Below are 57,671 nucleotides of genomic sequence, written 5' to 3'. Positions count from 1 at the left end.
CACTGGCGCTGTCCGGGCGTATGGTCCATCACCGAAACGAGCCGCAGCAGAGGATGCGAAACGAGGTTGTCGAACACTTCGAGCACATCGGCGGCCGCGATTTCGCAGCGCAGATGCAGGAAGTGATCGACGCGCAACAGGCCCTGCGCCGCCAGCCGTTCAATAGAGCGCGCGTTGTTGGTCTGCAGCTCCTTGCCGCGCACGCCCACGCCGCCTCGCGAGCCAATGCCGAGCGCATCGAAGACGGTCGTGATGCCTGCGCTCGCCACCTGTGCGTCGTGCACGACAATGGCGGCGTCGGAATTCCACAGCACGCCAGGACGCGGCGCGATATGTTTTTCGATGTTGTCCGTATGCAGTTCAACCAGCCCCGGCAAAAGATAGTCGCCTTCCCAGTCTTGCGCGCCGCTGGCCGACGTCGTGCCCGGCGCGACTTCGGCAATGCGTCCATCGGCGATGCGCACAACGCCTGTGAACTCTTCGTCGCGAGTGACGATTCGCGCGTTCTTGATCAGCATGTCTGCAAGGTTTCCGTAGTCGTTGCCGCCTGTGCGGCGGGCGCGTTGAGTTGGATCAGACGAGTCGCGACGCGTTCACGCGTGTCCTCGTCGTGGAAAATGCCTACGATCGCCGCGCCGCGCTCGCGCGCTTGAACGATGAGATCGGCGACCACTTGCCGGTTCTCGGCGTCGAGCGACGCGGTGGGTTCGTCGAGCAGCAAAAGCGGCTGCTCCGCAATCAGGCCACGGGCAATGTTGATGCGTTGCTGTTCGCCGCCCGAGAACGTGGCCGGCGCGAGCGTCCATAAACGGCGCGCCACGTTCAGGCGTTCGAGCAGGACGCCGGCCCGCTCGCGCGCTTCGTCTTCATCCATGCCGCGAGATACGAGCGGCTCGCTGACGAGATCTATCGACGACACTCGCGGGATCGCGCGCAGGAACTGGCTGACGTAGCCCATGGTCGTGCGGCGCAGGCGGATCACGTCGTGCGGCTCGGCGCCGGTGAGCGACAGATAGCCGGCGGCGCGGCTGTCGTCGCGAATGGAGACCGTGCCGCGCGTCAGCAGATAGTTGCCGTACATGCAGCGCAGCAAGGTGCTCTTGCCGACACCCGAAGGTCCCGACAACACCACGCATTCGCCGCGTTCCACATCGAGCGACACGCCGCCCAGCGCTGCAATGCTCACGCCGCCCTGCTGATGCAGCGTGAACGTTTTTTCGACGCCGCGCGCACGCAGCATCAGCGCGCGGCGTTCGGCGAAGGCGACGTCGTCGGCAAGTTCCTTGAAGCTATTGGCGTTCATTCTAGGCTCTCAGGCTGGCAGCACGGACGCAACCAGCGTCTGCGTATAAGGATGTTGAGGGTCGTCGAGCACCTGATCGGTCAGCCCGCTTTCCACCACGCGCCCGTCCTTCATCACGATCAGGCGGTGCGCGAGCAGGCGCGCCACGCCAATATCGTGCGTCACGATCAGCGCGGCAAGATGAAGCTTGCCCGTCAGCGTTCGAAGCAGGTCGAGCAGGCGCGCCTGCACCGATACATCCAGTCCGGCGGTCGGTTCATCCATGAAAACGAGGCGCGGTCTGGTGACCAAATTGCGCGCGATTTGCAGCCGCTGCTGCATGCCGCCTGAAAATGCGGCAGGCAGTTCATCGATACGCGCGGCATCCAGTTCAACCTGGCTCATCCAGTCCGAAGCCGTCTCGCGAAGCTTGCCGTAATGACGCGCGCCATTCGCCATCAATGGCTCGCCTATGTTCGCTCCCGCCGAGACACCATGACGCAAGCCATCGCGCGCATTCTGATGCACGAAACCCCAGTCGGTGCGCGCCAGCTTGCGGCGACGGGGCATGGGCAGCGTGACCAGATCCAGAAGCTCGTGCTCCGCCGTGCGATACGTCAACGTGCCTTCGTTCGCGGGCGTGCGCAACGCAAGCGCGTTCAGCAAGGTCGATTTTCCCGAACCCGATTCACCGACGATGCATAACACTTCGCCCGGATAGATATCGATGTCCACGCCGGCGCAGCCGCCGCGCCCGTTGTACCGCCTGGTGAGTCCGCGCGCGCTGAGCAAAGGCACTGCAGGAATCGAAATACTCATGCATCCTCCTGTTCGTTTTCAGCGCGGCGTTCCTGACAATAGTCGCTGTCCGAGCAGACGAACATGCGGCGGCCTTCGTCGTCGACGATCATTTCGTCCAGGAAACTTTCGCGCGATCCACACAGCGCGCACGCGTGTTCCCAGTGCTGGATGCTGAACGGATGATCCTCGAAATCAAGGCTCTTGACCTTCGTATAGGGCGGAATGGCGTAGATGCGCCGTTCGCGGCCCGCACCGAAAAGCTGCAGCGCAGGGTTCATGTGCATCTTCGGGTTGTCGAATTTCGGAATTGGCGAAGGCGACGTCAGATAGCGGTCGTTCACCAGCACCGGGTAATCGTAGGTTGTCGCAATGCTGCCGTGCTGCACGATATCCTCGTAGTACTTCACGTTGATCAGGCCATAATCGGCCAGCGCGTGAAGCTTGCGGCACTCGGTCACGCGCGGTTCGAGCCTGTAGAGCGGCTCGGGCATGGGCACCTGATACACGATGATCTGCCGGTCCGTCAGCGGCGTTTCGGGAATGCGGTGACGCGTCTGGATGATCGATGCGTCCACCGTCCGCGTGGTCGTTGCAATGCCGGCCGTGCGCGCGAAAAAACGCCGGATGTTGACCGCGTTGGTCGTTTCGTCGGAACCCTGGTCGATCACCTTCAGCGTGTCGCTACGCCCGATGATCGCAGAGGTCACCTGCAATCCGCCTGTTCCCCAGCCGTAGGGCAAGGGCATTTCGCGCGACGCGAACGGAACCTGATGCCCCGGGATGGCGACGGCCTTGAGCAAGGCACGACGGATCATGCGCTTGGTCTGTTCGTCCAGGTAAGCGAAGTTGTAGCCTTCCGCAATGGCACTTTCCTGCACACGCGCGTTCATGCTGCGTTCTCCTGCTGTTCTTTTTCGAGGCCCGCGCGCAGCCGGCGCAGTAGTTCGAGCTCGGACTGGAAGTCCACGTAGTGAGGCAATTTCAGATGTTGCACGAAGCCCGATGCCTCCACATTGTCGCTGTGATACAGCACGAACTCGGCGTCCTGCGTGGGCGAAGCAACTGTCTCGCCCAACTCCGGCGCACGCAGTGAACGGTCGACCAGCGCCATCGCCATCGCCTTGCGCTCGGAGTGTCCGAACGCGAGCCCATAACCTTGCGTGAACGCGGGCGGCACGTCGCCGCTGCCGGCGAACTGGTTGATCATCTGGCACTCGGTGACTTCCATGTCGCCAATCTCGATCGAAAATCCCAGTTCCTCGATATCCATTTCCACGGCGACCGTGCCGTTGCGGATCTCGCCCGCGAATGGATGCGTGTGCGCATAACCGCGCTGTGTCGCGTAGCCCATTGCAAGCAGGAAACCTTCGTCGGCGCGCGCAAGATTCTGCAGGCGAACCGGACGATCGACGGGAAACGCCAGCGGTTCGCGCGTGATATCGCCGGGTTCGGAAGCGTCCGCGTGCGCCCTCTCCTGTTCGATCAGACCTTCCTTGTCGAGCATGGCGAGCACGCGCGGCATGGCGTCCTGCACGGGCGCGGCTGCAGCAATTTTCTTGCCGGAACCCGATGCGGCGCCTTCCGCCAGCAGCTTGAAGTCGAGCAGGCGCTGCGTGTAGTCGTAGGTGCCGCCGAGCATCTGGCCGCCGGGAATGTCCTTGAATGCCGCCGAGATCCGCCGCTCAACGCACATCTCTTCCGTATCGATGGGAAGCGTGTAGCCGAATCGCGGCAACGTGGTCCGGTAGGCCCGCAGCAGGAAAATCGCTTCGACCAGATCGCCCGCCGCCTGCTTGATCGCGAGCGCGGCGAGTTCTTCGTCGTAGACCGAGCCTTCCGTCATCACGCGCGCAACGGCAAGCCTGAGCTGCTCGCGAATCTGGCCGACGCTGAGTTCGGCGAGGGTTTCATCGCCGCGGCGCTTTTCTGCAAGCAGGTCCCAGGAACGCTCGATCGCGCGTTCGCCACCTTTGACTGCGACGTACATCAGGCCACCTCCACGCGCGTTGTCCGGGGCAAGCCGATCACCGAACCACCGTGCACGAAGTAACAATCGACGCCACACGGGAAGTCGCCCGCAAGCTCCGCGCGCTCGCGCCAGAACGAGGCCGGCACGCCGGCCACGCAGACTCTTTCCGACTCGCGAATGCCGGGACCGCTCCAGGTCGTGGGCGCGCCGCTTGTCAGCGAGTCCACGCAGATGAACAACATGGCGGCGGTCTCCGGCGTCTCTGGCTCACCCAGCGAAAATGCGTCGAGCGAGGGCATTGAATGCGCGTTGTCGAGATAAGCGAACACGGCTTCGGAGCAATCGCTCGTCACGGGCGCGCCGGTATGAAAGCGCAGCGCGTCGCTCAATGAGCGATGTTCGTGCTGCAGCAGCACGGGCGTGGAGTAATCGGCGAGCGCAAGCAATGCCGCGTAGGCGGCGAGCGGTACGTGCGCCTCCTGCCCGTTCGCCAGATCCGGCACCACGGTGTCCATCGATACGATCTTGCCCGGGCGGGACAATGCATCCAGCAGCGAGCGAAATACGCCCTGGGAGTCATGGATGGTGTCGGTGAAACCGGGGGTGAGCGTGGACAGGTCGATGCCGCCCGCACTCGTGTCCCGCGCGCCCGCCAATGAGTTATTGCGTTGCATCAGTCACCTCTCACCATCGTGAAGAATTCAACTTTCGTGGCCGCTGCACGCGCCCGATTGTGCAGGCGGTTTTCGTCGATGCGCGCCGCCAGCGGCGCGATCACCTGTTGCTGCATGCGCGCTTCGAACGCCGGAATTTGCAGCAACGCGTCCGCAAGCGCGGCCAGTGTGGCGCGCTCCTTGTCGCGTCCCATGTGAACCGCCATGCCGACAACCGCGCGTCCAACGCCCGAGCGAATCCGCAGCGTTGCACGCGTCACGGTCACCTCGCCGAGATTGAACGCGTCGCCCGTGCCGCCGACGCGCCCGCGCACCATCGCAAGGCCGATATCCGGCGCGCGCAGCCAGTCGAATTCGGGCGCGCTGTCCGCCCCGAGCGCGGCGTCCATTGCTTGCTTCATGCTGGCGTGCGGCGAGCGCGCCAGGACCGCCAGCCATTCGCGCCGGGTGGCCGGTTGCGCCAGGTCGGACGGCCGCGCAGATATGTTCATCGTCAACCTCGTGATTTGATGCTGCCGTAAAACCCATACCCTACTAGAATAGTCATCTGGTCGTCTAGACGTTTACAGGTACAGACACAAATTGATGCCGTTCGCCGCGCTTTCACATTTCCATCATCGGCGGCGCACTACAATGCCAATGACGATATTCAAACCGACAGGAATGACACCACCATGACATCCAACGAAACGGGGACACCGGGGCTTGCAGTCGAGCGCGGCGCGGGCGTTGCCGTGTGGCGCCAGATCGAACAGATCCTTTCGGCGGAGATTACGGCGAAGAGCTTCGGCGAAGAGGGCCGCCTTCCGAGCGAGGCAGAACTCGCGCGACGTTTCGACGTCAACCGCCACACCGTGCGCCGCGCCATGCTGCGTCTGGCGGCAACGGGCCTCGTGAGCGTCGAGCAGGGACGCGGGACGTTCGTGCAGCCCGGCGCAATCGACTATCAGATTGGACGGCGCACGCGTTTCACCGAAAATCTGCGCCGCAACAACCAGTCGTCGGCGGGTGTGGTGTTGTCGAGCGACAAGGTCAAGGCTGATCCGGTCGCGGCGAAGGCGCTCGGCATTCGCGCCGGCACGCTCGTGTACGAAATCGAGACGCGTCACGACTCCGAGGACGTACCGCTGACCTATGCACGAAGCTGGTATCCGGCCATGCGGTTCGCCGATCTTCCGGCGGTGCTGGCGGGCAAGCAAGGCGTGAGCGCGGCGCTCGCCGAATATGGCGTGACCGATTACACGCGCAAATGGAGCCGTATCGGCTGCGTCTTGCCGAGTTCCGAGGTCGCGCGCCGCTTGCAGATCAATCGGCAACAACCGGTCATGTGGGTCGAAAGCGTCGACGTGGATGAAGCCGGCGTTCCCATCAAATATGGCATCACGCACTTTGCCGCGGACCGTGTGCAATTGCTGGTCGAGGACGGCGTATGAGCACGTCGACGCCCGATGCACGTATTGCGCTCTACTACGCACCGCCGTCCACGTCCCCTTGGTGGCACGCGGGTTGTGAATGGCTTGGCCGCGACGCTGAAACCGGCGAGGTCATGGAAACGCCGCTGGTTCCCACGCTGGCGCAGCCGGTTGCGTCGCTGACGGCTGCGCCCAGCCAATATGGATGGCATGGCACGCTCGTGCCGCCGTTTCATATCGCCGAGGGTCACGAGGCCGAGGATGTGCTTTCGGCTGCACTGGAATGGGCGAAGCGGGTTTCTCCCTTCAGTGTCCCGCTTCAAGCCGTCGAAATGGGACGCTTCGTTGCGCTTCGCGCGGCGCAACCCGCGCACGATGAAGCTATCCGCGACATCGCGGCAAGCGCTCTGCACGCCCTCGCTTCGCTGCGTGCGCGTCCGCCGGCCGAGGATATCGAGCGGCGGCTCGCATCCGGTCTCACTCCAAGGCAACGCGCGCTGTTGCACGAATGGGGCTACCCCTACGTGCTCGATGAATTCCGTTTCCACATGACATTGTCCAACTCCATCGATTCCGCACCGCTGCGCGCCGAGATCAGGTCGGTTTGGCAAGCACGCGGCGAAACGCTCGGGCCGCTGCCTTTTCATGGCGCGGCGCTGTTCGTCCAGGAACATCGGAAAGCGCCCTTCTCTCTCTGGAAGCGCCTGCCGTTCGCTCATGCGGGAGTCCTCGCATGAGCGCCGCTCAAGGCAGATTGATCTACGTGATGGGACCGTCGGGCGCAGGCAAGGACTCGCTGCTCGGCTTCGTGCGGGAGCGCATTGGTTCACAGGTGATGTTCGCGCATCGCTACATCACGCGGCCCGTTTCGGAAGGCGAGAACCATGTCGCGCTGACGCACGATGAATTCGCCGCCCGTCTGGCAAACGGCGTGTTCTCGATGCACTGGGAAAGCCTCGGGCTTCACTATGGCATTGGCGTGGAGATCGATGCGTGGCTCGCGCGCGGCCAACGGGTCGTCGTGAACGGTTCGCGTCAGCACGCGCCTGCCGCGCTCGAACGGTACCCGCACACGCAGTTCGTCCATATCCATGCGAGCCCGGCTGTGCTTGCCGCGCGTCTCGAGCGTCGCGGCCGCGAGGACTCCAGGCAAATGGAAGCGCGTCTCGCGCGCCGTCCGGCGCTTGCATTGCCGGAAGCGGCGCGGGTGACGACCATCGACAATTCGGGCTTGCTGGCCGATGCCGGACAACAACTGCTGGCCGCGATCGATCAATCGCTCAAGCCGGCTTGATATTCGCTTGATACCCGCGTGAAACAAAACCGGCCGGTACACGCTGCGTACCGGCCGGGTTTTTAAAACGTCTTTGACCGTCAGATCACGCGCTCACGAAGCCACGCCGAGCCCAGGTCGATCAGGCTCACGATCACGATCACCATCAGCAACACCGCTGCGGTCTGCGCATAATTGAACGAGCGAATCGCCTCGTACAGCACCACACCAATGCCTCCCGCGCCCACCATGCCGACCACCATGGCCGAGCGCACATTCGATTCGAACCGGTACAACGCGAACGATATCCATAGCGGCATGACCTGCGGCAACACGCCGTAAAGCACTTCATCGAGACTGCTTGCGCCAGTGGCGCGCACGCCTTCGGCAGGACGTGCGTCGATAGCCTCGACGGCTTCCGCGAACAGCTTGGCGAGCACGCCGGTGGTATGCACCCAAAGCGCGAGCACGCCGGCGAACGGCCCAAGCCCGACCGCCACGATGAACAGCATCGCAAAGACCATCTCGTTGATTGCGCGACAGGCGTCCATCACGCGCCGCACGGGCTGGGCAATCCACATCGGCGCAATGTTGTAGGCCGAAAGCAGCCCGCAAGGCACCGCGAAAACCAGCGAGAGCGCCGTGCCCCACACCGCCACGGCAAGCGTCACGATCATCTCGTGAACATACGTGCGCCAGTCGTGAAAGTCCGGCGGGAAAAAATCCCGGCCAAACTGCACCATGTTGCCCGGATCGGCGAAAAGATCGAGCGGACGCATGTCGGCGCTATGCCACGACAGACCGAGAACGGCTATGAACGCGACCCAGCCGAACATCGAGAGCCAACTGCGCTTGGGTACATGCAGTTCGGGCTTGATGATTCGTGGGCGGGCCTCGGCGCCGTCGAAGGAATAAGCGTCGACGGGATGCTTCACTTCGCCGCCACCGTGTCCAGTTGCGCCAATTTCTGGTCGAGTGCGGCGATCTGCGCTTTCTTGTCTTCATCGGACATATGCGCGTCGTTCCGGATTTGCTCTTTCTTCTGGAACAAGGCCATCTGACGGATGGGAATCAGTTGCGCGTCGGTGGAATCCGCAAAGCCCGACAAGCCCGTGATGGCTTCCATGATCGCCTTCTCGTGCGGATCGGTCTGGGCGTAGTGATCGAAGAAGTTACGCAGCTTGTCCTTCGTCGCTTGCGGCAGGTCACGGCGCCATACGAGCGGGTCCGAAGGAATCAGCGGCGACTTCCACAATATGCGCACGCGCTGCAGCAGTTCGGGATGCTGTTGCCTCAAGGTCTCCACCATGTCGGTGTTGTTGGTCGCGACGTCCACGCGGTTGTTCACCACGGCCAGCATGTTCGCTTCATGGCTCGATGGCAATACGCTCTTGAAGTCGCTGCGCACCGAGATGCCGTTCTTCGCGAACAGGTAATACGAGGGCACGAGCGTGCCCGACGTGGAGTTCGGATCGCCGAAACCGAGATTGATGTCATGCGTGTTCTTAAGCACCTGGTCGACGGTCTTCCACTTGCTGTTCACGTTCGTGATCAGCAGCGAGTAGTACCCGGCTTCCCCGCTCTTGTACTTCACCTTCGCGAACACTTCGCCGTTGCCGCGATCCACCGCTTCAATGGCCGACGCATTGCCGAAGTAGCCAATCTGCACCTTATTAAAACGCATGCCTTCGATAATCCCGGCATAGTCGGTGGCGAAGAACGGTTTGACTTCCAGGCCGGTCTGCTTGTTGAGGTCGTCTATCAGCGGCTGCCAGCGCTGCTTGAGCGCCGCGGAATTGTCGGTCGAGATAATCCCGAAGTTGATGGTTTCGGCAAGCGCCGATTGCGAGGCGAAACATGCGGCAAGCGAGGCGGCGCATATCGCGCCGGCCAAGAAAAGACGGGTTGATTTCATTGAATGGGTCCAGGTTTGGAAAGAAGCAGGAAGTCGTGCAATCAGGAACTTGCCGCCGACGCGAATGCCGCAGAGCGGGCCGACGCGCCTTCGGGCCGCGCTGCCGCGCGCTCCATGGCGCGTTCCATATGACGCGATGCATCGGTAGCGGTGTTGGTATCGTTCAGCAGTTCTTCGGCCGCCGCGCCATACAGATCGCGCAGCAGCGCCGGCGTGAGATGCGCGGAAGGGCCGTCATACACCACGCAGCCATTGCGCAGCGCGACCGTCCTTGCGCAATACTTCATCGCGATATCGATCTGATGGAGCGACACCACGACCGTCAGTCCATGGTCTTCGTTCAGCGACTGCAGCAACTCCATCACGCGGCGCGAAGACTCGGGATCGAGCGACGCGATGGGTTCGTCGGCGAGGACAATACGCGCTCGCTGAACCAGCGCACGCGCCAGTGCCGCGCGCTGTTGCTGCCCGCCTGACAAGGTGCTGGCGCGTTCATTGACATGGTCGCCGATGCCCATGGCGGAGAGCGAAGCCATGGCCAGTTCCTGCTCGGCGCGGGGAAACCGGCCGACCAGCCGCCGCCACAGCGGCACGCGTGACAGCGCGCCGAGGAGCACATTGGTGCGGACCGTGAGACGCCCAACAAGATTGAATTGCTGGAACACGAAGGCGACATCGCGGCGAATCCTGCGGACTTCGCGCGCCACCTTGCCGTTCTCTTGAATAGGCCGTCCAAGCAGCGTCACATGCGAAGGCGCCGGGTCGGACGCGGTAAATCCCGCAATGTGCCGCAGCAGTGTTGACTTGCCCGAACCGGACGCACCGATCAGCGCGACCATTTCACCTTCAGCGACTCGCAGGTCGATGGAGTCGAGCGCCTTGCGGCCGTTGTCGAACGTCTTGCACAGGCGTTCGATGCGAATTGCATCCATGATGTCCTCACTATGACGCCTGAGATTTGCAGCGTCGTACGGATTCTAGGAATGCAACATGACGACGCGGTGACGCTAGCAAGTCGTCTAGATGAATACACAAGTTCAGGCGCTGAAACACCGCATGGAGACCGTCCAGGACACGTCAGCTTTTCAATATCCATTTAAAAATCTAGAATGGCTCGTCCCTTGCATTTCATCTTGCGGGAGCGCGGCGTGCTCCTGAAGCCCTGACAACGCTGCGCTAGTTCAACATTTGTCTTGAGCGTGCTGGCGCGGCGTAAGACAATCCATTTCGTCTGATGAAATTATGGACATGTGATTTTCAGCTTCGGAAGTTCAAACAAATAAATCGGCCCCGGACACTGCAACCACAGCCGACAGCCTTCACTCGCACGAATGAGACTGCTAAAACCGACCGCCGACATGCTTACATCCCTGCTTCCGCCGCCCGTTACATCCCCGCTTCGCCAGCGCTTTCACCGCCGTTCCATGGAACAGCAAAAGCCGCTCTCCACGGTCACCATGGCTTTTACCGTCGTCGCTTTCCTGATTTTCGTGGTCGCACGCGCTCATGTGACGGGCATCGAGCTGCCGCTCTGGCCACGCCTGATGTGCGCGCTCGCGTTGTCGCTGCTCGTGGCCGCCATTCCCAGAGCGCCCTCCACATTCGTATTCGGCCTGATCGGCGCGGCCTACGTGGTCGTGCTGCAGATTGGCGTGATGATCAACGTGACCGGAGTCGAACAGCCGCTCTACTGGATGCTGCCTGCCGGCATGGTCGTGCCCATCTGCGCGGCACCGCTGTGGCTGACGCCACGGCATTTCGTGCTCGGCACGATCGCGTTTTATCTGGCCGGCATCCCGTTTGTGTTCGCGGTGCCGTTCACGCACGACGACTGGGTGTTGTGCGCGATGTGGGTCGCCATTGGCATTCCGACCGCGACGACATTTCATTTCGGCTTCTACTGGTTCCGGCTCAATCACTTTCTGCTGGAAGAAAAGCTCACGGCGCAGGCGGCAACCGATCCATTGACCCAGTTGCTCAACCGCCGCGCGTTTCTGGAGCAAGCCGAGCAGATGCTTGCCAGGCCACGTATCGGCGGCGAGATCGTCAGCGCCATTTTTCTCGACGTCGACCGGTTCAAGTCGCTCAACGATCAATACGGCCACGCGCGAGGCGACGACGCGCTGATGCAGGTCACGCAGGTAATCAAGGATGCAATCCCGCCGGAAGCGATTGCCGGCCGGCTTGGCGGCGAGGAATTCGCCGTGCTTGTTCCCGCTGCCGGACCTCACTACGTAACGGAGCTTGCAGACTCCTTGCGAATTCGCATCGCAGGCATTCTGCGGCCGGACGGCTTCCTGACCGCGAGCTTCGGCGTGGCGCATCGACGTGATCACGAGAGCGCCATTTCGCTTCTGGACCGCGCGGACGAAGCGCTGTTGCGGGCAAAACATGCCGGACGCAATCGCGTGTTCGTGGAGCGCGCGTGCAGCGTCGCGCGCGTGCGCGCAACCGCTATTGACGAAGACATCGATACGAACCCGCATGGGGCGAACGATCTCGAAGCCGGGGGAAACACCGTCAGGCAATGGGGCGCGTTTGAACTTTCCACGCATTTCCAGCCGCTCTACAGCTTGTCGCATCAGAAGCAGGTGGGCTTCGAAGTGCTCTTGCGTGGCCACGATCATGAAGGCAAGCCCGTCGAGCCTGGCGTGCTGTTCGCACCGCAGTCGAACCCCGATGTGACCGAACTTGATTCGCTTACACATCACCTGCACTTCGACAATGCACGCAGGCACGTGCCGCGCGACGCGTGGCTGTTCGTGAACGTCGCGCCTTCCACCTTCATCCAGGCCGGCTACGAGCAGACGCTTTCGAACATGGCGGTCGCAGCGGGACTCAATCCCGGCAGTATCGTGCTCGAGATACTGGAATCAGATGGCGTGAGCGTGGAAGAACTGGCGCTGGCCGCGTGGCGATATAGGGGATGCGGATTTCTGATCGCTGTCGACGACTTCGGCGCGGGCCATTCGAACCTCGACCGCCTGCTGCGAATCCAGCCGGATTTCGTGAAGCTCGACGGCGAATTGATCCGCGCGAAAAGCCGTGCGTCCGACCAGCCGTTGCTCTCGACCATTGTCGCGCTGCTGCATCGCGCGGACATGCTCGTGGTCGTGGAAGGAATCGAGACGACCGAGGAACTCGTGCTCGCTGTCGAATCCAACGTCGACTTCGCTCAAGGGTTCCTGCTGGGCAGACCCAGCGCGAGCATACCGGTCCCGGACGCGGTGATGCGGCGCATCGACCACGCATTCGATGTAATCGCCGAAGGCCGCAGCGCCCGCGCAAGCCGGTTCGACGCGCAATTGTCCCCGTACCTTGCGATGGTGAAGGCAGCGGCGGCGGCGTTATCGAATGGCGCGGCGATTGGCGACGCCATTGCACCCATGACCGCGCTCGCGCTCTGCAAACGCTGTTTCGTGCTCGATCATACGGGCCGTATCGTGGGCCAGGAGTTTGTGGGGCATGCAGCGCCGAATGGCGATTTCAGGCTCGGCCCGTTGCTCGCCACGCAATCGGCGCGCTGGGATCACCGGCCTTACTACTGGAAAGCGGTGGCGAACATGGGGACGGCGGTGTTTTGCCAGCCGTACCTGTCGCTTACGAGCGGCCGCGCTTCGGTGGGCGTGACAATGGCCTTGCTGCGCGACGGCAAGGTGATGGTCGTTGGCAGCGAACTCGACTGGACCTCGCCGCACCTTGCATGGCCGGCGGTCGAGTGAAGGGCGTCGGGAAGAAGACCGCCGCGATGCTCATGTGCCTGGCGCATCAGGGCTAACACCCGCCGCCTGGCGATGGTGCCCCGGGCCGCAGGTCTGTATCCTCCGGATATCGTGAAGGGAACGGCTGGAATGAATCCATAACGCCAGCGTCCTTCATTAGGCATTGACAGGGTGAATAACGACACGGTCCCGTTCACCCGAATCCGGCAGATACAGCCGATCCTGGAACGCATTAAAGCAATGACTGACTCGACCCTCAAGCGCTTTTCCGACCCTGAGACTGCAGGGGTGTATCGCGCGATCCACGAGCGCCGCGACATGCGGCATTTCATCGATACCCCCGTCGCGCCCGAACTCATGGCGCGCTTGATCGACGCCGCACATCACGCGCCGAGCGTCGGTTTCATGCAGCCCTGGCGCTTCGTGCGCGTGACCGATCGCAGCATGCGTCTCGCGTTGCACGACATCGTGGAAACGGAGCGCCGGGCAACGGCCGCGGCGCTCGAGGAACGCAGCGATGAATTCATGCGGCTCAAGGTCCAGGGCATCCTGGATTGTGGCGAGGTGCTGGTAGCGGGCTTGATGGAAAACCGCGAGCGGCATATCTTCGGCCGCCGCACCCTGCCGGAAATGGATCTTGCGTCGGTGGCGTGCGCGATTCAGAACATGTGGCTCGCGGCTCGCGCGGAGGGACTTGGGCTGGGCTGGGTGTCCCTGTTTGATGTAGCGGCGCTTCAACGCTTGCTGCATATGCCGGCGGATGCCAGGCCGGTCGCGATCCTCTGCATTGGCCATGTGCAGCATTTCTACGACGAACCCATGCTTCAGGCCGAGGGCTGGGCGACACGCATGCCCACGGCGCGGTGTATCGAGGAAAACCGTTGGCCTGGCGCGGCGGATCGGGAATAGTCCAGCCCGCTCAATGCACCTTCTTGCTCCCGATCAATCGTGCGATGTAATATGACGTCTGATAACGTATGAGCTTGCCGCATACTCAGGTTTTCCAACTCAAACCGCATTCAAGCGATTACGCAAGAGGAAGCCCTCATGACAGCGCCTACACCCAACCTGTCGCAACCGCCGCAACCGCCCCGCCCGTCCTTAACGTCGTCCTATCAGTCGCTGCCCAACACGTTTCGCCAGTCGGTCCTGAAACAGGAGACGCAGATCGGCTGCTGGGCGTCGCTCGGCAGCCCGATCACGACCGAGCTGCTTGGCATGCTGGGCTTCGACTGGATCCTGCTCGACGCCGAGCACGCGCCCAATGACGTCCTGACGCTGATTCCACAACTGATGGCGCTGAAAGACAGCCGCAGCGCGCCCGTGGTGCGCCCGCCAGCCAATGAGAGCGTGATCATCAAGCGGCTGCTCGACAGCGGTTTCTTCAACTTCCTGATCCCCTTCGTGGACAGCGCCGCCGACGCCGCCCGCGCGGTTGCGGCCACCCGCTATCCGCCGCAAGGCATTCGCGGGGTCTCGGTGGGTCATCGGGGAAATCGCTACGGCACCGTGCCCGACTACCTCACCACGGCGAACGACAATATTTGCGTCATCGTGCAGATCGAAAGCCGCAAGGCGGTCGAATCAATCGATGAAATCCTGGCGGTCGATGGCGTCGACGCCGTGTTTCTCGGACCATCGGATCTGGCGGCGTCATATGGACATCTCGGCCACGCGAATCACCCAGACGTGCAGCAAGCTATCGCGCACGTGTTCGAGCGCGCCCGTGCCGCCGGCAAGGCAAGCGGCACGCTTGCGCCCGTGCAGGCGGAAGCCGAACGCTACCTCGCGATGGGTTGTCAGGTGATCGCCGTATGCGCGGACATGGGGCTGCTGCGCAACGCGGCACAAGCCGTGCAAAAACATTTCATGCAGAAGTAGCATGACCGCACACCCGCATTTTCCTGGAGGATGACATGCAAAAAGCAGGCTTTATCGGACTTGGCATCATGGGAAAACCCATGGCCGAGAACCTCGTCAAGAACGGCGTCGCGCTCGCGGCGTTCACGCGCAGCGGCGTGCCGGCCGAACTGACCCAGGCCGGCGCGATTGCTTGCGACAACCCCGCCGCGGTCGCCGCGCAAGCCGACGTGCTGTTCATCATGGTGCCCGATACGCCCGACGTGGAGCGCGTCCTGTTCGGCGAGAACGGCGTGGTAGCAGCATTGCGCCAAGGCCAGATCGTGGTCGACATGAGCTCGATCTCGCCCATCGCGACACGCGAGTTCGCGGCCAAGGTCAGCGAGCGCGGCGCGGAGTATCTGGACGCGCCGGTATCGGGCGGCGAAGTGGGTGCGAAGGCGGCGTCGCTGACCATCATGGTGGGAGGATCGCAAGCCACGTTCGATACCGTCAAGCCGCTCTTCGACATGATGGGCAAGAACGTCTCGCTGATTGGCGAAGTGGGCGCGGGACAGGTCTGCAAGCTGGCGAACCAGGTGATCGTGGCGGCGACCATTGAAGCAGTGGGCGAGGCGCTGCTGCTGGCATCGAAGGCGGGCGTGGATGCCGAGAAAGTCCGCCGTGCGCTCATGGGCGGATTTGCGTCGTCGCGCATTCTGGAAGTGCACGGCGAGCGCATGACCAAGCGCACGTTCAACCCGGGCTTTCGCATCGAATTGCATCAGAAGGATTTGAACCTGGCGTTGTCGACCGCGCAATCGCTGGGCGTGTCGCTGCCGAATACCGCGACCTGCCAGGCCTTGTTCAACGCGTGCGCGGCGCATGGCGGCAAGGCATGGGATCACTCGGGCATGGTGCGCGCACTCGAGTATCTCGCCGATCACGAAATCGGCCAGGACGCCGCTAGCTGAGTTTCCGGCATGAAAAAGGGCATCGCGCTGTGTTTCGCGATGCCCTTTTTTACTTCATTCCAGATCAGCCCTTCGTCACGCTCGCCGGCAAATCGCGGCCGTGGTACTTCTTGTAGATCGTGTTGAGGTTGCCGTTTTTCTGGTTTGTGCTGACCCAGTTATTGACCCATTCTTTCAGCTTCGGCTCGTCCTTGTTCATTGCAATGCCGAGGTCGAAATCCTTCTGCGCGAATTTCAGTTCGAGGTTGCGGTTCGGGGCGCGCTTGACCATCTCGCTCAAGTTCGACGGCGTGCTGGAGAACAGGTTCACCTGCCCCGTCACCACCGAGGTAATCAGCGTGGCGTCGTCTTCATAACGCTGGATCTGCGCGCCCTTCGCCTGTTGAGTTGTGAGCGTGTCGTTGACGGTGGCGCGCGTCAGGCCAATGGTCTTGCCATCGAGATCAGCGTAGTTCTTGACGTTCTCGCTTTTCGTACCGCCCACGATGATGGTGATGACCGCATAGGGAATGGAGAAATCCACGACCTTCGCGCGTTCCGGCGTGATCGAGAGATCGGCGATCACGAGGTCGGCGCGCTTCGCCTGCAAGGTCGGCACGCGTGCGGCGTTCGTTATCTGCACGAGTTCTAGTTTCACGCCCAGGTCTTTTGCAAGCGCTACAGCGGTATCCACATCCGAGCCCGCGGGTTGCAGGTTGGCATCGGCGAAACTGAAGAGCGGCGTGCCCATTGCAATGGCTACGCGGATCTTGCCCGCCTTCTTGATGTCGTCAAGCTGGTCCGCCATGGCGCTGTGCGCCACGCCTGCGAGCAACAGGGCAGCCACGCAGCCGCGCATGAGGAATCGGTTGGTTTTCAAAGCAGTCTCCATTCTTATGGTCGGTCAAAAGGTTTGTTTGAGGCTGACGCTAAAACTACAGGCCGTTGTTCAGGAACGTGCGCAATTCAGGTGTCTTCGGCGCGTCGAGCATCTCGCCGCTGCCGACTTCCCATACCTTCCCCTGATGCATATAAATGATGCGGTCCGCCACGCGCTTGGCGAACGCCATCTCGTGGGTGACGAGCAGCATGGTCATGCCGCCCTTTGCAAGATCTTCCATCACGCGCAGCACTTCGCCGGTCAGTTGCGGATCGAGCGCGGAAGTCACTTCATCGAACAGCATGACCTTCGGCGACATGGCAAGCGAGCGCGCAATCGCAACCCGCTGCTGCTGGCCGCCCGAAAGCTGCTCTGGATAGGCGCCGGCCTTCTGGCCCAGGCCCACTTGTTCGAGCACGCCCATTGCAACGCGGCGGGCTTCGTCACGGCTCATCTTCTTCACGTGGCGCAGCGCCAGCATGATGTTTTCTTCAACGGTCAGATGTGCGAACAGGTTGTAGCTCTGGAACACGATGCCCACTTCGCGGCGCAGTTGATGCAGATCGACCTTGGGATCATCCACACGAATGCCGCACACTTCAATGGTGCCGCGATCGATCGTTTCGAGCCTGTCGATACACCTGAGCGCCGTGCTTTTTCCCGAGCCGCTCGCGCCGATCACGGCGATCATCTCGCCCTTTTCCACTTCCATTGAAACGCCCTTGAGCACCTGGTTCGAGCCGAAGCTCTTGTAGACATCTCCGAGCTTAACGATTGCCGACATTGAGCTTTTTCTCCATCGATTGACTCCAGCGCGAGAGCGGATAACACAGCGCGAAATAGAAGACCCCGACCAGCCCGAACACGAGGAACGGCTGAAAAATCGAGTTGTTGATGATCTGGCCGGCGCGCGTCAATTCGACAAAACCGATGACGGATGCAAGCGATGTCATCTTGATGACCTGCACCAGGAAACCAACCGTGGGCGGCAACGCAAGCCGCAGCGCTTGCGGAATGATCACGAGGCGCAAGGTCTGCCAGCGCGTGAGCGACAGGCACTCGGCGGCTTCCCATTGCGGTTTTGGCATGGCGTCTATACACCCGCGCCAGATGTCGCCCAGATACGCGCTCGTGTAGACCATCAACGCGAGACCCGCCGCCACCAGCGCAGGCACTTCGAAGCCATACACCGACAACCCGAAGTAGACGATGAACAGCAGGATCAGCAGCGGAATGCCCTGAATCGCCTCGATATAGACCATCGCCGGACGGCTCAGCCAGCGGCGTTTCGAAATGCGCGCGAGCATCACCCCGAAACCGCCGATACTGCCCAGCACGAAAGCAAGCGCGGACAACACGAGGGTCCACCAGATGGAATGTACGAGATAGAACAAATGTGCCGTGGTGAAGCCGCTGTTCATGCCGCACCTCCGGGAATCACGGTATCGATCCGGCCTTGATCGGGCACGGGTTTGCCCGCTCGTTCGGCGGCCTTGCGCATGACCCGCTTACGCTTGAACGCCACTTCGCCAACCGCCCACGCCGCGAGCTTGATCAGGAGCGACAGCGTCAGATACAGGAGTGCCACCACGATATACGTCTCAAGCGAGCGGAAGGTATCGGACTGCACGGTATTCGCGGTCGCGGTCAGTTCTTCAGCCGAAATCTGCGAAGCGATAGCGGACGCCTGCATCATCAGCAGGAACTGGCTGGTAAGCGCCGGATATACCTTTTCAATGGACGGCTGCAGCATCACATGCCACCCGATCCTCCAGCGCGACAACCCAAGACATTCCGCCGCCTCGATCTGGCCGCGCGGCACGGATTCAAGCCCCGCGCGAATGATCTCGGCCGCATAAGCGGCTATGTTGATGATCATGGCGAGCGCCGCCGCCGTGAAGGTCGGCATGCGCACGCCGAAACTGGCGAGCCCGAAATACAGCAGGAAAATCTGCACGAGAAAAGGCGTGTTGCGCACGGCCTCGATATAGATCGAGCACAGACGCGACAGAAACGGGTTCTTTCCGCGCTTGGCGAACGCGACCAGCGTGCCGGCAATCACGCCGAAGAAAACCGCTACCGTTGTCATCTTCAGCGTGAGCCACGCGCCTTTGAGGAACACCGGCCAGTACGGAAGCAACGGACTGAAATCGAGATGGAAATTCATCGCAGCAATGTCTTTGGTTGTGACGAACGCGGGCTGTGGAACGCCGCTCGCGCCCTGTTCGCGCGTTATTGCGCCGGGCTTGTTTTAGGTCTTCATACGGCAACAACACCCGGGCATGACGGTTTATTCAAAGGGCCCGGTTGTGGTGAACGCCCCGCCCTGCAATACGGCCACGGCGCTCTCTGGCGCGGGCGCCGGCTGCACTTCGACCTTCTCGCGGAACGGTTCCGACGAATCCCGCGGGGCAAATCCCAGCTTTCCCGCGTATCTGTTATCCCACCATGTGACCAAGTTGTCGGACATCCCATATACGACAGTATGACCGACGTCCGGCGTAAAAAGACTGCGTTGTAGCAGGTCGAACAAATCGTCATAGCTCAGCCAGCTTGCCATCATGCGGCGGTCTTTCGGCTCCGGAAAAGCCGAGCCAATGCGAATGCTGACCGTCTCTATGCCATAGCGGTCGAAGTAGAACTGCGCGACGTCTTCGCCGAACGATTTCGACAAGCCGTAATAGCCATCGGGACGCCGCAGCGCGCGTGCATCGATCTTCTCGTCCTGTCGGTAGAACCCCGTGACGTGATTCGAACTGGCAAAAATAATCCGCTTCACGCCGTGCTTGCGAGCCGCTTCGTAAAGGTTGTAGACGCCCTTGATATTGGCTTCCAGCACTTCCTCGAAGGGTCTTTCCACCGATACCCCGCCCAGATGGATCACCGCGTCGCAGCCCTGGACCAGTGCATCGACAGCCTGCTTGTCCGACAGATCGCAAGCGATGACTTCTTCATTGGAAGCGGCTTCGGGCGGCAGCGCCGCGGCAAGATCGGAGACCCGGATGGTTTGCGCGAAAGACGCCAAGCGCGGGCGGATAACTTTGCCAACGCCGCCGGCGGCGCCGGTCAGCAGCAAGCGGTGGAAAGGACGAAAGGGGCGAATGTTGTCTTGGTCGGCCATGTGAGCCTGTCTCCGTTAAGCGCGGCTGATTGGAACGTGAAGAACTCCGTTGCAATCGCATCAGCCGCCTAGATCGTATCTCATTGTACGTTGTCATATGACTATAGCGTGCATATAATCATCCGCACATGCGTTTGTCAACGATTCGCGAACATTATCCCAATCGAGGTCGCCGTGCTCAGATCGTCCAATGCGCTTTTCGAACCGTCGGGACAGCCTGCTGCGAGGCGAAGTCTGACAACAGAACTCGTCGATGCGATACGCCTTCAGATCGAATCCGCCGAACTGCGGGTGGGTGACCGCCTCGCGACCGAGGCGGAGATGGTCCAGCTCTTCAACGTGAGCCGAACGGTCGTGCGCGAAGCACTATCGAAATTACAGGCCGCAGGACTCGTGGAAACCCGGCATGGGATTGGCACGTTTGTCGCCGAAACTCAGCCGCGATCCCTCTTCCGGCTCGATCCCGGGGACGTGGCGGGTTCCATCGATGCCCTGGCCGTCCTGGAACTTCGGATCAGCCTGGAGACCGAGAGCGCGGGACTGGCGGCGTCCCGACGCGATAAAACGCAGATTGCCGAGATGCGGCAGGCGTTGGTTGAATTCGAGCACAACGTGGGCCAGGCAACCGAGACCATCTCGCCCGATATCCGCTTTCACCTCGCGGTCGCAAACGCGACGGGCAACCGATATTTCGTGGAGATCCTGACGCACCTCGGCATGCACATGATTCCGCGCACGCGGATCACACGAACGCAGATTCCGCCAGCGCAATACGCCGAATACCTGACGCGCGTGAACCGCGAACACGAGCAGATTTGCGACGCCATAGAACGTGGCGACGCCGACTCGGCGCGTACCGCCATGCGCCTGCATCTGATCAACAGCCGCGAGCGCTTGCGCCGTGCGCAGGAAAATAGCTGAGGGCGCTCAACGCTTGGGCGGCGCGGCCATCGACGCACGTTGAGTGAGCGTCACGGGAAACTCGCGATAGATAGGATAAGACGTCCCATAGCATTTGTTCAGCAGCCAGCGGACGGCGTTCTGCGTGAGGTCGGCCGTTGGAATATGAACCGATGTCAGACCCGGCGCGGAAAACGCGGCCGAGTAGTCGTCGTCGTAACCCACCACCGAGACGTCATGGGGCACCGAAATGCCCGCTTGCTGCAGGCATGACAACGCGCCTATTGCCATGGTGTCGTTGGCGCAGAACAAACCCGTGAAGCGCCTTTTCGAAGCCAGCAGTTGCCGCGCCGATTCATATCCGCCCTCTGGCGAAAAATCGGATTCGATCATCTGCACGTCGTCCTGGCCAATCCCATGGCGCACCAGTTCCTCGAAGAATCCGGCAAGCCGGGCCTGGTTGTCGAAGGCCATGAAAGGCCCTGAAATCACGGCGATCTTCTTGTGCTTGTGTTCAACGAGCGCCTGCGCCGCCAGCGTCCCGCCGCGATGATGATCGGGACAAAACGATGCCTCCGGCATTTGCGCGAAATCGCGGTTGAGGAATACCATTTTCGGATGCATGCGATGCAGCATGATGAGGTCGTCGTCATGCAGGTCATGGCTCGTGACCACAACCCCGTCGCAATCGCGGCCGATCAGGAACTGCACGGCATCCACTGCCTGATCGCGCGGGGAATCGTCGCCGCAGCCCGTTGCCACCACCACATGCCGATGCACCTTGCGCAGTTCGGTATCCGTTTGCTTGAGGATCGTGCCGTAGTACGGACCGTGGAACGACGGCACGAAAATGCCGATCATGCCGAGCGATTGCGTGGACAACGCCCGGCCTATGGATGACGGCCGGAAATTGAGTTCCGCAATCGCCGCCTGCACGCGCGCGAGGGCGTCGGCCGAGACGGGTCCGCGCCCTGAAATGGCGCGCGATGCCGTTGACATGCCTACGCCGGCGAGAACGGCGACGTCCTTCAGGGTTGCCACTTTGACTCCGTGAAATAAGGCTATAACCGGTCGCCGCCGGTTTCATCGAAAAGCGAAATGCGCTCTTTCTGGATCGAAAAACCGGTGATGTCGTCGACCGCCGCCGTCGCGGATTCCTGCGCAATGGAAGCGATCTGGACGCCATGATAATCGAGCCAGATTACCCGGTGGTTGCCCATGGGTTCGACCAGCGACACCGTTCCTTTATGTTCGAACGCGGTATCGATCAGGACATCTTCGGGACGCACGCCGAGCACACATGGCTGGTTTTCGCGCGGGGTCGCGGCGAACACATACGACGATACGTCGATATCCATATGCTCGTTGCGGAACCGGATGCCGCCTGCATCATCGTGAAGCGTGCCTTTGAGCAGGTTCATTCCCGGCGAGCCCAGGAAGGTCGCAACAAACAGGTTGTTCGGGCGCGCATAGACTTCCGCCGGCGTGCCGATCTGCTGGATCACACCGCCGCGCATCACGGCCATGCGGCTTGCGAGCGTCATGGCTTCCACCTGATCGTGCGTGACGTAGATCATGGTGGCGCCGAGGCGCTTGTGCAGTTGCTTGAGCTCGCGTCTGAGTTCGGTGCGAAGCTTGGCATCGAGATTGGAAAGCGGTTCGTCGAAGAGGAACACGTCCGCTTCCCGCACGATCGCGCGGCCGATCGCCACACGCTGACGCTGGCCGCCGGATAGCTGCGCAGGCCGCCGCTTGAGCAACGGACCGAGTTGCAGCATCTCGGACGCGCGCGTCACGCGCCGTTCGATTTCCGCCTTGGGCGTGCCCGCTATCCGCAAGCCGAACGACAGGTTGCGCTCCACGTTCATTGTCGGATACAGCGCATAGGACTGGAAAACCAGGGCGATGCGGCGATCCTTCGGGTCGGCCCAGGTCATATCCTGGCCGCCGATTTCTATGCTGCCGCCGCTCACGTCGATCAACCCCGCAATGCTGTGTAGCAAGGTCGACTTGCCGCAACCGGACGGTCCAAGCAGCACCAGGAACTCTCCGGGTTCAACCTCCAGATCCAGTGATTCGATGATTGTGTTGGTCCCGAGCCGGATCTCCAGATCGCGGATGGAAACGTTCGACATGGCGTTGGATACGTTGGACACGAGTGTAGACATGAGCCGCCCTGGACTAACCTTTGACCGCGCCGGAAGCAATGCCGCGCACGAACCAGCGCCCCGACACGAAGTAGATGGCGAGCGGCACCATGGAGGTGAGAATGGTCGCTGCCATATTGACGTTGTAGAGACGCTCGCCCGTTGTCGTATTGATGATGTTGTTGAGCTGCACGGTCATGGGCAGGTTCTTCGTACCCGCGAAGACCAGGCCCAGGATGAAGTCGTTCCAGATGCCCGTGACCTGCATGATGACGGCGACCACGATGATCGGCGTGGACATAGGCACCATCAGTTGCAGGAAGATGCGCCAGAAGCCGCCGCCGTCCACGCGCGCCGCCTGGAACAGTTCGTGAGGCAGCGCCGCGTAGTAATTGCGAAACAGGAGCGTCATGACGGGCATGCCGAAGATCGTGTGGATCAGCACGATACCGGGCAACGAGCTGAACAGATGCACCGTCGCCAGCACGCGGACCAGCGGATACACCATGACCTGCACTGGAATGAACGCGCCCATCAAGAGGATCGCGAACAGGGTGCCCGCGCCACGCGGTTTCCAGAACGAAAGCGCGTAACCATTCACCGCGCCCACGAGAATGGACAGGATCGTGCTCGGCACCACGATGCGTACCGAGTTCCAGAATCCGACCTGGATGCCCTTGCAATCGAGTCCCGTGCACGCGGACTGCCATGCGTCGCGCCACGCATCGAGCGTGAAATGCACAGGGAACGCGAGAATGTTGCCGAGGCGGATCTCGGTCATCGGCTTGACCGAGGTCACGAGCATCACATACAGCGGCAGCAGGAAAAACAGTGCCGACGTCAACAGGAACGCATACACGCCGAGGCGCGCCGGCGTGAAGCGCGGCTTGCGCCGCAGGGGCTGGCGTAGCGTATTCATCGTGCATCCCTCGAGCGCAGCGCGCGGCTGCGGACATAGAACACGGGCGCAAGGATCGCGAGCACGGTGACGAGCAAGACTATCGACGCGGCCGACGCCAGTCCGAGATTCGCGCGTCCGAACAGATAGTCCATGATGAATTTCGCGGGCACTTCGCTCGCGGTGCCGGGCCCGCCCTGCGTCATTGCGACGACCGCATCATAGAGCTTGATGACCATCACGAAGAGCAGGATGAACGCGGTCGAAATCGATGCACCCAGCATGGGAATGACAATGCTCACATAAACGCGCCAACGCGGAATGCCGTCGATGCGCGCCGCCTTCCAGATCTCTTCGTCAATGCCGCGCAAGCCCGCGAGCAGCAACGCCATCACGAGTCCCGAGGCTTGCCAGACGGTTGCGATCACGAGCGTATAGACCACCTTGTCCTGATCGACAATCCAGTCGAAGCGCGCATGCGTAAAACCGATCCGGTGCAGCACTTCCTGAATCCCGAGTTGCGGATTCAGGATCCACTGCCAGACAAGACCGGTTGCCACGAACGACATGGCATACGGATACAAAAACACCGTCCGCAACGCGCCCTCGCCCACCACCTTCTGATCAATGAACACCGCCAGCAGCAATCCAATCGCTAGGCACACGACGATAAACAACACGCCATAGATCACGATGTTCTGCAGCGAGAGCATCCACCGGTCGTTATTGAAGAGCCGCACATACTGCGAGACACCCGCGAAGCTTGTTGATGCGAACGTGCGCGAGTTGGTGAACGACGTGCGCAAGCTCCACAACATGGTGCCCAGATATGCGAACACGACGGTCAACGCAAGCGGCACGAGCGCAACGTACGCGGCCAAGGGAAACCGCTTCCTGAGCGGTTTCCTTGTAGCGCGCCTCGCGGCCGGGCGCAGCGTTTGGTCGCCAGGCGTCACGGCCATCAGCTTTTCAGTCCGCTGGCGAAGGCCTTTTGTGCATCCTCGACCGACTGGTTCTTGTTCCAGAAGTTGGTAATGACATCCTGCAACGCGCCGTTGATATCCGGCGGCGTCAGCATTTCCGGATTCGGCAATTGCCGCGACTTGTCCTTCATGATCGCAATGCCCATCTTCGCGCACATGTCGAGACTCGAATCGTCGATGTCCGAACGAATCGGAATGGAGCCCTTCTTCGCGCTGAACGCAACCTGCGCGGCCGGCGAAGTCATCACGGTCGCCAGCAGTTTCTGCGCCTTGATTGCATTGGCGTCGTCGGTCTTGGGGAACACGAATGCATCGCCTGCAACCAGATAGGGCGAATGCGGACCAAAGCCCGGGAAGCAGCCGAAGTCCTTGCCCGCCGATTGCTTCGCCGCGACGAACTCGCCCTTCGCCCAGTCGCCCATGATCTGCACGCCGGCCTTGCCGGAGATCACGAGCGCCGTTGCGTCGTTCCAGTTGCGTCCCGGCGAACCCGGATCAACATAGTTATGCAGACGCTTGAACTGCGTCAGCACTTTCTTGAAGGCGTCGGACTTGACCGCGTTCACATCGCGATCGCGATACACCTTCAAATACAGGTCCGGGCCGCCGACATCGGCGAAAACCGCATCGAACGTGATCTTCTCCTGCCATGCCTGACCGCCGAGCGCGAGCGGAATCACGCCAGCCGCTTTCAGCTTGTCGAGATCCGCGATGAATTCATCGTACGTGGCGGGCTCTTTCGCGATGCCGGCTTTCTGGAACGCCGGCTTCGAATAGAAGTACCACGCCGGCATGTGGATATCGACGGGCGCGGCATAAAAATGGCCGTTGGACTTGATGCTCTCGATGATCGATGGCGGGAAGGTCTTGTCCCAGTTCTCCTTGGCGGCGACATCGTCGACGTTGTTGAGCAGCCCCTGGTCGATGATGTCGTGGAACTGCTTGGACGTATTGAACTGCGCGGCGGTCGGCGGATCGCCGCCCATGATGCGGTTGAGCGCCGTGGAGCGCGCCTGGTCCGCGCCGGCGACGGCGTTGTCGACCCACAGGCCGCCGGCCTTGTTGTAGGCGTCGGCGAACTGCTTGATGGCGGCGGACTCACCGCCCGAGGTCCACCAGTGGATCACGGTGGCTTTGAGCGGATCGGCGTGCGCCGCGCTGCTGGCCGCGACGGCGGCAATGACGCTGACAACCAGTTTCTTCATGCGGTTCATTGAGTCTCCTCCGGGCTGTCTCGCCCATGTGGTCCAACGGAATCGGCATTGATGCTTCGGTTATGTCGTTACGCGCGTGCGTTGCGCTCCTCCAGGAACTTCGCGATCAGTTCGGCGCTGCGCTTGAACGTGCGTTCCTGCGTTTCGTAGTCCACATGAATCACGCCGAAACGGCGCTCGTATCCGTAGGCCCATTCGAAGTTGTCCATCAGCGACCAGATGAAATAGCCGCGTACGTCCACGCCCGCCTTGATCGCGCTGTCGACGGCGGCAAGATGGCGCTTGAGAAACGAGATGCGCTGTTCGTCGTTGACGCGGCCATCGATCACCTTGTCGTCCGACGCCATGCCGTTCTCCGTGATGTAGATTGGCGGCAGTGACGGATAGCTCTCGTTGAATCCGATCAGCAGGTCGCGCAGTCCGTCGGGATACACCTCCCAGCCCATTTGCGTGCGCTCGACGCCTTGCAGCGGCACTTCGGTGAACCCGTGCGCGCCATCGCTTTTGACGTTGGTGCGAAAGTAGTAGTTGATGCCGAGAAAATCCAGCGGCGTGCCGATGGTTTCCATGTCGCCTTCGAGCACAAGCGGCTCCGTGCCCGGCCACAATTCGAAAAGATCCTGCGGATAGGATTTCTTCAGCAGCGGATCGAGCACCCATGCGTTGTGCTGGACCTCGAACAGATGCGCGGCGTGGGCATCGGCGGCGCTGCCGGTGTTGGCCGAACCTTTCCCCACGTTCGCGACAATGCCCTTCAGCGACCCGGGATCGTTCGCGCGCAACACCTCGACCGCACGGCCGTGCGCGAGTAACAGATGATGCATTGCTTGCGTGGCATACCGGCCGTTCGTGAGACCGGGCGCGTGATGGCCGTTGCCATAGCCAAGGAACGCCGAGCACCATGGTTCGTTGAGCGTGGCCCACGCGTCGACCTGGCCTTCGAGTTCGCGGCTCATCAAGTCAGCGTATTGCGCGAAGCGATAAACAATATCGCGATTCAACCAGCCGCCACGGTCTTCCAGATACTGCGGCAGGTCCCAGTGATACAGCGTGACAAAGACCTTGAGGCCCTTCTCCCTCAGTCGCGCGACCAGCCGCTTGTAAAAGTCGATGCCCTTGCGGTTCGGCCGGCCCGCTTCATCCATCACGCGCGGCCATGCAATCGAAAGACGATAACCGTCCACGTTCAGCGCCGAAAGCAGATCAAAGTCCGATTCCCAGCGATGATAGTGATCGCAGGCGAGTGCGCCGGTATCGCCCGCGAGCACTTTGCCGGGCGTGGCTGAAAACGTGTCCCAGATCGACGGGAGGCGGCCGTCTTCATTCACAGCCCCTTCGATCTGATACGAAGCGGTTGCGGCGCCCAGGAGGAAATCTCGTCGCCAAAGGGTGGAGTCGGCGGGCGGGGAAAACGGATCGCTGGAAACAACGGCTGCGTCGAGTGCCACGGAAACTCCTGTAGATCGGTGGAGTGGAAGCGCTTCCACAAGCGCTTGCGAACGATAGCAGCGCCGATTAAACAGGGACAATCCGGGTTTGTATGGATGCAGGAACAGATGAAGTTGTTGAAGCGCGATGGCCACGAAAAAGCAACCGCTCTCGACGTGCAAGACGCGTCCGGTAACTTCCGCCCTATACCGTGTTTCGCGACCCGACGTGAGCCTCTACCAGCGGCGCGACGCGAGCGGTTGCACGGCTTGTGCAAGTATGGACACGGGCGTTTCATCCGGGCCGGCTCCGGCACGGCGCCGCCCTTGCTCCGCCTCGTCGGCCAGCCGGCTTGCTTCCCATTCGCGCTGCCATTGCTCGACTTCCTGGCGCCGTTCGATAGCGAGCCGCGCCTCCTCTTCCTCGTCGATCCACGCGGAGAACGTGACAAACGCACGTTCCATGGCTTCATATTGGGCTGCCGCACCGGACACCGTGAACAGCAACCGCTCGCCGTGGCCGGGATGGGTCCAGTAGACCGCGATCTCGTGCCCGGCGGCGACGTGGCCGCTTGCCGTGGATGCAACCGGCAACGCCGGTGCGAAATCGCTCCAGCGCATCATCTCGTCAGTCGTTGCCTTGAACTGCGCCGCGCCGGACCCAGTGTGCTTTGGCGCGGCTTTTTCTCTCGCGACGACTCGGACCGGCCAGTCGAAGCTGCCGGAGCGCAAGCGCTGAAACTCGCCGGGGGCATCGCTGGAAATGAATTCCTTCGATACCCGGCTCACATTCAGCGTGCGCGACGACAGCCGCAAATTCAGGTCGATACCGCCGCCAAGCACGCGGATACGGCGCTCGTCGTCGCGGATTTCAGCCACGCATGGCGACGAAACCTGCGACTCGCGCCGGTCGTCCATGTAGCCATGCACCCACAGCGCCGCGAGCACGAGCAACGATACCGCGACTGCAACATCGGTCTGCGGCGCAAGAACGAGCCCGACAAAAAGCATGGCAAGGGCCACGGCGAATGTGCTGATCTTGATGAACCGTCCAAAGACGGTGTCAGCCTGAAAAAAGGCAAACAACCACATGAATTTCCCCGGAGTCTTCTTCTCTTTGTTTTGACTTCACTTCCACGGCCGGCTGGCGCGAATAATGGTTTTGCCCGGACTGCGGAAGGCGCGATGCTTCGCTTGGCGTACATCTGCATACGCTTGCATGTACTCATAAACCGTCAGGAAAACGCTGCGGAAACCCCCGTTACCGCAGCGCCCCTCTCTCTCACACACGGCCCCGCCAGTTTCCGCAATGATGCGCGCAGTGCGTGGCACCGCACACCCATTGCGTCCGCTTTTTCCACCCATTTCGTTCGCGTTCTTCCTGCGTTTTCCAATCCCCGCTCAAGCGCTCAAGCCCTGTCAGGCGTGCAGCGCGCGCACGCGCGCCGCGGTTTCCGCACCGATGCTGCGCGCATTGCGCATCGATCCCGCGTTCGCCGCTGTGCGCAAGCTGGTCACGCCGTTGGCAACACGCCGCGCGCGGGCGTCCGTCGGCGTGCACCCGAAGCGCTCCTTGAATGCGCGATTGAACGTCGATTCGCTCATGAAGCCGGCCGCGCATGCAATCGCGCCAATCAAATCGCGGCTGTGCGCTGGAGATTCGAGCCGGCGCATGGCTTCGTCGAGCCGGCGTGCGCGAATATATTCCGCCACGCCGCCCATCGGCTCGAACAGCGCGTACAACGCCGTGCGCGAGACCTTCAGCGCTTCGCGCAATCGCGCGGGACCCAGGCCGGGATCGGCGAGATTGCCTTCTATATAGCTGCGCGCCTGCGCCCGGATCACGGGCGTAAGGCGCGGATCGCCGGATTCTTCACGGCGCTCGGCGCGGCGCAGCACGCACGCAGCCAGGAAGTCGAGCGTGGCTTCGCCGGCCACGCTCGATTCCTCGTCGTCCATGGACGTCGCGACATTCGCGAGACTGCGCATGTGCGAGGCGACCAGCCGTCCGATCGGGTCCGTCGCTTCCCAGGACAAACCGTGCATTTGCAGCAGTCCGCCCGTGCGCCGGTCGATCGCCTGACGCGGAATCATGAGGGTCAGCATGGGCGCGTCGCGCGTCACGCCGATATTTTCGACCGCCAGATCGCGCACGACCACGGAGCCGAGCGAGACCTCGTGCGTGTCGCGTCCGAATGTGGACACCATTCTTCCGTCGAGCAGGCAATGCACGAGGTAATGGTCCACGCCGGAAGTCGCGATCTTGCGCTTCGTGCGCTGATACACGGCTTCGCCGTGGGTAATGTGCGAAGTGAGCAGCATGCCGCCGAGCGCCCAGCTTTCCTGGCTCGCCCGGAACGGCGCGGGAGGATTGGTTGGGCGCTGGATCTCGAACATTGCGTCGAGCCCTTCGCGCCAGATTTCCTCGGCGTCCTTTTCCGCGAACTCGGCGCTGTCGAATTTCAGGACCAGTGGCATCGCTTTACTTCGCCTTTTATAACTGCGATAAACCGCGCTGATTTAACCGATTACCGGATCTTCCCGTTTATTCATTATCGTTACGCAACTATGCATATAGGGATTAACGGCTTTCAGCGATAAAACTTTAGCACGCGTTTAAATCGCGGAACGAACCGTTAATGGCGCCGGAATGCAATCCAGTCAACGCCCCGATAAAACCGGCGACGCCGGCATGCGGTCGAAACTGCGCCGCACCAGATGCCAGCGCACGCGCTCTTGCGATTCGTGATCGAGTTCGGTGAGAAAGCGTGTTTTCCCCGCTATCACCGCGCCGACCGGCACGCCATCGCGGAAAAGCACGCGATTACCCGGCATGGCGGGCACCTTTTCTCCCGGCAATAACGTGCCCGCCACATTCAGCGGGTCGACGGCGCTGATCGCGATCATGCTGCCATCGGCGGGACGGTTGCGCATGGTGCGCAAGAGCGGCACGGCTTCGGGCAACGCAAACTGTTCGCCCGGCAAACCGGCGACAAAGCGCCCGCCGCGAATCTCGCCGCGCGCTTCGAGCCGGTGATATACGCGCAGCAGGTCGCGCCACGGCGGCAGCCAGTCTGCTTCGCGTTCGAGCAGACGCCAGAAAACCACGCCGTATCGGCGCAGCAAGGTGGTGGCGACGTGTTCCAGCGCATCGCTCGCGGCTGTTTCCGAGCGGCGCAGCAGCGCCCAGCGCCCTGCATCGTCCATTCCGCCAATGAACCGCCCGCCGCGTCGCGGCCTGCGGCTACCGAACGCATTACGCCGCGAAGCCGGCGCGATCAACGCGCGCAGGCCGGCGAAACTATCGGCGTTCACCAGTCCCATCGATACCAGTTCGCCCAGCGCGGTCTCGAGTTCCGTGTCGAGCAGGCGCACGTCGGTGCGCAGTTCATCGAAGAACATTGCGCCGTGTCGGGTCAGCGCGTCGAACACCAGTTGCGCCCGCGATGAAGGCTCGGCCGTCTGCACCGGCTGCATCAGCGCGTTCCACGCGGGCAGGTTGCGGCGCGGCAGCAGGACAATCGGCGTGGTGCGCACCGGGCCGCCCGAACTTCGTGAGCGCACGCCGGGCCGGCTCCAGACGACCTTGCCGGCGCGGCTCAGGTCGTCGAGCCAGGACATCGAATATTCGCCCAGGCGCGCGGGCAGGATTTCGTCTTCCCACGCGACGGCGGGCGCTTCATAACCTTCAAGTTGCTCGATGACCGACATCAGCGCGTCGTGGCCGTCGGCGTGCGGATCGGCTTTGGAATCCGCGCTCAGGTGCTGCCAGTCAAACTGGAAGCGCATGAAATCCTGCAGCGCGACCGGCTCGATCTCGCGACGCAAACGGCGCACCGTGTATCGATGAATACGCGCCAGCAAATGCCGCTCGCACCATTCTTCCTCTGCCGCGCCCGGCGTGAAGCGCCCACGCATGACGTAGCCTTCGGCTTCGAGCCGCGTGAGCGCCAATGCCACCGGCGAGGCCGGAACCACGAGAGCGCGTGCGATCGCCGGCATGGGCAGTGGCCCGAAACCGCTCAACCTCGCCCGCACGATTTCAACGAGCGCGTCGTCTTCGGTCCAGGTTTCATCGAAACCGGGAAGCGGCTTCAAGGGCGGCTGCATGTGCGCGACCGGATGAATCGCGCGCACGCACGTGAGGCGCTCGACCGGCACCCACAGCCCCTCCTCCGGCGTCACCTGCATACGCGTCGCACGGCCCGAATCCGCCAGCGCGCCGAGCCATGTCAGCCAGCCTTCGTTGGTTTGCGCCTCGGCGTCCGTGACGCACGCAAGCGTGGACAACGCCTCATGCATTTCGTCGGCGTTACGCGCGGACGGCCATGCCTCTTCACGCACGCCGGCTATGGCGTCGGCATCGAGCGCGCCCAGGTCGTCGGCCGATTCGGGATCGGACCAGCGGCGCGCCAGCACGGCTTGCGTGCGGCGTTCCTCGATTGGAGCATTGTCGAGAAACGCATACGGACGCGCCGATAAAACCTCCGCCGCCAGCGGCGACGGCGCGGGCAGGTCGCGCGTCACGAGCTTGATATCGCCACTTTCGATACGGCGCAGCAACGCAAGCCACGCGTCGCAATCCATGGCTTCGTGCAGGCAGTCGTCAATGGTCTGGTCCACCAGCGGGTGATGCGGCACCTCGCGCTCGCCCACCACGTTTTCGATACACGCCACCTGATCCGGAAACACGGCCGCGAGCAGATCGTCGCTTTTCATGCGCTGCAATTGCGGCGCGACGCGCTTGCCTCCCGCGTATCGAGGCAATGCGAGTGCATTGGTCGCGTTCCAGCGCCAGCGCACGCCAAAAAGCGGCGCGTCGAGCAGCGCCTGGATCAGCACGTGTTCCGCCGTGGCCGAGCGCAGATAACGCCAGACTTCATCGAGCGGAAAACTGTGGCTTCCCGTCAGCGATAAAACGATGGCGTCCTCAGTCGCCGCCGCCTGCAATTCAAAGTTGAAAGTGCGGCAAAAGCGCTTCCTCAGCGCAAGGCCCCAGGCACGGTTGACGCGGCTGCCAAACGGCGTGTGGATGACAAGCTGCGTGCCACCGGAGGCATCGAAGAAACGCTCCATCACGAGCGTGTCCTGTGTCGGCAAGACCGAAAGCGCCGAGCGAGCGCGTGCGAGGTATTCGACTATCTGCCGCGCCGCCGGATCTCCCATACCCGTGTTTTCATCGAGCTTCGCTATCGTTTCTTCAACCGTGAATGCGCCCAGCCACACGTCCACCTGCTGATGCAAGCGCGCAATGGCAGCCGATAGTTCGTCGCTGCGTCCCGGCGCTTCGCCGAGCCAGAACGGAATGTTCGGAGGCTGGCCGTGTGCGTCCTCGACCCGGACGCGGCCGCCCTCCACTCGGAGGATCTTGTACGACGCGTTGCCAAGCTGGAACACGTCCCCGGCAAGACTCTCGACCGCAAAATCTTCGTTGACCGTTCCAATCTGCAGGCCTTGTGGTTCAAGCAGGACGGCGAAATCGGCGTTGTCGGGAATCGCGCCGCCGGAGGTCACCGCGGTCAGCCTGCCGCCGCGCCGGCCGCGCAAGGTGCGCGTCACCGCGTCCCTATGCACATACGCGCCGCGCACGCCGGTCCGGCCTGTGTAGCCTTCGGCCAGCATCCGTAACACTGCGTCGTATTGCGCGCGTTCGAGCGCGGCGTATGGCATTGCGCGGCGCACAAGCGCGAACAGCGCGTCTTCGTGCCATTCGCGGCTCGCCACTTCGGCGGCGATCTGCTGCGCAAGGACATCGAGTGGCGCATTCGGAACGTGCAGCGCATCCAGTTCGCCGCGCGCGACGCAATCGAGCAGCGCCGCGCATTCGATCAGATCGTCGCGCGACTCGGGAAACAGCCGCCCTTTTGGCGTGCCGCCGACCTGATGGCCCGAACGCCCCACGCGCTGCAGAAATCCGCCGATCGATCCCGGCGAGCCGAGTTGGCAGACAAGCTCCACGTCGCCAATATCGATACCCAGTTCCAGCGATGCGGTCGCAATCAGCACTTGCAACTCGCCGCGCTTGAGCCGCTGTTCGGCGTCGAGCCGCTGCTCCTTCGCAAGACTGCCGTGATGCGCGGCGACCGCATCACGGCCAAGCCGTTCCGTGAGATGGCGCGCGACGCGCTCGGCCATGCGGCGGGTATTCACGAACACGAGCGTGGTGTTATGCATGGCGACGAGTTCCGCGAGCCGGTCGTAGACGCGCTCGCGCACGTCGTTCGACATGATGGCTTCGAGCGGCACGGGCGGAAGTTCAAGCGCGAGGTCGCGGTGGCGGACATGACCCACATCGACGATGGCACATGGCCGGTTCCCCGTCAGGAATTGTGCGACGAGTTCTATCGGCTTTTGTGTCGCCGATAACCCGACGCGCACCGGCGTCGCTTGCCGGCTTTCCATGCACAACGCGTCCAGCCGTTCGAGGCTGAGCGAAAGATGCGCGCCGCGTTTGTTCCCGGCGACCGCATGGATTTCATCGACGATCACCGTGCGCACGGTGGACAGCATCGATCGGCCGGAGTCCGAACTCAGCAGCACGTAAAGCGATTCCGGCGTCGTCACCAGAATATGCGGCGGCCGCTTTTTGACCGCGTTGCGCTCCTTCGGCGTGGTGTCGCCCGTGCGCACGGCGGCGCGGATTTCAACGGACGGCAAACCGAGCCGCTCCAGTTCCGCCGAAATCCCGGCGAGCGGTTCCTGCAGGTTCACGCGGATATCGTTGGAGAGCGCCTTCAGCGGCGAGACGTAGACCACGGCGGTCTCATCGGGCAACGGCCGAGCGCTCTCGACGCTCTCATGCACGAGTTGATCGATGGCCGCGAGGAACGCTGTGAGCGTCTTGCCGGAACCCGTAGGCGCTGCAACCAGTGTCGAGCGGCCGGCCTTGAGCAGCGGCCACGCGCGTGCCTGCGCCTCGGTGGGTGCGGCGAAATGCCGGTTGAACCAGTTCGCGACGGCGGGGTGAAAGCCTTCGAGCGGTCCGGAAGACAACGTGTTGGCTGCGGTCATTCCACTAGTTTATGCGTGGCAGGAAAAATGCGTCCGGTTGGGTTGAACGCTACCCAACGTCAAAATGATCGAACCAATCATCCGAACGATCGATTTGCGCATTATCGAGATACGGACTACACTTCATTTTGATCATTTCAATCAAACATATGATCGATTCGAGCATTCGACTCGAGATCGCCCTCACACAGGATCAAAACGGAGACCCGCATGGCCCAGTTACCTATCAAGCGTTCTATCGAGCGCGTTCCCGGCGGCATGATGATCGTGCCCCTGCTGATCGGATCGCTGATCGCGACTTTCCTGCCCGGCATGCCGAAGTTCTTCGGCTCCTTTACCAACGCGCTCTTCACCGGCGCATTGCCCATTCTTGCGGTGTTCTATGTGTGCATGGGCGCGAGCATCGACGTCAAGGCAACGCCGTACCTCATCAAGAAAGGCGGCGCGCTGTTCGCGGCGAAGATTGGCTCGGCGATCGTGGTCGGGATCGTGCTCGGGCATTTCCTGGGCGAACAGCCGGTGTCATCGGGTATCTTCGCTGGCATTTCGACCCTTGCAGTCGTGGCCGCGATGAACGACACCAACGGCGGCCTGTATATGGCGCTGATGGGCCAATATGGCCGGTCGGAGGACGTGGGCGCGTACACGATCATGTCGCTCGAATCCGGCCCGTTCCTGACGATGGTCACACTTGGCGTAGCGGGCTTGTCGGCGTTTCCGTGGCCCACGCTCGTGGGCAGTATCCTGCCGCTCGCGGTCGGCATGCTGCTTGGTAATCTGGACCGTGAAATGCGCGACTTTCTTTCGCGCGCCGTGCCCGTGATGATTCCGTTCTTCGCGCTGGCGCTTGGTGCAAGTCTCGATCTGCATAAGGTCTGGCAAGCCGGATTGCTCGGCATCGGCCTTGGCCTGGCGGTTGTGGTTGTCACCGGCATTCCGCTCTATTTCACCGATCGCATGACGGGCGGCACCGGCGTGGCAGGCGTCGCGGCGGCGAACACCGCGGGCAACGCGGCGGCCGTTCCGGCGTTGATCGCGGCGGCGAATCCGGTCTATTCCGAGGCCGCAAAAAGCGCCACGCTGCTGGTCGCGGCCTGCGTGGTGGTGACCGCGATCGTGTCGCCCATTCTGACCGCCGCGGTCGCCAAACGCGCCAGCGCCCGTGCCGAGGAGCGCCGCGTCCTCGCCAAAGAGGCCACGCGATGAGCGCACTGAATCCCCGCAGCCTGCTGATCATCGCCGACGATCTTTCCGGCGCCGCCGATTGCGCCATTGCGTTCGCCGGTGCGGGACGGCGCACGATCGTGACGCTGGATGCATCGAGCGCGCTGAAAGCCGGCGCTGATGCAAATCCCATCGACGTGATCGCCGCCGATACCGACACCCGCCGCCTCGCGCCCCAAGTGGCCGCGCGCCGCACCGCCGATGCATTCAGTACGCTGAACGCGCCCGGGCGGCGGCTCTACAAGAAGATCGATTCGACCTTGCGTGGCAACTGGGCCGCCGAGGTCGCGGCGCTGCAACCGCGCGCCGGTCTCGCGATTGTCGCGCCCGCGTTTCCCGCGACTGGCCGCACCACGCATCGCGCGCGCGTGCTGGTGCGTGGCGAGCCGCTTGAAAGCACCGATACCTGGAAGCTGGAGAACGCCGACCGGCCCGCGAACGTGCAGACCATGCTGGAAGACGCGGGTTTGCGCTGCGATTCGATCAATGTGGACACGCTGCGTGGAGACGCCGATGTGCTGCGCAACCGCATTCGTGCAACGACGAAGGAACGCGTCGAGGCGCTGATCGTCGATGCCCACACTAGCGACGATCTCAAGCGGCTCGCCGAGATCACCTCGCAGCTTGACCATGAGCTTTTCTGGGTCGGATCGGGCGGCTTGGCGCGTGAACTGGCGGCGCTTCCCGCGCTCTTCAGCAACCCGCCGAACCGGCCGCTCGTCCATGAGAAACAGGATGGGGCGATCCTGGTGCTGGTGGGCAGTCTGTCGTCCGTGTCCGAGCGCCAGTGTGCGATGCTGCGCGAACGCGCGGGCGTCGCCGAACTGATCGTGCCGCCCGCCATATTGCGCGCGGGCGATGCTCACCACGACTGGCGCGAATGGCAAAGGAAGATCGGCGATTTTCTCGTGAAGCGAATCGATCTGCTGGTTCGTATCGGTCGCGACGATGCCTTCGATCCGGCCGAGGGCGCGCATCTGTCCAACGCGTTGGCCGCGCTGGTCGCGCCGCATTTCGGGCACGTCGGCGGCCTGATTGCGACCGGCGGCGAAACCGCCCGCGCGATGCTGAGCGCCACGGGCATCGGCAGTCTCGATCTTCTGGCGGAAGTCGAAGCGGGCGTTGCGGTCGCGCGTCCTTCAGCGCCGCTGCCTTCGCGCCCCGCCATTGTCACCAAGGCTGGCGCATTCGGCAGCGAGCACGCGCTGTTCGGCGCATGGGAACACTTGCGGCGGTTGCCCTCGTCCGCTACGAAAACGGCTACAGCTACAGCTACGATCCCGGCCACGAACACACACTGATTCAAGCGAGCGCGAATCTGAAAGCGCCCCACATACACGGAGCAATACCTTAGATCATGAGCAACTATCTTCCCGTAATCGGCATCACCATGGGCGATGCAACCGGCGTCGGTCCCGAGATCATCGTCAAGAGCCTGACGCATAAAGTGGTCTACGAGCAATGCCGTCCGCTCGTGATCGGCGACGCGCGCCGTCTTGAGCAAGCAAATGAGATCGTTCATGGCAGCGCGAAAATCCGCCGCATCAAGGACGCGACCGAAGCGAAGTACGAACCGGGCACCATCGACTGTATCGACCTGAACCTGATTCCCGACGACTTGCCCTTCGGCCAGTTGTCGCCGATCGCGGGCGACGCCGCGTATCAGTACATCGCGCGTGCGGTCCAACTGGCTGAATCGAAGCAGATCGACGCCATCTGCACGGCGCCGCTCAACAAGGAAGCGCTCCACGCAGGCGGCCACAAGTATCCGGGCCACACTGAAATGCTCGCGCACCTGACGGGCGTGAAAGAAGTATCGATGATGCTCGTCGCGCCGCAGTTGCGCGTGATTCACGTGACCACGCATATTGGCATTATCGATGCGATCAGGAAGATCGAGCCGGGCCTGGTGCAGCGCACGATTGAACGCGGCAACGCGACGCTCATCAAGGCGGGTATTGCGAAGCCCCGTATTGGCGTGTGCGGCATCAATCCGCATGCCGGCGAGAATGGTTTGTTCGGCTATGGCGAGGAAGAGGAAAAGATCATTCCCGCTGTGAAAGTGCTGCAGGAACAAGGCCTCGACGTCACCGGTCCGCTTCCTGCCGATACACTCTTTTTCCGCGCCGGCCGTGGCGACTTCGACCTCGTGGTCGCGATGTACCACGATCAGGGACACGGCCCGGTGAAGGTGCTGGGACTCGAAGCCGGCGTGAACGTGACGGTTGGGCTGGAAGTGATCCGGACCTCGGTGGATCACGGCACGGCGTTCGATATCGCGGGCAAGGGCATTGCCGATGAACGCAGCCTGCTCGAAGCCTTGCGCCAGGGCGCGGAACTCGCGACCCGGCGCGGCTGATGGGTTTCAGTCGTGTAACATCGGCGGCCTTGTTCTTCGCATGAGCCCATCACGATGAAAGCCGCCGACCGTCACCGCGCCATCCTCGATCTCGTCCTCACTCGCGACGCCAATGTCGAGCAGTTGAGCGAGGCGCTGGGGGTATCGGAGGCAACGGTGCGGCGCGATCTCACCATGCTCGCGAAGGAGCGGCGGCTGGTGCGCACCTACGGCGGCGCGACGGCGCTGGTCGGCGCGCACGAGCCGGAGGCGTCGCTGGAAGAGCGCAAGTCGGCGCAGCGCGAGCAGAAGGAAGCGATTGCGCAGGCGGCGGCGGTGCATGTTCACGACGGTGACACCGTGTTGCTCGATGGCGGCACGACGTGCGCGGCGCTTGCGCGGCAGTTGAGCGCGCATCGTGATTTGCATGTGGTGACGAACAACCTGCTTGCCGTGATGACGCTCGCGAATGCGCCGGATGTGAGGATCACGCTGATCGGCGGGGATTTGCGGGCATCGAGCATGAGTACGCTCGGGCCGCTCGCGGAACTGGTGCTGAGCCGCTTGAGCGTGGATGTGGCGTTTCTCGGCGCGGACGGCGTTGCAGCGGATTTTGGCCTGTGCGAGGCGACGGCCGAGCAGGCTTACCTGAAGGATTGCATCATCCGGCGCGCGGCAAAACTGATCGTTCTCGCCGACGCCGACAAGCTCGGGCGCGCGAGGCAACAGCATTGGACACCGCTTGAGCGGGACTGGACGTTGATTACGACCGGGTTGGCAAGGGCGGAGCAGTTGGCGCCGTTCAAGGCGTTGAAGGGGGTTGTGGTGGAAGTGGCGGGGATGGGGGCTTAGGCGCTGCTCATTCCTTTGCTGGTTTCTCCGTTTCCGCCGCCCGCTCCAGCAACAACTCCCGCTCCCTCGCATTCCTGGTCATCGCCGCGGCCCGCTCGAACTCCGTGCGCGCTTCCTCGAACCGCCCGAGCCTGGCAAGCAAATCCCCTTTCACGCTCGGCAACCAGTGATAGTTCGCCAGCGCCGCATCGCGCTCCAGCCGCTCGACAATTTCCAGCCCCGCCGCCGCACCGAACGCCATCCCGACCGCCACCGCGCGGTTCAACTCCACCACAGGCGAAGGCGCCACCACCGAAAGTGCATCGTACAAAGCCACGATCTGCGCCCAGTCCGTATCCTCCGCCCGCGGCGCGCGCGCATGGCACGCCGCCAACGCGCCCTGCAACGCATACGGCCCGCGCAGTCCATCCAACGCCTCGGAACGTTCCAGCGCCGCCAGCCCGCGCCGGATCAACAACGGGTCCCATCGGCTCCGATCCTGGTCCATCAGCAGGATCGCCCGGCCGCTGGCGTCAGTGCGAGCATGAATCCGCGATGCCTGGATCTCCATCAGCGCGACCAGCCCGTGCACCTCGCTTTCGCCGGGCGCGAGACCGGCCAGGATCCGCCCCAGGCGCAAGGCGTCATCGCATAACGATGGCCGCATCCAGTCGTCGCCGGCCGTGGCCGAATAGCCTTCGTTGAAGATCAGATAGATCACTTCGAGCACGGAAGCGAGGCGCGCCGCGCGTGCCTCGGCGTTGGGCACTTCGAACGGCACGCGCGCCGCCGATAACGTCCGCTTCGCGCGCACGATGCGCTGCGCAATGGTCGGCTCGGGCTGCAGGAACGCACGCGCGATTTCATCGGTGGTGAGGCCACCCAGAAGGCGCAAGGTCAACGCCACGCGGGCATCGAGCGACAACACGGGATGGCATGCGGTGAACACGAGCCGCAACAGGTCGTCGCCTATGTCGTCTTCACGCGCGGCATCGAGCGCATCGACGAAATCCGGCGTGACATGCTCCTCGCGCGCATCCATGTCGAGCCCCAGTTCCTGATGTTTGCGCTCGTGCAACGCATCCTGGCGCAACCGGTCGAGCGCACGATGCTTCGCCGTGGTCATGAGCCACGCGCCCGGATTGTCCGGCACGCCATCAACCGGCCAATGCTCGAGCGCGGCAATCAACGCGTCCTGCGCGAATTCCTCGGCAAGCGCTACGTCACGCACCATTCGCGTGACCACCGCGATAACTTTTGCCGCCTCCATCCGCCAGACGGCTTCTATCGCGCGATGGGTCGCGTGCTGCGTCCCCTCCTGCCGCGCGCCCGGCGTCTCCCTCACGGAGCGCCCGCGGCGTTCGGGTCCATATGCACGAACTCCCACGTATGGCCGTCGATATCATCGAAACCATGGCTGTACATGAAGCCGTAATCCTGCACGGGACGTGGCGTGCTTCCACCGGCACGCACGGCCCGGGCGACGATCTCATCGACTTCGGCGCGGCTTTCGCACGACAGGCACGTGAGCGCTTCCACATGCGTACTGGCATCGATGATCGTCTTCGCCGTAAACCCCTGAAAGAACGGCCGTGTGAGCAGCATGACAAAAATGTTCTCGCCAACGATCATGGCTGCGGCCTGGTCGTTGGTGAAGCGCGGCTCGAAGGTGAAACCCAGTTCGCTGAAAAAAGCCTGCGACTTCTTTAAATCGGTCACCGGCAGGTTCACGTAGATTTGCTTGTGCATTTCAGGTCCTCGCTTGTTCTCGCAATAGGGATGGGCGTTTCAACGCCGGGCCGACCCAGGTTCACGGAAGCGCTCCGTCGCGTCTCCCGAACCCGGTTCGTCGAGTTCATACAACTGCCGCACTTCTATTTCGCCAAACTCGCGCTCGCCCATCGGCGCGGGAAAGCGGCGCACCCATTCCATGGCTTCTTCGCGCGAACGAACCTGGATCAGCGTGTATCCAGCGATCAGTTCCTTTGTCTCGGCGAAAGGCCCGTCCATCACCGTGCGACAGCCTTTGTCGTAATACACGCGCCAGCCTTTGGCGCTGGGCTGAAAACCGCTTGCATCGAGCAGCACGCCGGCTTTGGCCAGATCTTCGTGATACGCGGCCATCGACTTGATCAGCGCGTGCCCGGGCGGTGCGCCGGTTTCCGTCTTTTCGGTCGATTTGACCATGATGATGAATCGCATCGCCGTTGTCCTCGTGGTTCAAAGAACGCGAGAACGCGATTGCGCGCCCTCATCCCCACGACGATTCACGATTCACCGAATCGACATTGCCTCGATGATTACGGGTAAACACCCGGCCCGAGGCAAGCGCCGGTCACACCCAGCACGGCGCGATCTTTCTGACCTCGACCTCGCACCACTCCGCTGCCGGACACGCGGACGCAATCTCGATTGCTTCTTCCTGCGTCTCGCAAGTGAGCATATAGAAGCCGCCGATCATTTCCTTGGCTTCGGCGAAAGGCCCATCGATCAGGCTCGCCTTGCCGTTGCGCTTCTTAACCCGCACGCCCTCCGATGCCAGCGATTCGCTCGCAACCAGCAGTCCGCGCTCCTTCAGCCCGGCGCCAAACTCGACCATGCGATCGTAGAGAAACCGGCCTTCGGACTCCGTGCGTTCGGCACGCTGACCAACCGGCTCGGCGATGAGCAGCATATAAGGCATGACGTCTCCTGACTAAGTGTTGCGATGAAGGTTTGCGCCGCGGGTTCAAGGTAACAAGTCTGCGACGGGCGTTCAATCCGTTCAATCCATCGATTTACCGGCGGGGAATCGCCCGCTTCGTGGGCAACACGTTAAGCTGTCGGCCTTTCAACCGCCGCACGCCGCGCTGCGCATTTATTTATTCATGGCTGATCTATCTGTCTATGGCGGGCTCTTTGCCGTCGCGCTGGTCGCGGCGACACTTTTTCCCCTCCAGTCCGAAGCCTTGCTCGCCGGGCTGCTGATTGCCCACAAGCAACCTGTGTGGATACTCGTGGCGGTTGCAAGCGTCGGGAACGTGGCGGGATCGACGATCAACTGGGCGCTCGGCCGTTCTATCGAAAAGTTGCGCGACAAGCGCTGGTTCCCGATCAAGCAGCGCGCGCTCGACCGCGCGGAGAACTGGTACAAGCGCTTCGGCCGATGGACGCTGCTGCTCAGTTGGACACCCGTCGTGGGCGACCCGCTGACAATGATCGCCGGCGTGCTGCGCGAGCCGTTGTGGTCGTTCCTGCTGATTGTCGCCATTGCCAAGACGGCACGCTATGCGGTGATCGCCGCGCTGATCGCCCTGTAACGCGGTACGCACCACAGCGAGCCGAACCATCGCGAGAAAACCACGGGGCAGACCGTATTTACGGCTGCTAATCAACTGTCAAAACATTGCTGCTCTGGTTAACGCTGACATCCAGATCACTCGCTCAAACGTAGTACCTCACACCATCCATTCAAGCTTGATTAAACTGACGAAAGAAATCGATGCTTTAACGTTTGCGCGCCTCAAGCCCTTCTACATACCCTAAACAAAACGGTCTTTTCCCCTTCTATTTGCGGCTTAAACCACAAAACTTTTTGCTAAGGTGCGTTAAGTGGCAAAAACAAATCGGCTTGAAGTAGACTCCCGGCTTATTGGGTAAGCCGTACTGAAACCATTGCTTGCCTATAAGCAACTACAAGTAATAAATACTGGTTTCAACGGCTGCCAAAAACATTAACTTCCTAGTGACCACTACGCCGCATTCTCCCAACATCATGGCTATGACTCTGGACTATCTGCTGGACCGGCAAATTTCTTCGCAATGGCGTGGGGTTCTCGTCGCGCTGGCAGAAGAGTTCGACACGCAGATCGGCCGGGACGAACTGCGCCAGTTGATGCAGCGCGTTGGCCGCCGCTTCGCGGCCGCCCATCCGCTGCCCGCATGCAGCAACACGCCTGAACTGGGCGCCGCATTGAACGCGGTCTGGAACGACGTCGATTGGGGATTCGTGGAAGTAGCCGACGAGCCGGAGTATCTGCGCATTGTCCATTGCTGCCCGCCATTGCTCGCCTTTGGCGCGAACGCGCTGCCGTGGACACCGGCGTTTCTGGAAGGCGCGTATCAGGAATGGCTAAGCGCGCTTGGCGCTGACGGGCTCGCCGTGGTGCAGGCAGGAGAATTCGACGAAACCGCTGCAGTCGAGTTCAGGCTCGGCCGTTATACAAGCTAGGAAGCGAAACCGGCAGACGGTAAAGCCGTGCATCAGCAAACCGGCATCAAGACTTAAGCGGTAGATCAAGCATTACCTATATAGGCGCCAAGAGCGCGACGGTCGCCGGCCAGCGGCCGCGAGGGTAAAGCCCAAGGTAAAACCAGTACGAGGATGCAGCACATGAACCCTTCGCGCGATATTGAAAAGCTGTTCGACCAGTTTGGCGGCGACGCCGGCAACTATCAGGAGATCGGCCGGGAGAACGAGGCGAGTCACGCGCGTACCCGGTGGCCGCTGCTCGCGACGCTCGACCTGTCGCAGCCGTCGATCCCCAACATCGCGCCGAATCGTGAGTCGCTGCTTGCTGCGGCGCAGGACCGCTCCGAGGAACCGCGCAGGAAGCCTTGGGGCGCGCCCGCCGATAGCGCGACGTCCGATGAAGTATCGGCGTCAGGCACGCTGGCAAACGCTTCGGGGAAACCGCCCGTCGCCACGCCCTTCACCCGCGAAACACGTCCGCGCCTCTTCTCGCGCCCGAACCGCAAGACCATTCCCCCGGTCGAAAACGTGGCGTTGCCGGGCTCGCCTGTCGGCGCTGCACGTTTCTCGGCGCTCATCGACGCGGTCGAAGGTGTTTCGAACGTCGATGAAGCGCCAGCGGCGCCCACTCAAGCAGCGGCGGCACCCGCGGCAACCGCAACACCCGCTGCACCCGATCTCATCGCGCGGCTTCAACAGCAGCCTTCTCAGGCTCAGCAGCAGCAACAGCCGCAACATCGGCCATCGCTGCCGCGCTCCCAGCCGCTTTCCACGCCGGAAAAGCTGCCCGGTTTTGCAGGCGTGTTCCAGTCGCAACGGCCGCAACCCGCGGCGAAGCCTTCCCTGCCCCGCGCTCAACCCGCGCAACCTGTTCCGGAGCCCAAGACCCAGTCGATCCTCGGCAAGCTGTTCCGTCCACAAGGCCCGAGCCATGCCGCCGGCGCACAGCAGACCGGCGCGCCCCATCCCGACTCGCTGCAATCCATGTTCGAGCGTCTGCGCGGACCGGCCGCGGTATCGACGCATGAAGCGCCTGCCGCACACTCGTGGCTCGCGAAACGCACGTCAAGATCATGAAAGTCGTCACCGTGGTGTCCGCCAAGGGCGGCGTGGGTAAAACCACGCTCGCCGCGAACCTGGCCTCGGTGCTCGCCGCGCGCGGGCGTCGTGTGATTGCGCTCGACCTCGATCCGCAGAACGCACTGCGCCTGCACTTCGGCATTCCGCTTGACAGTATCGACGGAATCTCGCGCGCCACGCTTGCCGCCGACGCATGGCAAACCGTGATGTTCGACGGCGTGGACGGCGTCACCGTGCTGCCCTACGGCGCGGTGCTGGAAGACGACCGCCGGCGCTTCGAGGCGTATGTGGACCGTGAGCCGCAATGGCTCGCGCAGTCGCTCGACACGCTCAAGCTCGACACTAACGATATCGTGATCGTCGATACCCCGCCGGGTTCCTCGGTCTACACGCGCACGGCGCTGACCGCCGCGAATTTCGCGCTGAACGTGGTGCTGGCCGACGCCGCGTCTTACGCGGCCATCCCGCAGATGGAACGCATGATCGAGGCGTACGCCACGCCGCGCGCGAACTTCGCGGGCACGGGATACGTGGTGAACCAGGTCGACCAGACGCGCCAGTTGACCAAGGACGTGCTCAAGGTCTTGCGCAACATGCTCGGCGGCAAGATGTTCCCGGGCGTCATTCATCTTGACGAAGGCGTGAGCGAATCGCTCGCTTGCGACACCACCCTGATCCATTACGATCCGCTGAGCCAGGCCACGGCGGATCTTCGCGCATGCGGCGAATGGCTCCTCAATTCAGTCGACGCCATGCCCGTCACGTCGAGGAACGTCGCATGAACAAGCCCCGCGCACGACGCCTGTCGGAAGCCGACGAAATTCCCTCGCGGCTCGAACGCCTGGTCGATTCCGGCATCTGGAGCAGCCGGATCTTCACGGGTCTTTTGACCCTGTTCGCGATTGCGACGATGTATTTCGTCTGGACCGTGCCGCTGGTCGCAACCCAGCAGCTGATTTTCGCGTGCTGCTGCTTCGGCTTTGCGATGGCGTTCAGGCGTCTGCGCGGACAATACGCCACGCTCGTGATGATCATGCTGTCGGTGACGGTGACCGGACGCTATATGTTCTGGCGTCTGACGGAGACGACCTACTGGGAACGTCCGCTCGACGCCGCCTGGGGCCTGCTGCTGGTCGCAGCCGAAGTGTATTCGGCGATCGTGCTGATGCTCGGCTATTTCCAGACCGCGTGGCCGCTGCAAAGACGGCCCATGCCGCTGCCGCAAAACCGCGACGAGTGGCCGACCGTCGATGTCTTCATTCCGACCTATAACGAGCCGCTCGGCGTGGTGAAGCCGACCATCTACGCGGCGCTCGCGATGGATTACCCGAAGGACAAGATCTCGATCCATGTCCTCGATGACGGCCGCCGTCCGGACTTCAAGGCGTTCTGCGAGGAAGTCGGCGTGACGTGGACCATCCGCACGCACAACCGGCACGCGAAGGCCGGCAACATCAATGAAGCGCTGAAGATCACGAGCGGCGAATATCTCGCTATCTTCGATTGCGATCACATTCCCACGCGCTCGTTTTTGCAGATCGGCCTTGGCTGGTTCCTGAAGGACAAGCTGTTGTCGTTGCTGCAAACCCCGCACCATTTCTTCTCGCCCGATCCGTTCGAGCGCAATCTCGGCACATTCCGCAAGGTGCCCAACGAAGGCGAACTGTTCTATGGCCTCGTGCAGGACGGCAACGACCTCTGGAATGCAACGTTCTTCTGCGGTTCGTGCGCGCTGCTACGCCGGTCGATGGTCGAGGAGATTGGCGGCATTGCGGTGGAAACGGTGACGGAAGATGCGCACACGGCCTTGAAGCTGCATCGGCTGGGATATACGACCGCGTATCTCGCGATTCCGCAGGCGGCGGGGCTTGCCACAGAAAGTTTGTCGGGGCATATCGGCCAGCGGATTCGCTGGGCGCGTGGCATGACGCAGATTTTCCGTATCGATAACCCGCTGACGGGCAAGGGGCTCAAGCTCGGCCAGCGGCTCTGTTATCTGAACGGCATGATGCACTTCTTCTACGGCATTCCGCGCCTCGTGTTCCTGACCGCGCCGCTGTCGTATTTGTTCTTCGGCGCGCACGTGATCCAGGCGGCGGCGGGCACTATCGCCATCTACGCGCTGCCGCACATGATGCACGCGAGCATCACGAACTCGCGCATGCAGCGCCAGTTCCGCCATTCGTTCTGGGCGGAAGTGTACGAGTCCGTGCTGGCTTCGTACATCACCGCGCCGACCTTGCTCGCGCTGATCAACCCGAAACTCGGCAAGTTCAACGTGACGGCCAAGGGCGGCCAGATCGCGAAGGATTATTTCGACTACAGCATCTCGCGGCCGTACCTGATCCTGCTGGTGCTGAACCTGCTCGGGTTTATAGCGGGACTCGTGAACATCTACATTCACTGGGACGTGACGAGCGAGGTAAACACGGTGCTGCTCAATCTCGCGTGGACCACGTACAACATGCTGATCCTCGGCGCGAGCGTGGCGGCGGCGAGCGAACGCAAGCAAGTGCGCTCGACCCATCGCGTTGAAATGAAGATGCCCGTGATGCTCAAGTTTTCGACGGGCCGCACGCTCGCCTGCGAAACCATGGACTACTCGGAAGGCGGCGTGGGCGTGAAGCTGCCCGGCGACCTGCAGGTGCCGCTGCACGAGAAAGTCACCGTCTCCCTCTTTCGTGGCGATGAAGAATACGCGTTCCCCGCCACGGTCGGTTTCAGTGCTGTCGGCCGCGTTGGACTGCGGTTCTCGGCGCTGACCCGGGAGCAGGAATTCGAGTTCGTGAAGACCACCTTCGCCCGCGCCGATGCCTGGACCCACTGGTCCGAAGGCCGCACGCCGGACGCGCCGCTGCGGGGCTTGCGGCATGTGCTGACGGTGGGCGTGGGCGGTATCGGCGCGTTGTTCGAACATCTTTTCATCGACGCGCGGACGTGGGTGGTCACGCGCGCCCCGGGCGCCAAAAAATTGAAGACTAAAGACTGACATGGGTAAGGGAATCACGATGCCGCGCCTTGATAACGGACGAGGCGAACAAGATCGGGCTGTGCCCGCGCCCTTGCGCTCCCGCCCTATTCCTCGTTCGCTGATGCGCGCGCTTGCTTGCTGGATGGCGTTGCAAACCGCGCTCGCGGTGCCGCTGGCTTCGCTTGCCAATGCTGCGGCGGCCTCCAGTGCGAGAGAAGCCTCCGCTGCAGGGACGCTTGCCGCGCCCGCGCCAACCGCTTCCAATGGCGTGCCGTTGCCCGGCCCCGCCGCACCGTACAACAAGGCGACGATCGACCAGCCGCCGCTCGCCGTGGCCGTGCCTGCATTCGGGCAAGCGGCGTCGGGTGCGGTGGGTGCGTCGGCGGTGCCCGCAGTCCGCTCGCTTGCATCGAAGACGCCGACGACCGCCGAGCCCGGCACGCTGGTTCCAGGCGGACGCCGCCAGACGCTGACCTTTGCCGATCTCGGCGCGCTCGATCCGCTGCAATTGCGCGGCACGGACGGCCAGAACGGCGTGCCGTTTTCCGTGCGCGGCGACGAAGTCGTGACCGGTGCGGTGCTGCATCTGATCTATAGCTATTCGCCTTCGCTGCTGCCGTCGATATCGCAACTCAAAGTGCTGGTCAACGGCGAAGTCGCTGCGACCTTGCCCGTGCCTCGCGATCAGGCCGGTATCCTGGTTGCGCGCGATGTATCCATCGACCCGCGGTTCATCACCGAATTCAACCACCTGAACGTGGAGCTGATCGGCCATTACACGCAGCAGTGCGAGGACCCGTCGAACTCCACGCTGTGGGCCACCGTCAGCAATGCGAGTTCGCTCGACCTGACGTATGCGTCGCTTGAAAGCAAGCCCGATCTCGCCGCGCTTCCTGCGCCCTTTTTCGATCGCCGCGATGTCCGCCGTCTCGAACTGCCGTTCGTGTTCGCGCAGAAGCCCACGCCCGCGACGCTCGAAGCTGCGGGCACCGTCGCGTCGTGGCTCGGTTCGCTGGCGGGTTATCGCGGCGCGGTGTTTCCCGCGCAGATCGACAACGTGCCGCTTTCGGGTAATGCCGTGATATTCGCCACGCCCGACCAGCATCCGGCCGGCGTGCAGATGCCGGATATTTCCGGCCCGACCATTGCCGTGCGCGATCGCGAAGGCGGCGCACGCGGACGTCTCCTGCTCGTGATGGGCCGCAACGACTCCGAGCTGAAAACTGCCGCGAAGGCGCTGGGCATTGGCCAGAATTCGTTTTCGGGACCGAGCGTGACGATCACGCAACTGAACGATTTCGCGCCGCGCAAACCCTACGACGCACCCAACTGGCTGCCGACCGACCGCCCCGTGCGCTTCGGCGAACTGGCCGAAGCACGCGACCTGACCGTGAGCGGTTACAACGCCGACGCCGTGCGCGTGAACCTGCGCGTGCCGCCCGACTTGTTCATGTGGCAAACGAAAGGCGTGCCGATCGACCTGGGTTATCGATACACCGTGCGTCCCGCGCTCGACCGTTCCACGCTGAACATCAACGTGAACGACGGCTTCGTGCAGTCGCTGCGCATTCCGGCCGTGGCGACGTCGACCTTCGATCTCGGCCGCTATTTCAATCGCGTGCTGCCCGATAAAACCGCTGCCGCGCGCCATCAGATCTACGTGCCGCCGCTGCTGCTCACACCGCGCTCGCAATTGCGCCTGCACTTCTTCTACGACTACCCGAAAACCGGCGAATGCCAGGGCCGCGTCCTCGACAACGTGATTGGCGCCATTGATCCGAACTCGACCATCGACCTGTCGGGCTTTCCGCACTACATGGCGCTGCCCGACCTCGCCGCGTTCGCCAACGGCGGTTTCCCGTTCACGCGGATGGCGGACCTGTCGCAAACGGCGGTCATCATGCCCGACGATCCCAGCTCCGCCGACTACAGCCTGTATCTGCTGGAAATGGGACGCATGGGTGCATCGACGGGATATCCCGCGAGCGGCGTGACGGTCGCGCAGGCTGACCAGGTCGACAACCTCGCCGACAAGGACCTGCTGATCCTCGGTTCGCCCGGCCGTCAGCCGCTGTTGCAGCGCTGGTCGAAAAACATGCCCTTCTCGGGCGACGCCGATTCGCGCAATTTCGAAATCACCGACGTCGCTTTCAAGGTCGTCGACTGGTGGCACGGCGAGCACGGCGTGGAGCGCTTGCCGGCGCGCGCCGACCTCACGCTCGTGAGTTCGAACGGCGATGCGCTCATCACCGGTTTCAGGTCGCCGTTGAAGAGCGACCGCAGCGCCGTTGCATTGATCAGCGCGGCGGGACAGTCGGACGCGGACTTGTCCGCGGCCTTGCTCGACAACGACATCCTCCCGGAAATCCAGGGCGCCATGGCCGTGATCCACGGACGCGATGTGACGGTGACATCGAATGGACAGGCGTATTACGTTGGCCGTCTGTCGCCATTCGAATACATGCGATGGGCGTTGTCGTCACATCCGCTCCTGCTTGTCTTGAGCGGCCTGCTCGCTGCCATTATCATCGCGGCACTGTTCTACCGTGCACTGCGCGCGATCGCCGCGCGCCGTTTGAGGGATTGATATGCAGGCTGGTTTCAGGCGTGGATCGAAGACTGCAATCGTGGGGCTGGCGCTGACCGGCATGGGACTTACTTTTAACGCTCAGGCGTCCGGGACCGCTGCAAGGGAATGCACGGACTGGAGCGCGTACAGGACGTTCGCTTCACGCTTCATTCAACCCGATGGCCACGTGGTCGACTATTCCACGCAGGTGCAGCAGACCACGTCGGAAGGCCAGTCGTATGCCATGTTCTTTGCGCTGGTCGCCGGCGATCGCGCGATGTTCGACCGCCTCCTGAACTGGACCCGCGCGAACCTCGCGGGGAACCAGTTCGATGCGGGCAACATGCGCCTGCCGTCGTGGCAATGGGGCCGTGGACCGGATGGATCGTTCGGCGTGCTCGATCCGAATTCCGCGGCCGACTCCGACGTATGGATCGCCTATGACCTGCTGCAGGCCGGGCGTCTCTGGAACGAGCCGCGTTATACGCGTATGGGCCAGGCGCTCGCCGAACAGATCGTCAGGCATGAAGTGAGGAGCCTTGGCGGCATTGGGCCAATGTTGCTGCCGGGTCCTCAAGGTTTTCAGAATGGCGATGTGACACGCCTGAATCCGAGTTATTCGCCGCTGCCGGTGCTGCGCGCCCTGGCTCACGCCATGCCCGATGGCCCCTGGAACAAGCTTGCGGAAAACGGCTACAAGCTGGTTTCGGTAACGTCGCCGCGCGGCTTCGCGCCTGACTGGGCCGCGTACAAAGGCGGCCAGTTCGTGGTCGATCCGCAAAACGGCGATACCGGCAGCTACGACGCAATCCGCGTGTATTTGTGGGCGGGCATGGCATCCAGCGCCGATCCGCTCAGCAAGCCGTGGCTCGCGGCCCTCGGCGGCATGCGCCAGGCGGTCGCGCAGACGGGGATTCCGCCGGAGCGCGTGGCGGTATCGACAGGTGTTGGCAGCGGCGAAGGACCGCTGAGTTACTGGGCGTCGCTTGCGCCCTACTTCAAGGCGCTCGGCGACGAACGTGGCCTGGGACTTGCGCGCACGCATCTGGCCGTGCTCGACGCGCCAATCGGATCGCCAGCCGCCGTGAGCCGCGAGCCGGTTTATTACGACCGGGTGCTGGGCCTGTTCGGCGCTGGATTCATAGAAGGCCGATACCGCTTCGACGAAGCCGGCCGACTCGTCCCGAGTTGGAGAAGCGCATGTTGAAACGGTCCTTGTTGCCACTGACTACGAACGCCGGAGCGCGCGCGATTGCGCTGAGCGTGGCGGCGGGATGCGCCGCGAACGTGCCGTTGACCGCCTTCGCTCAAGCCGCGAGCAGCGCTGCCGGTGCGAATGCCGGTGTGAGCGCCAATGCGCCGCTGACCGTGTTGATCGATCAGGGCCGCTACTGGCAATCGCACCGGCGCGGCGACCTCGCCGAGCAGGCGTGGCAGAAGGTGTTGCGTATCGACCCGAAGCAGCCCGATGCGCTCTACGGCATGGGCATCATCCTCGCGGATCGCAAGGATGGCAGCGGCGCGCAGCAATATCTTTCGCGCTTGCGGCAGGTGGCGCCGCAGTATCCGAATATCGATGAACTCGGCCGGCGGCTTGGCGAAACCAGCCCGCGCGACCAGACCGTGAACGACGCGCGGCGTCTCGCGCAAAGCGGCCAGAGCGCTTCGGCAGTGCAGGAATATCAGCGCGCGTTGAGCGGCAAGCCCGCCACGCCTGAACTCACGCTCGAATATTACCAGGCGCTTGCCGCCACGCCGCAAGGCTGGGATCAGGCGCGCCAGGGCCTCGCGCAACTCGCGAAAGACAATCCCAACGATCCGCGTTACGCGCTCGCGCTGGCCCAGCATTTGACTTATCGCGACACCACGCGGCGCGACGGCATTGCACGGCTCGCGCAGTTGAGCGGCGACAGCACGGTGGGCGATCAGGCGAAGAAAAGCTGGCGTCAGGCGTTGCTGTGGCTGGGCGCGCGTGCATCGGATGCGCCGTTGTATCAGGCGTATTTGCGGGCCTCGCCGGACGATCCCGCCGTCAAGGCGCGCTACGACTCGATGGTCCAGCAAGACAAGCAGGCGCAGGAACGCTCGCAGGCGAGCGCGGCAACGGACGCACGCGGACGCGCGGTCGCCGAGGGTTTCGCGGCGCTCGATCGCGGCGATATCGTCACCGGCCGCGCGCGCTTTTCGGCGGTGCTGGCGCAAAGCCCGAACGACGCCGATGCGCTCGGCGGCATGGGCGTCGCTGCGTTGAAGCAGGAAAAATTCGATGAAGCGCGCACCTATCTCGAACGTGCATCGCGCGCAGGAAACCCCGCGCGCTGGAAAGAGGCGCTGAACAGCGCAACGTACTGGAGCTATACGAGCGCGGGTATCGGCGCACGCAGCAACGGCGAAACGGCAAAAGCGAAGTCGATGTTCGAGCGCGCGATTGCGTTGAATCCGTCGGACACGACCGCGCAGACCTTGCTCGGCGAAACCTTGCTTGGCAGCGGCGACCCGCGCGGCGCGGAAGAGGCTTACAGGATGGCGCTGCGCCGTCAGGCCGACAACCCCGATGCCATTCGCGGCCTTGTTGGCGCCCTCGCCGCGCAAGGCCGTGGCGAAGAAGCGCTGGTGTTCGCGAACCAGTTGAACGCGGAGCAGCAGGCGAAGGCCGGCGGCATCAACAAGCTGCGCGGCGAGGCGCAAGCGGCGCAGGCCCGCGCGGCGGAAGCCCGCGGCGATTTGGGCGCGGCCCGCAGCCTGTTCGAAGACGCGCTCCTGAACAATCCCGACGATGTCTGGATGCGCCTCGACCTCGCGCGCATTTATGTACGCCAGGGCGCGGTCGGAAACGCGCGCAGCATGATGGACGGCTTGCTCGCGGCGCACCCCGACATGACCGACGCGCTGTACGCAAGCGCCTTGTTGTCCGCCGAGACGCAGGACTGGGCAACGGGTTTATCGCAGCTCGAGCGCATTCCCGTCTCGCAGCGCACGCCGGCGATGACCACGTTGCAGCATCGCCTATGGGTGCACGTTCAAGCCGATACCGCAAGTCGCATGGCGCGTGCCGGGCAGACGCAGCAGGCCATCTCGATCCTGCAGGCCGCCACGCCGGTTGCACAGAACAGTCCTGAACTGATCGGCGTGCTCGCGACGGCGTATCTTCAGGCAGGCGATACGGGCCGCGCCATGTCGCTCGTTCGCGGCGCGATGGCAAGCGCGCCCACCGACACTGGCCTGCTGCTGCAATATGCGGGCATCCTGACCGCGATTCCCGTGCAGCAAGGACAAACCAGTCCGCAGCAGGACGCCGAGTTGAGCGCCGTGATGCGCAGGCTCGCGGCGTCGCCGCTTACGCCGCAGCAGCGTATCGATTTCAACAACCTGAATGTCGGTATTGTGGTGAAACAGGCCGATACCGTGCGGCAACGCGGCGATCTCGCGGGCGCTTATGACGTGATCGCGCCGTGGCTCGCCGCGACGCCCGATAACGCCGACCTGCAAGCCGCACTGGCGCGTCTCTACACCTCGGCCGGAGACGACAAAAGCGCGCTCGCGAGTTATCGCGCGGCACTGGCGCGCCGTCCCGACGATATCAACCTGCAGGTCGCCACGATCGGCGCCGCGTCGGGCGCGAAGGATTTTTCGTTTGCCGAAGCGACCGCGAACCAGGCGTTGCTCGCCTCGCCTGACGACCCGCGCGTGCTCGCCGCCGCGGGACGCATGTATCACGCTGAAGGCAAGTTGTCGCTGGCGTCGCGATATCTGCAGCAGGCGTTGATCGCGGCGAATACGCCTGTCAGCCGGACGCCGAACGTGCGTCAAGACGGTCAGCCAGCGGTGCCGCGCGGGTGGGAATCGGCGATGCAGCGCATTGGCTCGGCACCGTTGCCGGGCACGAATCCATTTGAAGGCAAGACCGCCGTCGATACCGGCGCCAACCCCGCCGGTACGCCTACAGGTCCACTTGCAGGGCTGTTTTCACGTTCGTCGGATCCAGCGCCGGGATTGCCTGGGTATTCGCAGCAGCAGCCCTATGCTCAACCTCGCACGCAGCAATACTCCCAGCCCTATTCACCGACGCAAAACGTGCCGAACTACTTGCCTCCTCCGCAGCCCGCGTCGTATTCGACACCTTATTTGGCGCCGTCTGTAGCACCCAACGCAGCTCCGTACCCGGCGCCTTATCGCGTACCGGCTAACGGCGCGCGTCCGGCAACGGGCGGCGGATATGGTCCCGATACCTACGGTTCAAGCCAGTCCGGCGCGCCTGCCGCCGCGCCGCTGCAGCCGTATCCGGGACAAGGACCCGCTCAGGACGCCGGGCAATATCAGGCGCAGTATCAAGCGCAATATCAGCAGCCTTATCAACAGCCTTATGCGCAGCAGGCTTATCCGGCGCAGCAGCAATATCAGCAGCCTTACCAGCAACCGTATCAGCAGCCATATCAGCAGCAGGACCCGGCAATGAGCGCCCCGTGGCCCATGTCGCCCGCCGCGCGCGAGGCGCAGACCAACGCGCAGTCACAGCAGCGCGTGTATTCGAACACATCGGCAGCGAGGCCGAAGCGTTCGGCCAAATCGACGCAAGCTGCTTCGCGTCAGGCGACCCAGCGTTACGCGCGCCCCGCCGACGAAACCGACTACACGCAGCAGCAGCCTTACGCATATCCGCAGCAGCAACAGCCGCAGCCGTACTACTCGAATCAGCCCTATATTCCTCAGCCTCCAGCGGGCTACGCGCAGGCGTATGTCCCCTCGCCGACGGCGCAGGTCGCTCAGCCGGGGCAACAGTCCTATCAGGGCAATATCGCGAACGCCCAGACGCTCGGTGTCGCCGATGAACTCGCGCAGATCAACCGAGCGCAGTCGAGCACGGTGACAGGCGGCGTGGTGTTTCACAGCCGCACAGGCGAGGACGGACTGTCGAACCTGACCGATATCGAGGCGCCTGTCGAAGGGCGGATTCGTGCGGGCAATGGTCACGTCGTGGTCACGGCGACGCCTGTTACGCTCGATGCCGGCACCGCGCAGGAAACCGCCGATACGCTCAAACGCTTCGGCTCGGGACTCGGCGCGCGCAATGTCTCTAACCAGTATGGCAACCAGACGGCGAGCGGCGTGGGTTTGTCGGTGGGATATGAAACGAACAGCGTGAAACTCGATGTTGGCACCACGCCGTTGGGCTTTCTCGAGGAAAACATAGTGGGCGGCGCGCAATACAAGGGCGCCGTTACGGACCAGGTCTCGTACTCCGTCGCCGTCGCCCGCCGCGCGGTCACGGACAGCTTGCTGTCGTACGCGGGCGCGCGCGACGCGCAAGCGGGCATCACTTGGGGCGGCGTGACGTCGAACGGCGGACGCTTCGACCTGGGTTGGGATGATGGTACGAATGGCGTATACCTGAACGCCTCGTTCCAGTACTACGACGGCCATAACGTTGCAAGCAATACGGCGGAGAAAGGCGGCGGCGGTTTCTACACGCGCCTTTATTCAGACGCCAACCAGACATTGACCGCAGGCGTGAACACCACGCTCATGCACTACGACAAGAACCTTTCGTTCTTCACATACGGCCAGGGCGGTTATTTCAGCCCGCAACAGTACGTGATCCTGAACTTGCCGGTCGAGTACATGGGGCGCAGCGGCGCGTTCACCTATGACGTGAAGGGGTCGATCGGCGTGCAGCATTATCGGCAGGATTCGTCGGACTATTTCCCGACCAATGGCAACGTTCAACCGGTTGGCAGCAGCGGACTCATAGCCGCGCAGGGCGGAACCTACGGTGGCCAGACGAAGACCGGCGTTTCGTATTCATTCAGCGCCACGGGCGAGTATCAGCTCGCGCCGCAGTTGACGGTGGGCGCTACGGCGTCGCTTGGCAACGCATATCAGTATCGGGAATATCTGGCGGCTGTTTATATTCGCTATAGCTTCACGAAGCAGAATTCCGTGCAGCCCTTCCCACCTTCGCCACTCAGTTCGCCTTACGTATCGATGTCGAACTAGCAGGGATCATGAAGCCCCGGAGCGTTGTGAGTCCGGGGCTTCATGTTTTATACCAGCACGTCTCCGCCATCCACCACATAAGTCTGGCCTGTCGCGAAACCGCTTTCCATCAGGAACAGGTACGCCGCGGCGACATCGCGTGCTTCGCCCACGCGGCCTGCCGGCAGATGCTTGCCGGTTTGCGCGTACATGGCCGAGCGATCTGCTTCGGACATGTTCTGCCACAGATTCGTTGCAATCAATCCCGGCGATACCGCGTTCACGCGCACCGGCGCAAGTTCGACGGCAAGGGCACGCGCCAGCGCTTCCACCGCGCCGCATACGCTTGCCCCAAAGGCCCAGCCGCTACGCGGACGCAGTGCTGCAATGCCGGTCGTCAGCACGATCGAGCCGCCCTTCGCGATATGCGGCGCGCCATGTTTGACAGCGGCGAGCGCGCCCCAATAGCGGATATCGAACGCGCGCCGCGCCTCGGTCAAGTCCGTCTTTGCAACCTCGCCAAGACGCAACGAATCGCCGGCAGTGAACACCAGATGATCGAAGCTGCCGGTTGAGTCGAAGAACGCCTGGACCGCGTGTTCGTCGGTGAGATCCAGTGCACGGCCTTGGGCTTTTGTTCCGAGCGAAGCTGCCACGGCCTCCACCCGTTGCGCGTTACTCGATGCAATCACGACGTGCGCGCCTTCCTGCACCGCGTACTCCGCAACGGCATGGCCAATACCCGACGAACCACCGAGCACGATGACCTTCTTGCCTTTTAGCCGGATGCCTGCGCTATTCGTTTCACCATGACTCATGGTTTTAGCTCCTTCAATTGAGTGCACGGACAGTTTTCAAGAGGCTTTTTCGATCAACGATTGCAGCACGGTATCGAGCGGGACACGGCCACGGCGCACTTCGTTCGTACCGCCTTCGAAGCGGATCCATTCTTCGTTGAAACCATCGAGCATCTGCATGCGCGGCAGCGGATTCTTCATGCCCTGTGTGCGGAACACGTCTTCCCACGTATCACGCGGAACGCCATTCATGCGTACATCGCGTCCAAGCAAACGCGAAAAGCTCGCCGCGATCATGTCAGGGGATACGCGTTGCGGTCCCTCGAGTTCGATGATCCGGCGACCCGTCCATGTCTCGCGTAAGAGGTCGGCCGCGACCCGGCCGATATCGGCGGTGGCGACCATGGGCACGAGTTTGTCGAGCGGCTGGAGGAAACTTGGCACCCTGCCGGTTTCTCGAGCGGGCACCACGTCCCAGGCGGCGTTTTCGATGAACCATGCAGCGCGCAGGAACGCGACCGGCATGGGCAACGTGCCGAGTTCCTGCTCCATGATCTGTAGCTGATTGAGCAGGTTGGGCTGCGTGGCCTGTGCACCGATGGTCGAAAGCACCACGATCTTTTCCGGCGCGGCTGCAGCGAGTGCGGCGCGCAACGAAGCGATTGTCTTGCGGGCTTCGGGGAAGCCCGGTGCCGGATCGAAGGTCGGCGGCAACAGGACGAATACGCCTTCCGTGCCTTCGAATGCGCGTTGCAGCGCGTGTTCATCGTTCATGTCGGCGAGCGCGACTTCGCAGCCCTCCTTCGCCCACGCCTCCCCTTTGGCTGCATCGCGCACGACGGCGCGGACGTTGTGACCCGATGCAAGCAGCAAGCGCGCGACGACCCCGCCGACCTGGCCTGTAATTCCGGTGATGGCAAACATGGTGTTCTCCTCAAGAGTTCGGCAGCAGGTGCTGCGTTGAGAAGAAGTGTGGGATCTCGCCATGTATCTGGCGATGACCTGGCGGTCATTTAATTAATGACACCACGGCATGAATGCGCTGCATCCGGATGCTTTTAAAGCAGACGAAAAAAACCGTTCCAGCGCGCGCCGGAACGGTTTTTAAGGGTGCAAGAACAACGCTTACTGGCGCACGCCTTCAGCTTGAATATGCAGTGTCGTCTTCATCTTGAAGCCGTAGGTCTTGCCATAATCCACGCCGAAATCGCCCCGATCGAACGTCGCCGTCGACTC

Annotated in this window: 50 protein-coding genes and 1 pseudogene (1 of these 51 running past the window's edge); 20 read left to right on the top strand and 31 right to left on the bottom strand. The window is 62.5% G+C overall.

Features of this window, described 5'->3' with window-relative positions:
* The 7 genes in view from AWB64_RS28015 to phnG are tightly spaced (at most 9 nt apart) and all read right to left on the bottom strand, a layout consistent with a single transcriptional unit that may run on beyond the window.
* Window positions 1-518, bottom strand: partial view of an alpha-D-ribose 1-methylphosphonate 5-triphosphate diphosphatase gene (locus AWB64_RS28015; RefSeq protein WP_060858671.1) — the beginning only. It extends 616 nt beyond the left edge of the window; only the first 518 of its 1,134 coding nucleotides appear in the window; it begins with the start codon at window positions 516-518; the stop codon falls past the left edge of the window.
* The gene (gene phnL / locus AWB64_RS28010; protein WP_060858670.1) at window positions 512-1,303 is read right to left on the bottom strand and encodes a phosphonate C-P lyase system protein PhnL; all 792 of its coding nucleotides are present in this window, start codon (window positions 1,301-1,303) and stop codon (window positions 512-514) included. Before phnL ends, AWB64_RS28015 begins: the two co-directional genes overlap by 7 nt.
* Before the next feature lie 9 nt (window positions 1,304-1,312).
* Window positions 1,313-2,101 (bottom strand): phosphonate C-P lyase system protein PhnK, encoded by a 789-nt coding sequence (gene phnK / locus AWB64_RS28005; RefSeq protein ID WP_060858669.1) that lies wholly within the window; start codon window positions 2,099-2,101, stop codon window positions 1,313-1,315.
* Window positions 2,098-2,973 carry an alpha-D-ribose 1-methylphosphonate 5-phosphate C-P-lyase PhnJ gene (locus AWB64_RS28000; RefSeq protein WP_060858668.1) on the bottom strand — a complete coding sequence of 292 codons (876 nt, stop codon included), beginning with the start codon at window positions 2,971-2,973 and terminating at the stop codon, window positions 2,098-2,100. Before AWB64_RS28000 ends, phnK begins: the two co-directional genes overlap by 4 nt.
* Complete coding sequence (locus AWB64_RS27995) at window positions 2,970-4,070, bottom strand: carbon-phosphorus lyase complex subunit (RefSeq protein WP_060858667.1); 1,101 nt, start codon at window positions 4,068-4,070, stop codon at window positions 2,970-2,972. The genes AWB64_RS28000 and AWB64_RS27995 overlap by 4 nt, the downstream gene beginning before the upstream one ends.
* The gene (gene phnH / locus AWB64_RS27990; RefSeq protein ID WP_060858666.1) at window positions 4,070-4,726 is read right to left on the bottom strand and encodes a phosphonate C-P lyase system protein PhnH; all 657 of its coding nucleotides are present in this window, start codon (window positions 4,724-4,726) and stop codon (window positions 4,070-4,072) included. Before phnH ends, AWB64_RS27995 begins: the two co-directional genes overlap by 1 nt.
* Window positions 4,726-5,217, bottom strand: coding sequence for a phosphonate C-P lyase system protein PhnG (gene phnG / locus AWB64_RS27985; RefSeq protein ID WP_060858665.1), 492 nt, complete (start codon window positions 5,215-5,217; stop codon window positions 4,726-4,728). The genes phnH and phnG overlap by 1 nt, the downstream gene beginning before the upstream one ends.
* 183 nt (window positions 5,218-5,400) lie before the next feature.
* Between phnG and phnF the strand changes: the two genes are divergently transcribed.
* The 3 genes from phnF to phnN are packed head-to-tail and all read left to right on the top strand — an operon-like array spanning window position 5,401 to window position 7,432.
* Window positions 5,401-6,159, top strand: a complete 759-nt coding sequence (phnF, locus tag AWB64_RS27980; protein ID WP_060858664.1) for a phosphonate metabolism transcriptional regulator PhnF — start codon at window positions 5,401-5,403, stop codon at window positions 6,157-6,159.
* The gene (locus AWB64_RS27975) at window positions 6,156-6,875 is read left to right on the top strand and encodes a DUF1045 domain-containing protein (protein WP_060858663.1); all 720 of its coding nucleotides are present in this window, start codon (window positions 6,156-6,158) and stop codon (window positions 6,873-6,875) included. Before phnF ends, AWB64_RS27975 begins: the two co-directional genes overlap by 4 nt.
* Window positions 6,872-7,432 (top strand): phosphonate metabolism protein/1,5-bisphosphokinase (PRPP-forming) PhnN, encoded by a 561-nt coding sequence (phnN, locus tag AWB64_RS27970; protein ID WP_060858662.1) that lies wholly within the window; start codon window positions 6,872-6,874, stop codon window positions 7,430-7,432. Before AWB64_RS27975 ends, phnN begins: the two co-directional genes overlap by 4 nt.
* Before the next feature lie 80 nt (window positions 7,433-7,512).
* On the opposite strand, the gene phnE is transcribed toward phnN, so the two are convergent.
* The 3 genes from phnE to phnC form a co-directional block, all read right to left on the bottom strand.
* Window positions 7,513-8,247: a phosphonate ABC transporter, permease protein PhnE gene (gene phnE / locus AWB64_RS27965; protein WP_099050613.1), complete on the bottom strand. Its 735-nt coding sequence runs from the start codon at window positions 8,245-8,247 to the stop codon at window positions 7,513-7,515.
* Between the two features lie 95 nt (window positions 8,248-8,342).
* Window positions 8,343-9,326 (bottom strand): phosphonate ABC transporter substrate-binding protein, encoded by a 984-nt coding sequence (gene phnD / locus AWB64_RS27960; RefSeq protein WP_060858661.1) that lies wholly within the window; start codon window positions 9,324-9,326, stop codon window positions 8,343-8,345.
* Window positions 9,327-9,367: 41 nt separating this feature from the next.
* Window positions 9,368-10,258 carry a phosphonate ABC transporter ATP-binding protein gene (gene phnC / locus AWB64_RS27955; RefSeq protein ID WP_060858660.1) on the bottom strand — a complete coding sequence of 297 codons (891 nt, stop codon included), beginning with the start codon at window positions 10,256-10,258 and terminating at the stop codon, window positions 9,368-9,370.
* 426 nt (window positions 10,259-10,684) lie between these two features.
* On the opposite strand from phnC, the gene AWB64_RS27950 reads away from it, so the two are divergent.
* The 4 genes from AWB64_RS27950 (at window position 10,685) to AWB64_RS27935 (ending at window position 15,861) form a co-directional block, all read left to right on the top strand.
* Window positions 10,685-13,048 carry a bifunctional diguanylate cyclase/phosphodiesterase gene (locus tag AWB64_RS27950; RefSeq protein WP_060858659.1) on the top strand — a complete coding sequence of 788 codons (2,364 nt, stop codon included), beginning with the start codon at window positions 10,685-10,687 and terminating at the stop codon, window positions 13,046-13,048.
* 240 nt (window positions 13,049-13,288) lie between these two features.
* Window positions 13,289-13,957 (top strand): 5,6-dimethylbenzimidazole synthase, encoded by a 669-nt coding sequence (gene bluB / locus AWB64_RS27945; protein ID WP_060858658.1) that lies wholly within the window; start codon window positions 13,289-13,291, stop codon window positions 13,955-13,957.
* A gap of 138 nt (window positions 13,958-14,095) precedes the next feature.
* Window positions 14,096-14,929 (top strand): 2-dehydro-3-deoxyglucarate aldolase, encoded by an 834-nt coding sequence (garL, locus tag AWB64_RS27940; RefSeq protein WP_060858657.1) that lies wholly within the window; start codon window positions 14,096-14,098, stop codon window positions 14,927-14,929.
* A gap of 35 nt (window positions 14,930-14,964) precedes the next feature.
* A complete protein-coding gene (locus AWB64_RS27935; RefSeq protein WP_060858656.1) occupies window positions 14,965-15,861 on the top strand; it encodes a 2-hydroxy-3-oxopropionate reductase in 897 nt (298 codons plus the stop codon).
* 64 nt (window positions 15,862-15,925) lie between these two features.
* Here the strand turns inward: AWB64_RS27935 and AWB64_RS27930 are convergent, their stop codons facing one another.
* The 5 genes from AWB64_RS27930 to AWB64_RS27910 all read right to left on the bottom strand — a co-directional run bounded on the left by AWB64_RS27930 (window position 15,926) and on the right by AWB64_RS27910 (window position 19,841).
* Window positions 15,926-16,699, bottom strand: a complete 774-nt coding sequence (locus tag AWB64_RS27930; RefSeq protein ID WP_099050612.1) for a transporter substrate-binding domain-containing protein — start codon at window positions 16,697-16,699, stop codon at window positions 15,926-15,928.
* A 76-nt stretch (window positions 16,700-16,775) separates the two neighbouring features.
* The gene (locus tag AWB64_RS27925; protein WP_060858654.1) at window positions 16,776-17,504 is read right to left on the bottom strand and encodes an amino acid ABC transporter ATP-binding protein; all 729 of its coding nucleotides are present in this window, start codon (window positions 17,502-17,504) and stop codon (window positions 16,776-16,778) included.
* Window positions 17,488-18,141 (bottom strand): amino acid ABC transporter permease, encoded by a 654-nt coding sequence (locus AWB64_RS27920; protein ID WP_060858653.1) that lies wholly within the window; start codon window positions 18,139-18,141, stop codon window positions 17,488-17,490. Before AWB64_RS27920 ends, AWB64_RS27925 begins: the two co-directional genes overlap by 17 nt.
* Window positions 18,138-18,887, bottom strand: a complete 750-nt coding sequence (locus AWB64_RS27915; protein ID WP_060858652.1) for an amino acid ABC transporter permease — start codon at window positions 18,885-18,887, stop codon at window positions 18,138-18,140. The genes AWB64_RS27920 and AWB64_RS27915 overlap by 4 nt, the downstream gene beginning before the upstream one ends.
* A gap of 123 nt (window positions 18,888-19,010) precedes the next feature.
* Window positions 19,011-19,841 (bottom strand): NAD-dependent epimerase/dehydratase family protein, encoded by an 831-nt coding sequence (locus AWB64_RS27910; protein ID WP_060858651.1) that lies wholly within the window; start codon window positions 19,839-19,841, stop codon window positions 19,011-19,013.
* 174 nt (window positions 19,842-20,015) lie between these two features.
* On the opposite strand from AWB64_RS27910, the gene AWB64_RS27905 reads away from it, so the two are divergent.
* A complete protein-coding gene (locus AWB64_RS27905) occupies window positions 20,016-20,762 on the top strand; it encodes a FadR/GntR family transcriptional regulator (RefSeq protein WP_099050611.1) in 747 nt (248 codons plus the stop codon).
* A 6-nt stretch (window positions 20,763-20,768) separates the two neighbouring features.
* Here the strand turns inward: AWB64_RS27905 and AWB64_RS27900 are convergent, their stop codons facing one another.
* From AWB64_RS27900 to AWB64_RS27860, 9 genes are all read right to left on the bottom strand, one after another.
* Window positions 20,769-21,782, bottom strand: a complete 1,014-nt coding sequence (locus AWB64_RS27900) for a LacI family DNA-binding transcriptional regulator (protein WP_075643369.1) — start codon at window positions 21,780-21,782, stop codon at window positions 20,769-20,771.
* Between the two features lie 20 nt (window positions 21,783-21,802).
* Window positions 21,803-22,909 carry an ABC transporter ATP-binding protein gene (locus AWB64_RS27895; protein ID WP_060858650.1) on the bottom strand — a complete coding sequence of 369 codons (1,107 nt, stop codon included), beginning with the start codon at window positions 22,907-22,909 and terminating at the stop codon, window positions 21,803-21,805.
* Window positions 22,910-22,922: 13 nt separating this feature from the next.
* Entirely contained in the window at window positions 22,923-23,807 is an 885-nt protein-coding gene (locus tag AWB64_RS27890; protein ID WP_060858649.1) for a carbohydrate ABC transporter permease, read from the bottom strand.
* Window positions 23,804-24,748: a carbohydrate ABC transporter permease gene (locus AWB64_RS27885; RefSeq protein WP_060858648.1), complete on the bottom strand. Its 945-nt coding sequence runs from the start codon at window positions 24,746-24,748 to the stop codon at window positions 23,804-23,806. The genes AWB64_RS27890 and AWB64_RS27885 overlap by 4 nt, the downstream gene beginning before the upstream one ends.
* A complete protein-coding gene (locus AWB64_RS27880; RefSeq protein WP_060858647.1) occupies window positions 24,748-25,983 on the bottom strand; it encodes an ABC transporter substrate-binding protein in 1,236 nt (411 codons plus the stop codon). Before AWB64_RS27880 ends, AWB64_RS27885 begins: the two co-directional genes overlap by 1 nt.
* Before the next feature lie 68 nt (window positions 25,984-26,051).
* Entirely contained in the window at window positions 26,052-27,431 is a 1,380-nt protein-coding gene (locus AWB64_RS27875) for a GH1 family beta-glucosidase (RefSeq protein ID WP_060858646.1), read from the bottom strand.
* Between the two features lie 216 nt (window positions 27,432-27,647).
* Complete coding sequence (locus AWB64_RS27870; RefSeq protein ID WP_060858645.1) at window positions 27,648-28,502, bottom strand: hypothetical protein; 855 nt, start codon at window positions 28,500-28,502, stop codon at window positions 27,648-27,650.
* A 327-nt stretch (window positions 28,503-28,829) separates the two neighbouring features.
* Complete coding sequence (locus tag AWB64_RS27865) at window positions 28,830-29,888, bottom strand: helix-turn-helix domain-containing protein (protein WP_060858644.1); 1,059 nt, start codon at window positions 29,886-29,888, stop codon at window positions 28,830-28,832.
* A 183-nt stretch (window positions 29,889-30,071) separates the two neighbouring features.
* Window positions 30,072-34,421, bottom strand: a complete 4,350-nt coding sequence (locus tag AWB64_RS27860) for a DEAD/DEAH box helicase (protein WP_060858643.1) — start codon at window positions 34,419-34,421, stop codon at window positions 30,072-30,074.
* 210 nt (window positions 34,422-34,631) lie between these two features.
* On the opposite strand from AWB64_RS27860, the gene AWB64_RS27855 reads away from it, so the two are divergent.
* Genes AWB64_RS27855 through AWB64_RS27840 form a run of 4 tightly spaced genes read left to right on the top strand, consistent with a single transcriptional unit; the run spans window position 34,632 to window position 38,835 of the window.
* On the top strand, window positions 34,632-35,627 hold the full coding sequence (locus tag AWB64_RS27855) for a 2-keto-3-deoxygluconate permease (protein WP_060858642.1): 996 nt from the start codon (window positions 34,632-34,634) through the stop codon (window positions 35,625-35,627).
* Window positions 35,624-36,946, top strand: a complete 1,323-nt coding sequence (locus AWB64_RS27850; protein WP_060858641.1) for a four-carbon acid sugar kinase family protein — start codon at window positions 35,624-35,626, stop codon at window positions 36,944-36,946. The genes AWB64_RS27855 and AWB64_RS27850 overlap by 4 nt, the downstream gene beginning before the upstream one ends.
* Window positions 36,947-37,002: 56 nt before the next feature.
* Complete coding sequence (gene pdxA / locus AWB64_RS27845; protein ID WP_060858640.1) at window positions 37,003-38,004, top strand: 4-hydroxythreonine-4-phosphate dehydrogenase PdxA; 1,002 nt, start codon at window positions 37,003-37,005, stop codon at window positions 38,002-38,004.
* 54 nt (window positions 38,005-38,058) lie between these two features.
* Window positions 38,059-38,835, top strand: a complete 777-nt coding sequence (locus AWB64_RS27840) for a DeoR/GlpR family DNA-binding transcription regulator (protein WP_060858639.1) — start codon at window positions 38,059-38,061, stop codon at window positions 38,833-38,835.
* Between the two features lie 7 nt (window positions 38,836-38,842).
* Here the strand turns inward: AWB64_RS27840 and AWB64_RS27835 are convergent, their stop codons facing one another.
* The 4 genes from AWB64_RS27835 to AWB64_RS27820 all read right to left on the bottom strand — a co-directional run bounded on the left by AWB64_RS27835 (window position 38,843) and on the right by AWB64_RS27820 (window position 41,497).
* Complete coding sequence (locus AWB64_RS27835; protein ID WP_060858638.1) at window positions 38,843-40,084, bottom strand: RNA polymerase sigma factor; 1,242 nt, start codon at window positions 40,082-40,084, stop codon at window positions 38,843-38,845.
* A gap of 71 nt (window positions 40,085-40,155) precedes the next feature.
* Window positions 40,156-40,563 carry a VOC family protein gene (locus AWB64_RS27830; protein ID WP_060858637.1) on the bottom strand — a complete coding sequence of 136 codons (408 nt, stop codon included), beginning with the start codon at window positions 40,561-40,563 and terminating at the stop codon, window positions 40,156-40,158.
* A gap of 39 nt (window positions 40,564-40,602) precedes the next feature.
* On the bottom strand, window positions 40,603-41,016 hold the full coding sequence (locus AWB64_RS27825; RefSeq protein ID WP_060858636.1) for a YciI family protein: 414 nt from the start codon (window positions 41,014-41,016) through the stop codon (window positions 40,603-40,605).
* 133 nt (window positions 41,017-41,149) lie between these two features.
* Entirely contained in the window at window positions 41,150-41,497 is a 348-nt protein-coding gene (locus AWB64_RS27820; RefSeq protein ID WP_060858635.1) for a YciI family protein, read from the bottom strand.
* Between the two features lie 184 nt (window positions 41,498-41,681).
* Between AWB64_RS27820 and AWB64_RS27815 the strand changes: the two genes are divergently transcribed.
* From AWB64_RS27815 to AWB64_RS27780, 8 genes are all read left to right on the top strand, one after another.
* A complete protein-coding gene (locus tag AWB64_RS27815) occupies window positions 41,682-42,113 on the top strand; it encodes a YqaA family protein (RefSeq protein WP_060858634.1) in 432 nt (143 codons plus the stop codon).
* 455 nt (window positions 42,114-42,568) lie between these two features.
* Entirely contained in the window at window positions 42,569-43,024 is a 456-nt protein-coding gene (bcsD, locus tag AWB64_RS27810; RefSeq protein WP_060858633.1) for a cellulose biosynthesis protein BcsD, read from the top strand.
* A gap of 162 nt (window positions 43,025-43,186) precedes the next feature.
* Window positions 43,187-44,122 (top strand): cellulose biosynthesis protein BcsP, encoded by a 936-nt coding sequence (gene bcsP / locus AWB64_RS32090; RefSeq protein WP_060858632.1) that lies wholly within the window; start codon window positions 43,187-43,189, stop codon window positions 44,120-44,122.
* The gene (gene bcsQ / locus AWB64_RS27800; RefSeq protein WP_060858631.1) at window positions 44,119-44,907 is read left to right on the top strand and encodes a cellulose biosynthesis protein BcsQ; all 789 of its coding nucleotides are present in this window, start codon (window positions 44,119-44,121) and stop codon (window positions 44,905-44,907) included. The genes bcsP and bcsQ overlap by 4 nt, the downstream gene beginning before the upstream one ends.
* On the top strand, window positions 44,904-47,114 hold the full coding sequence (bcsA, locus tag AWB64_RS27795; protein WP_060858630.1) for a UDP-forming cellulose synthase catalytic subunit: 2,211 nt from the start codon (window positions 44,904-44,906) through the stop codon (window positions 47,112-47,114). The genes bcsQ and bcsA overlap by 4 nt, the downstream gene beginning before the upstream one ends.
* A 1-nt stretch (window position 47,115) precedes the next feature.
* A complete protein-coding gene (bcsB, locus tag AWB64_RS27790) occupies window positions 47,116-49,683 on the top strand; it encodes a cellulose biosynthesis cyclic di-GMP-binding regulatory protein BcsB (RefSeq protein ID WP_060858629.1) in 2,568 nt (855 codons plus the stop codon).
* Window position 49,684: 1 nt separating this feature from the next.
* Entirely contained in the window at window positions 49,685-50,872 is a 1,188-nt protein-coding gene (gene bcsZ / locus AWB64_RS27785) for a cellulose synthase complex periplasmic endoglucanase BcsZ (protein ID WP_060858628.1), read from the top strand.
* Window positions 50,866-55,659, top strand: coding sequence for a cellulose biosynthesis protein BcsC (locus AWB64_RS27780; protein ID WP_060858627.1), 4,794 nt, complete (start codon window positions 50,866-50,868; stop codon window positions 55,657-55,659). Before bcsZ ends, AWB64_RS27780 begins: the two co-directional genes overlap by 7 nt.
* Before the next feature lie 47 nt (window positions 55,660-55,706).
* Here AWB64_RS27780 and AWB64_RS27775 read toward each other — a convergent pair whose 3' ends face one another.
* The 3 genes and pseudogenes from AWB64_RS27775 to AWB64_RS32430 form a co-directional block, all read right to left on the bottom strand.
* A complete protein-coding gene (locus AWB64_RS27775) occupies window positions 55,707-56,456 on the bottom strand; it encodes an SDR family oxidoreductase (RefSeq protein ID WP_060858626.1) in 750 nt (249 codons plus the stop codon).
* Window positions 56,457-56,492: 36 nt separating this feature from the next.
* On the bottom strand, window positions 56,493-57,359 hold the full coding sequence (locus tag AWB64_RS27770; protein ID WP_060858625.1) for an NmrA family NAD(P)-binding protein: 867 nt from the start codon (window positions 57,357-57,359) through the stop codon (window positions 56,493-56,495).
* Window positions 57,360-57,560: 201 nt separating this feature from the next.
* Window positions 57,561-57,671: pseudogene (locus AWB64_RS32430) on the bottom strand (polyisoprenoid-binding protein); the annotation flags it as partial.

This window comes from Caballeronia sordidicola (assembly GCF_001544455.2).
In the GTDB taxonomy this organism is placed as follows: Bacteria; Pseudomonadota; Gammaproteobacteria; order Burkholderiales; family Burkholderiaceae; genus Caballeronia; species Caballeronia sordidicola.
Note: the sequence above shows the minus strand (reverse complement) of the source record. Positions and strands in the feature narration are given on the sequence as shown.

Coding starts and splice junctions, on each gene's coding strand:
- phnL (WP_060858670.1), bottom strand. CDS start 1,303: ATGAACGCCAATAGCTTCAAGGAACTTGCCGACGACGTCGCCTTCGCC.
- phnK (WP_060858669.1), bottom strand. CDS start 2,101: ATGAGTATTTCGATTCCTGCAGTGCCTTTGCTCAGCGCGCGCGGACTC.
- AWB64_RS28000 (WP_060858668.1), bottom strand. CDS start 2,973: ATGAACGCGCGTGTGCAGGAAAGTGCCATTGCGGAAGGCTACAACTTC.
- AWB64_RS27995 (WP_060858667.1), bottom strand. CDS start 4,070: ATGTACGTCGCAGTCAAAGGTGGCGAACGCGCGATCGAGCGTTCCTGG.
- phnH (WP_060858666.1), bottom strand. CDS start 4,726: ATGCAACGCAATAACTCATTGGCGGGCGCGCGGGACACGAGTGCGGGC.
- phnG (WP_060858665.1), bottom strand. CDS start 5,217: ATGAACATATCTGCGCGGCCGTCCGACCTGGCGCAACCGGCCACCCGG.
- phnF (WP_060858664.1), top strand. CDS start 5,401: ATGACATCCAACGAAACGGGGACACCGGGGCTTGCAGTCGAGCGCGGC.
- AWB64_RS27975 (WP_060858663.1), top strand. CDS start 6,156: ATGAGCACGTCGACGCCCGATGCACGTATTGCGCTCTACTACGCACCG.
- phnN (WP_060858662.1), top strand. CDS start 6,872: ATGAGCGCCGCTCAAGGCAGATTGATCTACGTGATGGGACCGTCGGGC.
- phnE (WP_099050613.1), bottom strand. CDS start 8,247: ATGTTCGGCTGGGTCGCGTTCATAGCCGTTCTCGGTCTGTCGTGGCAT.
- phnD (WP_060858661.1), bottom strand. CDS start 9,326: ATGAAATCAACCCGTCTTTTCTTGGCCGGCGCGATATGCGCCGCCTCG.
- phnC (WP_060858660.1), bottom strand. CDS start 10,258: ATGGATGCAATTCGCATCGAACGCCTGTGCAAGACGTTCGACAACGGC.
- AWB64_RS27950 (WP_060858659.1), top strand. CDS start 10,685: ATGCTTACATCCCTGCTTCCGCCGCCCGTTACATCCCCGCTTCGCCAG.
- bluB (WP_060858658.1), top strand. CDS start 13,289: ATGACTGACTCGACCCTCAAGCGCTTTTCCGACCCTGAGACTGCAGGG.
- garL (WP_060858657.1), top strand. CDS start 14,096: ATGACAGCGCCTACACCCAACCTGTCGCAACCGCCGCAACCGCCCCGC.
- AWB64_RS27935 (WP_060858656.1), top strand. CDS start 14,965: ATGCAAAAAGCAGGCTTTATCGGACTTGGCATCATGGGAAAACCCATG.
- AWB64_RS27930 (WP_099050612.1), bottom strand. CDS start 16,699: ATGCGCGGCTGCGTGGCTGCCCTGTTGCTCGCAGGCGTGGCGCACAGC.
- AWB64_RS27925 (WP_060858654.1), bottom strand. CDS start 17,504: ATGTCGGCAATCGTTAAGCTCGGAGATGTCTACAAGAGCTTCGGCTCG.
- AWB64_RS27920 (WP_060858653.1), bottom strand. CDS start 18,141: ATGAACAGCGGCTTCACCACGGCACATTTGTTCTATCTCGTACATTCC.
- AWB64_RS27915 (WP_060858652.1), bottom strand. CDS start 18,887: ATGAATTTCCATCTCGATTTCAGTCCGTTGCTTCCGTACTGGCCGGTG.
- AWB64_RS27910 (WP_060858651.1), bottom strand. CDS start 19,841: ATGGCCGACCAAGACAACATTCGCCCCTTTCGTCCTTTCCACCGCTTG.
- AWB64_RS27895 (WP_060858650.1), bottom strand. CDS start 22,909: ATGTCTACACTCGTGTCCAACGTATCCAACGCCATGTCGAACGTTTCC.
- AWB64_RS27890 (WP_060858649.1), bottom strand. CDS start 23,807: ATGAATACGCTACGCCAGCCCCTGCGGCGCAAGCCGCGCTTCACGCCG.
- AWB64_RS27885 (WP_060858648.1), bottom strand. CDS start 24,748: ATGGCCGTGACGCCTGGCGACCAAACGCTGCGCCCGGCCGCGAGGCGC.
- AWB64_RS27880 (WP_060858647.1), bottom strand. CDS start 25,983: ATGAACCGCATGAAGAAACTGGTTGTCAGCGTCATTGCCGCCGTCGCG.
- AWB64_RS27870 (WP_060858645.1), bottom strand. CDS start 28,502: ATGTGGTTGTTTGCCTTTTTTCAGGCTGACACCGTCTTTGGACGGTTC.
- AWB64_RS27865 (WP_060858644.1), bottom strand. CDS start 29,888: ATGCCACTGGTCCTGAAATTCGACAGCGCCGAGTTCGCGGAAAAGGAC.
- AWB64_RS27860 (WP_060858643.1), bottom strand. CDS start 34,421: ATGACCGCAGCCAACACGTTGTCTTCCGGACCGCTCGAAGGCTTTCAC.
- AWB64_RS27855 (WP_060858642.1), top strand. CDS start 34,632: ATGGCCCAGTTACCTATCAAGCGTTCTATCGAGCGCGTTCCCGGCGGC.
- AWB64_RS27850 (WP_060858641.1), top strand. CDS start 35,624: ATGAGCGCACTGAATCCCCGCAGCCTGCTGATCATCGCCGACGATCTT.
- pdxA (WP_060858640.1), top strand. CDS start 37,003: ATGAGCAACTATCTTCCCGTAATCGGCATCACCATGGGCGATGCAACC.
- AWB64_RS27840 (WP_060858639.1), top strand. CDS start 38,059: ATGAAAGCCGCCGACCGTCACCGCGCCATCCTCGATCTCGTCCTCACT.
- AWB64_RS27835 (WP_060858638.1), bottom strand. CDS start 40,084: ATGGAGGCGGCAAAAGTTATCGCGGTGGTCACGCGAATGGTGCGTGAC.
- AWB64_RS27830 (WP_060858637.1), bottom strand. CDS start 40,563: ATGCACAAGCAAATCTACGTGAACCTGCCGGTGACCGATTTAAAGAAG.
- AWB64_RS27825 (WP_060858636.1), bottom strand. CDS start 41,016: ATGCGATTCATCATCATGGTCAAATCGACCGAAAAGACGGAAACCGGC.
- AWB64_RS27820 (WP_060858635.1), bottom strand. CDS start 41,497: ATGCCTTATATGCTGCTCATCGCCGAGCCGGTTGGTCAGCGTGCCGAA.
- AWB64_RS27815 (WP_060858634.1), top strand. CDS start 41,682: ATGGCTGATCTATCTGTCTATGGCGGGCTCTTTGCCGTCGCGCTGGTC.
- bcsD (WP_060858633.1), top strand. CDS start 42,569: ATGGCTATGACTCTGGACTATCTGCTGGACCGGCAAATTTCTTCGCAA.
- bcsP (WP_060858632.1), top strand. CDS start 43,187: ATGAACCCTTCGCGCGATATTGAAAAGCTGTTCGACCAGTTTGGCGGC.
- bcsQ (WP_060858631.1), top strand. CDS start 44,119: ATGAAAGTCGTCACCGTGGTGTCCGCCAAGGGCGGCGTGGGTAAAACC.
- bcsA (WP_060858630.1), top strand. CDS start 44,904: ATGAACAAGCCCCGCGCACGACGCCTGTCGGAAGCCGACGAAATTCCC.
- bcsB (WP_060858629.1), top strand. CDS start 47,116: ATGGGTAAGGGAATCACGATGCCGCGCCTTGATAACGGACGAGGCGAA.
- bcsZ (WP_060858628.1), top strand. CDS start 49,685: ATGCAGGCTGGTTTCAGGCGTGGATCGAAGACTGCAATCGTGGGGCTG.
- AWB64_RS27780 (WP_060858627.1), top strand. CDS start 50,866: ATGTTGAAACGGTCCTTGTTGCCACTGACTACGAACGCCGGAGCGCGC.
- AWB64_RS27775 (WP_060858626.1), bottom strand. CDS start 56,456: ATGAGTCATGGTGAAACGAATAGCGCAGGCATCCGGCTAAAAGGCAAG.
- AWB64_RS27770 (WP_060858625.1), bottom strand. CDS start 57,359: ATGTTTGCCATCACCGGAATTACAGGCCAGGTCGGCGGGGTCGTCGCG.